Source organism: Pseudoalteromonas byunsanensis, assembly GCF_001854475.1.
Taxonomy (GTDB): domain Bacteria; phylum Pseudomonadota; class Gammaproteobacteria; order Enterobacterales; family Alteromonadaceae; genus Pseudoalteromonas; species Pseudoalteromonas byunsanensis.
Window position 1 is genome coordinate 288,358 of record NZ_MNAN01000027.1, and the last position, 56,070, is coordinate 344,427.

Annotated in this window: 51 protein-coding genes and 1 riboswitch (1 of these 52 only partly in view); of the genes, 23 read left to right on the plus strand and 28 right to left on the minus strand. The window is 43.0% G+C overall.

Annotated features, from left to right (window positions below; all coding sequences use genetic code 11):
* The 8 genes from BIW53_RS07345 to BIW53_RS07380 all read right to left on the minus strand — a co-directional run.
* Positions 1–316, minus strand: the 5' portion of a protein-coding gene (locus BIW53_RS07345) for a DUF2170 family protein (RefSeq protein ID WP_070991207.1). Its footprint begins 98 nt before the window's first position; the window shows 316 of its 414 coding nt (coding positions 1–316); it begins with the start codon at positions 314–316; its stop codon lies beyond the left edge, outside the window.
* A 77-nt stretch (positions 317–393) separates the two neighbouring features.
* Positions 394–2,115 (minus strand): polyamine aminopropyltransferase, encoded by a 1,722-nt coding sequence (locus BIW53_RS07350; protein ID WP_070991208.1) that lies wholly within the window; start codon positions 2,113–2,115, stop codon positions 394–396.
* Positions 2,116–2,117: 2 nt separating this feature from the next.
* Positions 2,118–3,017 carry a DUF350 domain-containing protein gene (locus BIW53_RS07355; RefSeq protein WP_070991209.1) on the minus strand — a complete coding sequence of 300 codons (900 nt, stop codon included), beginning with the start codon at positions 3,015–3,017 and terminating at the stop codon, positions 2,118–2,120.
* A 36-nt stretch (positions 3,018–3,053) separates the two neighbouring features.
* The gene (locus tag BIW53_RS07360) at positions 3,054–3,989 is read right to left on the minus strand and encodes a hypothetical protein (protein WP_070991210.1); all 936 of its coding nucleotides are present in this window, start codon (positions 3,987–3,989) and stop codon (positions 3,054–3,056) included.
* Between the two features lie 297 nt (positions 3,990–4,286).
* A complete protein-coding gene (locus BIW53_RS07365; protein ID WP_070991211.1) occupies positions 4,287–4,802 on the minus strand; it encodes a DUF2489 domain-containing protein in 516 nt (171 codons plus the stop codon).
* Positions 4,802–5,386 (minus strand): Der GTPase-activating protein YihI, encoded by a 585-nt coding sequence (yihI, locus tag BIW53_RS07370; RefSeq protein WP_070991212.1) that lies wholly within the window; start codon positions 5,384–5,386, stop codon positions 4,802–4,804. Before yihI ends, BIW53_RS07365 begins: the two co-directional genes overlap by 1 nt.
* A complete protein-coding gene (locus BIW53_RS07375; RefSeq protein WP_070991213.1) occupies positions 5,383–6,060 on the minus strand; it encodes a class I SAM-dependent methyltransferase in 678 nt (225 codons plus the stop codon). Before BIW53_RS07375 ends, yihI begins: the two co-directional genes overlap by 4 nt.
* A gap of 649 nt (positions 6,061–6,709) precedes the next feature.
* Positions 6,710–7,342 carry a c-type cytochrome gene (locus BIW53_RS07380; protein ID WP_070991214.1) on the minus strand — a complete coding sequence of 211 codons (633 nt, stop codon included), beginning with the start codon at positions 7,340–7,342 and terminating at the stop codon, positions 6,710–6,712.
* A gap of 312 nt (positions 7,343–7,654) precedes the next feature.
* On the opposite strand from BIW53_RS07380, the gene yihA reads away from it, so the two are divergent.
* Positions 7,655–8,308, plus strand: a complete 654-nt coding sequence (gene yihA / locus BIW53_RS07385) for a ribosome biogenesis GTP-binding protein YihA/YsxC (protein ID WP_070991263.1) — start codon at positions 7,655–7,657, stop codon at positions 8,306–8,308.
* A 9-nt stretch (positions 8,309–8,317) separates the two neighbouring features.
* On the opposite strand, the gene BIW53_RS07390 is transcribed toward yihA, so the two are convergent.
* From BIW53_RS07390 to polA, 3 genes are all read right to left on the minus strand, one after another.
* Positions 8,318–8,839, minus strand: coding sequence for a DUF1285 domain-containing protein (locus tag BIW53_RS07390; protein WP_070991215.1), 522 nt, complete (start codon positions 8,837–8,839; stop codon positions 8,318–8,320).
* The gene (locus BIW53_RS07395; RefSeq protein WP_070991216.1) at positions 8,823–9,395 is read right to left on the minus strand and encodes a YceI family protein; all 573 of its coding nucleotides are present in this window, start codon (positions 9,393–9,395) and stop codon (positions 8,823–8,825) included. The genes BIW53_RS07390 and BIW53_RS07395 overlap by 17 nt, the downstream gene beginning before the upstream one ends.
* A 388-nt stretch (positions 9,396–9,783) precedes the next feature.
* Positions 9,784–12,549: a DNA polymerase I gene (polA, locus tag BIW53_RS07400; RefSeq protein ID WP_070991217.1), complete on the minus strand. Its 2,766-nt coding sequence runs from the start codon at positions 12,547–12,549 to the stop codon at positions 9,784–9,786.
* Positions 12,550–12,980: 431 nt separating this feature from the next.
* On the opposite strand from polA, the gene elbB reads away from it, so the two are divergent.
* The 3 genes from elbB (at position 12,981) to BIW53_RS07415 (ending at position 16,925) form a co-directional block, all read left to right on the plus strand.
* Positions 12,981–13,631 carry an isoprenoid biosynthesis glyoxalase ElbB gene (gene elbB, locus BIW53_RS07405; RefSeq protein WP_070991218.1) on the plus strand — a complete coding sequence of 217 codons (651 nt, stop codon included), beginning with the start codon at positions 12,981–12,983 and terminating at the stop codon, positions 13,629–13,631.
* A 163-nt stretch (positions 13,632–13,794) separates the two neighbouring features.
* Positions 13,795–14,187, plus strand: a complete 393-nt coding sequence (locus BIW53_RS07410) for a c-type cytochrome (RefSeq protein WP_070991219.1) — start codon at positions 13,795–13,797, stop codon at positions 14,185–14,187.
* Between the two features lie 161 nt (positions 14,188–14,348).
* Positions 14,349–16,925, plus strand: coding sequence for a sensor domain-containing diguanylate cyclase (locus tag BIW53_RS07415; protein WP_070991220.1), 2,577 nt, complete (start codon positions 14,349–14,351; stop codon positions 16,923–16,925).
* Here BIW53_RS07415 and rep read toward each other — a convergent pair.
* The gene (gene rep, locus BIW53_RS07420; protein WP_070991264.1) at positions 16,909–18,924 is read right to left on the minus strand and encodes a DNA helicase Rep; all 2,016 of its coding nucleotides are present in this window, start codon (positions 18,922–18,924) and stop codon (positions 16,909–16,911) included. The two genes, BIW53_RS07415 and rep, sit on opposite strands and share 17 nt — an antisense overlap.
* Before the next feature lie 121 nt (positions 18,925–19,045).
* Between rep and ubiK the strand changes: the two genes are divergently transcribed.
* On the plus strand, positions 19,046–19,312 hold the full coding sequence (ubiK, locus tag BIW53_RS07425) for a ubiquinone biosynthesis accessory factor UbiK (protein ID WP_070991221.1): 267 nt from the start codon (positions 19,046–19,048) through the stop codon (positions 19,310–19,312).
* 4 nt (positions 19,313–19,316) lie between these two features.
* Here ubiK and can read toward each other — a convergent pair whose 3' ends face one another.
* From can to ilvG, 8 genes are all read right to left on the minus strand, one after another.
* Positions 19,317–19,970: a carbonate dehydratase gene (gene can / locus BIW53_RS07430; RefSeq protein ID WP_070991222.1), complete on the minus strand. Its 654-nt coding sequence runs from the start codon at positions 19,968–19,970 to the stop codon at positions 19,317–19,319.
* Positions 19,958–21,160 carry a methyltransferase gene (locus BIW53_RS07435; protein ID WP_070991223.1) on the minus strand — a complete coding sequence of 401 codons (1,203 nt, stop codon included), beginning with the start codon at positions 21,158–21,160 and terminating at the stop codon, positions 19,958–19,960. The genes can and BIW53_RS07435 overlap by 13 nt, the downstream gene beginning before the upstream one ends.
* A 33-nt stretch (positions 21,161–21,193) precedes the next feature.
* Complete coding sequence (locus BIW53_RS07440; protein WP_084228094.1) at positions 21,194–22,294, minus strand: ABC transporter substrate-binding protein; 1,101 nt, start codon at positions 22,292–22,294, stop codon at positions 21,194–21,196.
* A gap of 64 nt (positions 22,295–22,358) precedes the next feature.
* A complete protein-coding gene (gene ilvA / locus BIW53_RS07445) occupies positions 22,359–23,900 on the minus strand; it encodes a threonine ammonia-lyase, biosynthetic (RefSeq protein ID WP_070991224.1) in 1,542 nt (513 codons plus the stop codon).
* A 2-nt stretch (positions 23,901–23,902) separates the two neighbouring features.
* Entirely contained in the window at positions 23,903–25,759 is a 1,857-nt protein-coding gene (gene ilvD, locus BIW53_RS07450; RefSeq protein WP_070991266.1) for a dihydroxy-acid dehydratase, read from the minus strand.
* A gap of 96 nt (positions 25,760–25,855) precedes the next feature.
* Positions 25,856–26,779, minus strand: a complete 924-nt coding sequence (locus tag BIW53_RS07455) for a branched-chain amino acid transaminase (protein ID WP_070991225.1) — start codon at positions 26,777–26,779, stop codon at positions 25,856–25,858.
* Between the two features lie 43 nt (positions 26,780–26,822).
* Entirely contained in the window at positions 26,823–27,065 is a 243-nt protein-coding gene (gene ilvM, locus BIW53_RS07460; protein ID WP_070991226.1) for an acetolactate synthase 2 small subunit, read from the minus strand.
* Positions 27,065–28,711, minus strand: coding sequence for an acetolactate synthase 2 catalytic subunit (gene ilvG / locus BIW53_RS07465; RefSeq protein ID WP_070991227.1), 1,647 nt, complete (start codon positions 28,709–28,711; stop codon positions 27,065–27,067). The genes ilvM and ilvG overlap by 1 nt, the downstream gene beginning before the upstream one ends.
* Before the next feature lie 514 nt (positions 28,712–29,225).
* Between ilvG and BIW53_RS07470 the strand changes: the two genes are divergently transcribed.
* Positions 29,226–30,113 carry a TraB/GumN family protein gene (locus BIW53_RS07470; RefSeq protein WP_070991228.1) on the plus strand — a complete coding sequence of 296 codons (888 nt, stop codon included), beginning with the start codon at positions 29,226–29,228 and terminating at the stop codon, positions 30,111–30,113.
* 10 nt (positions 30,114–30,123) lie between these two features.
* On the opposite strand, the gene BIW53_RS07475 is transcribed toward BIW53_RS07470, so the two are convergent.
* Complete coding sequence (locus BIW53_RS07475) at positions 30,124–31,878, minus strand: response regulator (protein ID WP_070991229.1); 1,755 nt, start codon at positions 31,876–31,878, stop codon at positions 30,124–30,126.
* 139 nt (positions 31,879–32,017) lie between these two features.
* Positions 32,018–32,222: riboswitch (Lysine riboswitch) on the plus strand.
* Positions 32,223–32,334: 112 nt separating this feature from the next.
* On the opposite strand from BIW53_RS07475, the gene dapA reads away from it, so the two are divergent.
* From dapA to BIW53_RS07495, 4 genes are read left to right on the plus strand one after another with little or no spacing between them, the layout of a single operon-like run.
* Positions 32,335–33,219: a 4-hydroxy-tetrahydrodipicolinate synthase gene (gene dapA, locus BIW53_RS07480; protein WP_070991230.1), complete on the plus strand. Its 885-nt coding sequence runs from the start codon at positions 32,335–32,337 to the stop codon at positions 33,217–33,219.
* A 10-nt stretch (positions 33,220–33,229) separates the two neighbouring features.
* Complete coding sequence (locus BIW53_RS07485; RefSeq protein ID WP_070991231.1) at positions 33,230–33,970, plus strand: 2,3,4,5-tetrahydropyridine-2,6-dicarboxylate N-succinyltransferase; 741 nt, start codon at positions 33,230–33,232, stop codon at positions 33,968–33,970.
* On the plus strand, positions 33,970–35,175 hold the full coding sequence (locus tag BIW53_RS07490; RefSeq protein WP_070991232.1) for a PLP-dependent decarboxylase: 1,206 nt from the start codon (positions 33,970–33,972) through the stop codon (positions 35,173–35,175). The genes BIW53_RS07485 and BIW53_RS07490 overlap by 1 nt, the downstream gene beginning before the upstream one ends.
* Positions 35,176–35,183: 8 nt before the next feature.
* Positions 35,184–36,299, plus strand: a complete 1,116-nt coding sequence (locus BIW53_RS07495; protein WP_070991233.1) for a succinylglutamate desuccinylase/aspartoacylase family protein — start codon at positions 35,184–35,186, stop codon at positions 36,297–36,299.
* 75 nt (positions 36,300–36,374) lie between these two features.
* Here the strand turns inward: BIW53_RS07495 and BIW53_RS07500 are convergent, their stop codons facing one another.
* The 3 genes from BIW53_RS07500 to BIW53_RS07510 are packed head-to-tail and all read right to left on the minus strand — an operon-like array spanning position 36,375 to position 37,723.
* Positions 36,375–36,614 carry a hypothetical protein gene (locus tag BIW53_RS07500; RefSeq protein ID WP_070991234.1) on the minus strand — a complete coding sequence of 80 codons (240 nt, stop codon included), beginning with the start codon at positions 36,612–36,614 and terminating at the stop codon, positions 36,375–36,377.
* Between the two features lie 11 nt (positions 36,615–36,625).
* On the minus strand, positions 36,626–36,868 hold the full coding sequence (locus tag BIW53_RS07505) for a hypothetical protein (RefSeq protein ID WP_070991235.1): 243 nt from the start codon (positions 36,866–36,868) through the stop codon (positions 36,626–36,628).
* Between the two features lie 27 nt (positions 36,869–36,895).
* Positions 36,896–37,723, minus strand: a complete 828-nt coding sequence (locus BIW53_RS07510; RefSeq protein WP_070991236.1) for a hypothetical protein — start codon at positions 37,721–37,723, stop codon at positions 36,896–36,898.
* A 341-nt stretch (positions 37,724–38,064) separates the two neighbouring features.
* Between BIW53_RS07510 and BIW53_RS07515 the strand changes: the two genes are divergently transcribed.
* Complete coding sequence (locus BIW53_RS07515) at positions 38,065–39,102, plus strand: phospholipase A (protein ID WP_084228095.1); 1,038 nt, start codon at positions 38,065–38,067, stop codon at positions 39,100–39,102.
* Positions 39,103–39,147: 45 nt separating this feature from the next.
* On the opposite strand, the gene BIW53_RS07520 is transcribed toward BIW53_RS07515, so the two are convergent.
* On the minus strand, positions 39,148–40,404 hold the full coding sequence (locus BIW53_RS07520) for a malic enzyme-like NAD(P)-binding protein (RefSeq protein WP_070991237.1): 1,257 nt from the start codon (positions 40,402–40,404) through the stop codon (positions 39,148–39,150).
* A 640-nt stretch (positions 40,405–41,044) separates the two neighbouring features.
* Positions 41,045–41,260 (minus strand): 50S ribosomal protein L31, encoded by a 216-nt coding sequence (rpmE, locus tag BIW53_RS07525; RefSeq protein WP_070986469.1) that lies wholly within the window; start codon positions 41,258–41,260, stop codon positions 41,045–41,047.
* Between the two features lie 234 nt (positions 41,261–41,494).
* Between rpmE and priA the strand changes: the two genes are divergently transcribed.
* From priA to BIW53_RS07580, 11 genes are all read left to right on the plus strand, one after another.
* On the plus strand, positions 41,495–43,663 hold the full coding sequence (priA, locus tag BIW53_RS07530; RefSeq protein ID WP_070991238.1) for a primosomal protein N': 2,169 nt from the start codon (positions 41,495–41,497) through the stop codon (positions 43,661–43,663).
* Between the two features lie 7 nt (positions 43,664–43,670).
* Positions 43,671–44,198, plus strand: a complete 528-nt coding sequence (locus tag BIW53_RS07535; RefSeq protein ID WP_070991239.1) for an SPOR domain-containing protein — start codon at positions 43,671–43,673, stop codon at positions 44,196–44,198.
* Positions 44,199–44,277: 79 nt separating this feature from the next.
* Positions 44,278–44,796, plus strand: coding sequence for an ATP-dependent protease subunit HslV (gene hslV, locus BIW53_RS07540; protein ID WP_070991240.1), 519 nt, complete (start codon positions 44,278–44,280; stop codon positions 44,794–44,796).
* 11 nt (positions 44,797–44,807) lie between these two features.
* On the plus strand, positions 44,808–46,136 hold the full coding sequence (hslU, locus tag BIW53_RS07545; RefSeq protein WP_070991241.1) for an ATP-dependent protease ATPase subunit HslU: 1,329 nt from the start codon (positions 44,808–44,810) through the stop codon (positions 46,134–46,136).
* Between the two features lie 48 nt (positions 46,137–46,184).
* Entirely contained in the window at positions 46,185–46,559 is a 375-nt protein-coding gene (locus tag BIW53_RS07550; RefSeq protein WP_070991242.1) for a gamma-butyrobetaine hydroxylase family protein, read from the plus strand.
* Positions 46,560–46,743: 184 nt separating this feature from the next.
* A complete protein-coding gene (locus BIW53_RS07555; RefSeq protein WP_070991243.1) occupies positions 46,744–47,856 on the plus strand; it encodes a Fic family protein in 1,113 nt (370 codons plus the stop codon).
* Positions 47,857–47,981: 125 nt separating this feature from the next.
* Complete coding sequence (locus BIW53_RS07560; protein ID WP_139158796.1) at positions 47,982–48,548, plus strand: hypothetical protein; 567 nt, start codon at positions 47,982–47,984, stop codon at positions 48,546–48,548.
* Positions 48,549–48,619: 71 nt separating this feature from the next.
* Positions 48,620–50,059, plus strand: coding sequence for a hypothetical protein (locus tag BIW53_RS07565; protein WP_139158797.1), 1,440 nt, complete (start codon positions 48,620–48,622; stop codon positions 50,057–50,059).
* Positions 50,060–50,093: 34 nt separating this feature from the next.
* Positions 50,094–50,384, plus strand: coding sequence for a hypothetical protein (locus BIW53_RS07570; protein WP_070991246.1), 291 nt, complete (start codon positions 50,094–50,096; stop codon positions 50,382–50,384).
* Positions 50,385–50,440: 56 nt separating this feature from the next.
* The gene (locus BIW53_RS07575) at positions 50,441–50,626 is read left to right on the plus strand and encodes a hypothetical protein (RefSeq protein ID WP_070991247.1); all 186 of its coding nucleotides are present in this window, start codon (positions 50,441–50,443) and stop codon (positions 50,624–50,626) included.
* Between the two features lie 233 nt (positions 50,627–50,859).
* Positions 50,860–51,786 (plus strand): phospholipase A2 family protein, encoded by a 927-nt coding sequence (locus BIW53_RS07580; RefSeq protein WP_070991248.1) that lies wholly within the window; start codon positions 50,860–50,862, stop codon positions 51,784–51,786.
* 137 nt (positions 51,787–51,923) lie between these two features.
* Here BIW53_RS07580 and BIW53_RS07585 read toward each other — a convergent pair whose 3' ends face one another.
* On the minus strand, positions 51,924–52,724 hold the full coding sequence (locus BIW53_RS07585) for a VOC family protein (protein ID WP_070991249.1): 801 nt from the start codon (positions 52,722–52,724) through the stop codon (positions 51,924–51,926).
* Positions 52,725–52,944: 220 nt separating this feature from the next.
* Between BIW53_RS07585 and BIW53_RS07590 the strand changes: the two genes are divergently transcribed.
* The gene (locus BIW53_RS07590) at positions 52,945–54,816 is read left to right on the plus strand and encodes a hypothetical protein (protein WP_070991250.1); all 1,872 of its coding nucleotides are present in this window, start codon (positions 52,945–52,947) and stop codon (positions 54,814–54,816) included.
* A 69-nt stretch (positions 54,817–54,885) separates the two neighbouring features.
* On the opposite strand, the gene tuf is transcribed toward BIW53_RS07590, so the two are convergent.
* Positions 54,886–56,070 (minus strand): elongation factor Tu, encoded by a 1,185-nt coding sequence (tuf, locus tag BIW53_RS07595; protein WP_070989959.1) that lies wholly within the window; start codon positions 56,068–56,070, stop codon positions 54,886–54,888.

The following is a 56,070-nucleotide window of genomic DNA, read 5'->3' on the forward strand; positions in this document are numbered from 1 at the left end:
CCGATAAAGCACCAAAGATTGCATACCGATTATCAACTTTGGCAAACGCACTGAGCGGAATAGGCACATTCAAACGCAACAACGTTTCATTAAGCTCATCTTTGAGCTCAGCTTTTACTTCTTCATCAGCAAACAAATAACTAATACAAAGCAGCTGTTCTTGCGTTTGCGTTACAAAAATAGGTAATTCATCGTTACCATCAACAATCACTTGCAACACATCTTGTTGATCAGGGTTGGCTATCATAAATGATTCAAAGCCTACCCCTTCGGTTTCAAAAGAAGCCAGTTTGATTGAAAGTTCATTTAATTCCATTTTATCGCCTTATTAATTTGACATATTATGTCTTAGTTAAGAGTTGCACGGTTGACATATTATGTCAACCTTTCGAACTAATTTTTATACAGCTCATTTTCTATTTGCCAAGCCTGACGATAGTAATCGTACAAAACGCCTGATCCTAACTGGTTAACATCTATCTGATTTTGGTATGCAAAGAATTGGCTAGGAAATACGAATGCAGCCAGTAAATACTCCTTACTTGCCCAACGAGATGCTATGGGCAGATGTTCGACTCTTTGAACCCTAGCACTGGCGGAACTACCAGCTTTAGTTGCTATCGTCCAACCCCATTGGCCAAACGAGGGAACGTTTTGCTGATATTGTTCAACATAGCTAAACCCCGCTGATTTCACGGTTTTTGCAATGCTGATAAACGCTTTCTTGGCGTGATATGGCGAAGTAGATTGTACGACCATAGCACCATCAGCAGCCAATAATTGTCGTAGATGATTATAAAAATAATCACTATAAAGTTTGTTTAAATCGGGGTGATTTGGATCAGGTAAATCCACAATGATGGTGTCAAAAAGCGCCCCCTGAGCCAGTAGGTTTTCGACCTCAAGAAATGCATCAGCCACAATCACGTTGGCTCTTGAGTCGAGCATTGCTTCATTATTCAACTGGGTGAGCCGCTGCTTAATATCATCCGGTGCATTGTCTTGCCCACCTGAATAACCAAATAGGTTAAGTAGCTGCGCATCCAAGTCAACTAAAGTCACTTGCTGTACCGGCCATTTCAAAACATCTCTTAGGGCCAGTCCATCCCCTCCACCAATAATCAATACGTTATCATGTCGGTTAGACGCTAACATGGCCGGATATACTAGCATCGTATGATATATTTGCTCATCAACACTTGAAAACTGCAATCGGCCATTAAGGTAGAGATCCGTAATGGGCTCGCTTTGGTTGCGACTTAAACGCTCCGTCAAAACCACATGTTGATATTTGGTAGCTTCGGAATAAATAACTTTGTCTTTGTAAAGTACATTACTTAAGTCCTTCATCCAACTACTGCCAAAAAGCAACACGAAGCCAAAAAGCACCAGCAATAAAGCATGACAAACAGCTAGCACGGTGGCATAACGTACATGCTGATGATAACGCCACAAGAACGCAAGCCCAGCTACGATATTGAACAACGCTGTCCAAGCCGCTGCCTGCATTATAGGCATGGCGAGCATAATACTGACCCAAATGGCAGCACCAATTCCGGCTCCAATGTAATCAGCGCCGTAAATAGTCCCTGCATTATTTTCTAGAAAGCGCCCATACACCTGCTGACGAATGCGAGCAATCAACGGTATTTCCATTCCAATTAGCATCCCAAGTAACAAACCAAAAACATAAGGTAAAAACCTTGCTACCTGTTGCAGCTTTTCAAATACATAGCCATTGAGCACGACGTCTGCCGGCAAATTAAAAATCGAAGAGAATAAATGGGGTAAGGAATAGCTGACGGCAATCACACCAGCAATAGCCAAAATACAACCCATACCAACCAGCGCTATGATACTTTCAAGCCAAGCAAAGGCGGTAAACGCATCTTTAAACCATCTTGCCAAAAATGCGCCAATACCCATCGCGACAATCATTGTGCCAATCATGGCATAGATAGCGCTTTCAACCGAACCTAACACGCGTCCAGCATAGTGAGATAAAAGGTATTCATAGATAAGGCCGCACCCAGCAAGCACAGCCATCACAGTGATCAGTAAAAAATCATGCCCAAGCAATGTGCTGCGGCTTGGGCCAGTTGTGGATTCAGACAAGATTATGCACCAAGTAACGTCGCCATACTGATACCTATGGCAAAAGAAATAGCGGCAGAGATTGTCGCAACTCCCACATTTTTCTGACGATTGACTTCATCAGAGATATCGCAGCCCGCCAAAATAATTTTTATGGTCAGCAAATGAAGTAAAATAAATGCTATCACGCTGACGAGTGCACACAACGCCCAGCAGACCAAACTTACTAGCAGATTGTCTGGCGCATATGGCGCTATCCCTGAGGCTGCCGTTATGGCTAACGCACTACCAATTAAAAAACCCGCATAACGTATTCCAACAGCTAGGTTGCCATCAACAATTGCTTGCTGCAAACAATCGCCACTGCGGTTGGTACGTTTAAATAACTGCACACGATACTGGCTCACCAGCAACAGCACAACATTGGCAATAATGAATGCCGCAATCACAATAGGCAAACCATGCCAGCCTTCGGTTGCGACCCACAATAATGCAGAGCGAATAACCACAGCCACACTCACCACATGGCCAAAGTCAATTAAGGAGGCCGTCGTGTTCCCTTTTACAATTTCACTATGCAGACTCACTTTAGGCAATGCGACTTGGTCTTGGAAAAAGTGACCTAATTTGATGAGTATGATGGCCAATAATCCATATCCACCCATCTGCAATGCTTCTTGTGCCAAAGAGGAGGCGAATGCACCGCTACTGACACCGGTCAACACAATTGCTAACGCAGCTAGCCCACCGGCGAAACTGATACCAAAGGCAAAGTTATCTCGCTCTGTGATCTCGTCGTTTGCATGTAGGTTTGATACCCAGCCCTTTATATACTTTAAACTCACAAACAGCGCGATAATAATAGCAAAATCAATGGCCAAGGCTTGTAAAGACCATATCGCTATTCCATTAAATTCGTACATTTTTATAACTCCAACAATTGTTCTTTACACTTGGCATTACTTGCCACGACTTACACCACGAGATGTTCGGCTACTACTGTTTCGTAACGTCCCCGAACCATTTTTACTATAACTACTGGTGGTTGCATAACTGCTACGCGAGCTAACTGGTGTGTAACTACTGCGGCTCAAACCTGATGCACCACTGCGCTTTTTAGCGTAAGGGCTAGTAAATTGTTTACCTTGACGCTGATAAGACTGGCGTGTTCGAGTTTCCAATGTCTTTTGTGCTTTGATCTGCTTAGGGCTTGAATAGCGATAACGGCCATAATCATTGTAATAGCTATATTTTCGACGTTTGCTCCAACTGCCGTATTCTACCGCATCAAATACATCACCTAATAAACGATACATGCCATACCACTGCCAAAATGACATGCCATCATTGTTTGTTTGCCACTGACCATAGTTAGGGTTGCCAACCAGCTGGTTACCGACCCCCGCTCCTTCTGCACTTTGACTAATTGCCCCCACTCTCGCTAGCGTACCATTTGACATGTCGGCCAACATATTTAATGGATCGGTTAAGGCATCACCAAATAAATTAGGCTTCATGGCCTCACGTAACACATCTAAGCGCACTAAGGTTTCTTCGCTAGGAGCCGTTTCAGGTCGATTTTTAATGTCTGTTAGACGGTTGGCGAGGCCGGTATACAGTGGCCCTTGAGCGGTCGCATCTTGTGCAATTAAAGAGCTTATTTGTGATAGTTCAGGACGTTGCTGCTGAAGTACTTTTTGATACTCTTTGAGCAAAGTTGCATTTCGAATTTGCCCCTGTTCCAGCGCTTTTTTTAATTCTATGAGCTCTTTTTCTGCCTGTTGCATCGATTGTGTGATGGACTGCTGCAGTTGTTCTTCTTTTGAAGAACACGCACTCAGTAAGCACACGACCAAAAACAAGCAGATAAACTCCCATGCTTTTATTTTCGACATTCATGTCACCGTTTGATCAATTCAAGTCTGTTATTACTTAACGTTTGTAGCGTCAGCAACACAGGACTAAATCATATTGTTTGAATTCCCTGCATTAGTGTCACATAGCTTTTGATGGATGCCAAGCTGCAAATTGAAACAAAATAACTACAAAGGAACTGCAATCTAAAAATAGATTCATCTCATTGAATAAAAAGAATTTTAGTTTATTAAGCTGTCAAATATAAAAATATTTGAGCACCCAAAAGCAGTAAAGCGACCGTTCGGTCGCTTTACTCATATCACATCTCAATACGATTACTGGAACACCACATTATCACTGCCGGGCAAAGCCTGAAATTGCGCCACCAGTTTTTCGCAATCGTCTAATATCGCCTGCTCTAGTCGCTCTTCAGCACGCCAGCGTGTTGTATCCATTTTAAAAACCTCTTTCTTCGAGTACTTTTTCCGAGCATCATGTGTGGGCATATCTTTAACCACCTCATACATTTGATGCACTCCTGGGTAAACCTCTGGCAATTCTACTTCATCAGCAAAACTGTATTGAGACATCAGCACCCAAACTCGCAAACACCCTTCAGAATATTCACACTGTTTTTCTTTCATGGCTCGTGCTAACAAATTAATACTATCGGCAAGTTTGGCATTGCGCTGTTGGCGAGCTTGTATTAGCTTTTCAGTTTGCGCAGCATGGTGCTTGGCAATCTGAGCTTTTTGCTCCTTTAATTGCCACAACAATTTACCCGCATAAAATGACAGCCCTGCAATGATAGCAGCACCACAGACTACAGCAATCACCAGCCCAATAGCCATTATCTTTCCTCGTCTTCGTCTTCGTCAGTTAACCACTCATCCGCTAAATCATTACTCATAAATGACGCTAACGGATCATCGTCAATCATATCTTGTTCTTCAAACTCATCATCCAAACCCAGTAATTCACAAAGTTCCTGATGGCGCGCGACTGAGCGATTGAAGTATTTCGCATCTTTACCTGTTAACAACTCACCACGTTCGTGACGTTCTAATAACGACATTAAGCGTTCGTCATTCTCAAGTTGCTCAAGCTCTTGCTCAGGAGACAATTGCGGTTTGACTTTCTTCAACTCTACTTGAGGTTGTAAATGCCGCTTCATCACAGGTTCTTGCGGCAGCTCTGCTGTTTGGGCAACCAATGGTACTGGCTTCTTACTGCCTACACGTTGATCTTTCGCGCCCTTACCAGTTGCTTGTTCGTTGCTCACTTTAGCTTCTTGGGCATTGCGCGACCCCGGTTTTGCGCCTTTTGTCTTTTTAACGCGCTGCTCTTTAATTGCCCTAAGCTCTTTGAGCTTTTCTTTACTCACTCTGGGCGTACCATTGCTGGCAACCTTACGGGTTTTCTTCTTTCTGGTCATAATATTTCTTCACTCGGTGCATCAGGCACCTCTGGTTTTGTTAAGATAATGACATCGCTACCTACAAACTCGATATCGCTGCCATAAATTTGTGCTGCGTGTGCAAATGTTTTGCGGCTAAAAAACGAAATATGGGTTAGATCATTTTTGTAGTGCCATGTTGCAAAACGTGTCTTGTCTATTACCAGTTTAGTCATAAGCACCAAAGGTGCTCCGGGTTTTAATAATGAAAACAACTGATTCAAGACTATTTGGGGTTTTGCTATATGCTCTATCACCTCTGTACAGGTAATAAAGTCATATTGTCCCGTTAATACCTCAGGATCGTTAGCATAGTATAAGTCATATACTGACATCTTATGTCCCGCTTCTGTAAGCATATGCGCCAACAAAGGCCCAGGGCCACAACCAAAGTCCAGTCCTGTTGCAGGCTGAGCAATGCGAGTGATGATAGGGTCAGCCACCCGCGATAAAAAGCGCCGATAACCCTCGTCGCCTAAATCATTTTGATGGCTGTCATAAATCGCTTTCTCTTGTTGTGGGGTTACTCGTTCACTTTCGTCCACAAATACCAATTGGCAGCTTTCACATTGCCAATAATGACGAAGTTTATCCTGATGGTAATGTGCTATTGCCACACTGCCACACAGACCACATGATGAGTTTAATTGCACGACTGACTTACAGAATATTAATTAAGAGGCGTATTGTAGCAGGTCTATTTGTAGGCATAAATAAAAAGACGGTAGAGATTGCTCCCTACCGCCTACTAATCTGAGCGTCACAAAAAACTGGACACTTCTCCCTTCGACTTTTAAGTCTTTATTATTTTTATTATGCTGTCTTCCATTTTGTTTTTATTGTTACTTCCCTGAGCCTTTCCATATTGTTTTTATTATTAAACTTCCATGGGGCTTTTATTATTATCGGTCAATCCTGACACTTTATTGTTATTTCCATAATTATGAGTACCAGTCTTAGTACTAAACTTGTCACCTACGCTTCCATCGCGCTTAATCCGTATTGTTTTATTGCCTTGGCGACATCAGATAATCTACGCCTTAATGAAATAGTTACAACTGGTTAATAGTAAATTTCCGATATTGTGTTTGATTAAAAAAGTGTAAATTTAAAAATTACAAATACTTACATATCAAATAAAAAACAAAATAGGAAATATCTCACAAATAGGGATGGCAAATGTCTCACATGAATTTGGGTTGATATCGTAATTGTTTACATAGATCAAAAAAGGCAGCGAACGCTGCCTTTTTGCACGATTTGCTTAGTTTATACGCTAGTGTATAAACTGCCTATCAGACTTTAGTGTAAGCCACCCAAGTACTTTGAAAGAATTTCAATGTCTTTGTCTGTCAGCTTTTTCGCAATATCCTGCATCATACCATTTAGGTCATTTGCGCGTGTTCCATCTCGGAACTTCACTAACTGAGATTTTATGTACTCAGGATGTTGGAAAGATATTTTAGGGAATTTGGCTAACGATGTACCGTTACCACGAGGTCCATGACACGCCGCACATGACGGAATACCGCGCTCAGCATCACCAGCTTTGTACAATTTTTCTCCAGCTTCAACCACATCTTCAGGAGTTGTACCTGCACTCATATTTAAAGAAGCAAAATAAGCCGCCAAATCTTTCATATCTTCATCAGAAAGAGGCATCGCCATACCACTCATGACTGGATCCATACGACCTTCGCTGCCGCCAGATGTCATGCCAAGCTTAAATTCTTGAAGCTGCTTATAAATGTAGTCAGCGTGCTGACCTGCAATTTTCGGATACATGGTTACAGGTGCATTGCCATCTGGGCCGTGACATGCTGCACAAGTTGCAGACTTTGCTTTACCCGCTTCTGCGTCGCCATCAAATGCTGTTGCGTTGCTTGCTGACAACGTACCAAGCAACATTGTTAAAGTTAATGCTATTTTTTTCATGGTAAATTCTCTGTTTCGACCCTGTAATATTTAGTCCCAAGACACGGTGACATGCTTTTCAGCGTAACTTGAGTAGACAATCTTTATCTTTACGTTGCAATTTTTACATTCTACACGATATAAATTTTTCTGGCACGTTTTCTGCCCACATTAAGCTTATAAATTATGGGGTTTTGACCTAGATTAAGTTCTAATCGTACTCAAAAACGGATTTAAAAGCACCCTGAGTCAATAATGGCTGCTTTTGCAACGCCGCTAAGTGTTATAAACTACGCTTGTTTTAGCCATTTTGTTTTATTGTTAGGAGAGCCAGTGCTCAAATCTCGGATTAAATACCATACTGCTAGTTTTATTACCAGTGCCCCAGATATTTCTAAGTTGCCTGCCGATGCGGGTATAGAGGTCGCATTTGCGGGTCGCTCCAACGCAGGAAAATCGAGCGCTCTAAATGCCCTAACAGATCAAAAACTGGCGCGTACCAGTAAAACGCCAGGCCGCACACAGCTAATTAATACCTTTGAATTAGACGAAGAAAAGCGCTTGATTGACCTTCCAGGTTATGGCTTTGCCAAAGTACCAATCGAAATGAAAAAGAAATGGCAACGTTCGTTAGGAGAATATCTGCAAAAGCGCAAAAGCTTAAAAGGACTGGTAGTCCTAATGGATATTCGTCATCCACTCAAAGACTTGGATATGGATCTGATCCACTGGGCAGTTGACAGCGAGATCCCTATTTTGGCGTTGCTTACCAAGGCAGATAAACTTAAACAAGGCAAACGTAAAGCTGAAGTCCTACAAGTACGTAAAGCATTGGCGGACTTAGATGCTGATATTACCGTCCACGCGTTTTCGTCTTTAAAAGGTATAGGCTTGAATGAATTAGCATGGAAACTTGATGATTGGTATTTGGGGCCATTTGTTAAGCCCGACGAACAAGGCGAAGAGCACACAGAAAATAATGAATAGCCTAGAGTGCTATTCATTTAGATAATAATTTATGCCTGCTGAGCGCAGATAAACGCCCTGTTTGTCCTGCTCAGCAATTTGCGCCCACTGATAATATACATTTCTCGCCACTCTCGCCTGCAAACCATTACTTAAACATAAATAGGGGAGTTGTTGTTGTTCAAAACAACGCAGTACTAGCGGATAAAACTGGCAAATTGGCCACTTTCTTCCCAAGTTATCAACTGCTATCAATACATCCATATCATCTAATTTGTGACTGTACCAACTGGTGACTAAGAAGGCGACATCTTCGACCGCCACTTCACAGCGCTCTGCAGGTGTCGTTAACCAGTGGGTCCCTCGCTCACAGCTGAGCACACTGGCAAACAACTTAAGCAGTCCCAATCGCTTTATTTCACCACCTTGGTGAAACCAACGGCCTTGCTGATCAATACGCATATCAATCATGCCACAAGCTTGCCCCGTCCATTTTTCAGTCGGAGCATGTGGCGTAACAAGCTCAGTAATTAACTCAGTTAGCTTGCTCATTAAATACCAAACTAAAGGTTACTGGTACTGCTGTAGCAATACTGTCCAAGCCCGCAACTTTTCTGAGTGCTTCAATTCCTGCCAACATATTATAATCGTTTGCATTAATCAGTATTGTGCGAAGTGGTGTTACGTGTAATTGCTGGTTATTCTTATTAACCACCAAATCCAGCGTTAGTGTTTGTTGTTGGCCGTGTAATGACAATTCAACGGGTACTGACTTGATGACCTGAACACCATTTTGTAGCGAGTCTAAATATTTGCTTAGATCAGCGGTGATGTTCGCTTTTGGAAAGTTACTAATATCAAACAGCATCTCTTGCATACGCTGATTACGAATAGGGATCATGGTTTCAATAGTTTTGAGATCGATTGAAAACACTAATTTGCCATCATCTGACAATGTGCCTTCTAGCTTCTTAAAATGATGGTTTTCAGCAATCGTATTCTTTTTTATAGAAGTGATACTTAAATCACTTTGGCTATTATCTAACTGCCAAGCAGCAAACGCTTGAGTTGAAAGCAAGCTAGCACAGAGTAATACAGACTTAAGCATGACGAGATCCTTTTTACATAATAAAGAATCCTAATATTAACACGCAATACTCAATGATACATGAATGAAAAGAAAAACACGGCTCACCAAATTTAGTGAGCCGTTATAGCAATCTGGGGAGAAGCTATCAATACGTTGTATCCTCTTGCGAGAGATACATCATCAACAGGATGTCCTACAGGATGAGGACGCGCGCACTGTAACAAAACCTCATACAGAAATAAACGTCCAGAGGCAAAAATTGGGCCAATTTGATATTTTATAAACATCTCGTTGTCCCCATTTACGCTTTCTTTACCAATACTACCAATAAAAAAGGGCGCTCCGCGCCCCTTTATGAATATATTAATTTTTATTATCTAGGTAAAAGCATATTTAAACTGTCACATTAGTGAGCTTGCTCCCAGTTTTCACCATGGTCCGCTTCCACCAATAAGGGCACATCCAAAGTCGCAGCTGCACTCATCAGCTCACAGATTTTATCGCTAAATTCAGCGACTTTATCTTCCGCGACTTCAAATACAAGTTCATCGTGAACCTGCATAAGTAGTTTGATATCTTCACGAGATTGAGTATGTAGCCACTCACCGACTGTTAGCATCGCCTTTTTGATAATATCTGCCGCTGTACCTTGCATTGGCGCGTTAATCGCGGCACGTTCAGCAGCTTTTCGACGTGCGCCATTGCGAGCTTTAATATCTGGTAGATGTAAGCGACGACCAAACAATGTCTCTACGTAGCCTCGTTCAGCTGCTTCTTCACGCGTGCGCTCCATGTACTCCAACACTCCAGGGAAACGCTCAAAATATTTATCCATGTAATGCTGTGCTTCATGACGCGGAATATCTAACTGACGAGATAAACCAAATGCACTCATTCCATATATCAGTCCAAAGTTCACTGCTTTTGCTTTACGACGCATATCTGAGGACACTTCTTCCAATGGCACCGAAAAGACCTCTGAGGCAGTTGCGCTGTGTACATCTTTACCCTGTGCAAAAGCACTAAGCAACCCTTTATCTTGAGATAAGTGTGCCATGATACGTAATTCTATCTGGCTATAATCCGCCGCTAAAATCTGCTTGCCTTTATCGGCAATAAAAGCCTGACGGATACGACGTCCAGCTTCGTTACGGATAGGAATGTTTTGCAAGTTAGGGTCACTAGAGCTCAAACGACCTGTCGCCGTTACCGCTTGATGGTATGAGGTATGAACCCTACCCGTGTCAGGGTTAACTAGTTTTGGTAACTTATCGGTATAAGTGGATTTAAGCTTGGCTAATCCTCTATGTTCAATAATTAACTTAGGTAATGGGTAATCATGAGCCAGCTCTTGTAACACTTCTTCAGCAGTGGAAGGCGCACCTTTTGGCGTCTTCTTAACGACCGGCAACCCCTGTTTTTCAAACAAAATTACCTGAAGCTGTTTTGGCGAGCTTAGATTAAACTCTTCACCTGCCAATTCAAAAGCTTCCTTTTCTATTTCTGCTAAACGCTCACTCAGTTGAACACTTTGCTTTGCCAGCATTGATGAATCGATTTTCACGCCTGTACGCTCAATCTCAGACAGCACAGATAATAGTGGTAACTCGATATCGACAAACACCTGCTGCAGCTTTTCTTGCTGCTTCAGTAATGGCCATAAGTGCGCATGTAAGCGCAAGGTAATATCAGCATCTTCCGCAGCATATGGTGCCGCTTTTTCCAACTCTATTTGATTAAACGTCAGCTGAGACTTGCCTTTACCTGCTATGTCCTCAAAACTGATATTTTTATGACCCAAGTATTTAAGCGCCAAAGAGTCCATATCATGGCGTGTTGCCACACTATTAAAAACATAAGACTCCAGCATAGTATCAAAAGCGATACCGTTAAGCTCTAAGCCAGCTCTGGCCAAAACACTCTTGTCATACTTTAGGTTTTGCCCAACTTTTTTGATTTTATCGTCAGCTAAAATAGCGCCTAGTTTTTCAAATACTATTGCTTTTGAAAGTTGCTCAGGTGCGCCAACATAATCGTGTGCTATGGGTAAGTAGGCAGCTTCCCCTGGTGAGACCGCAAAGCTCATTCCAACGAGGTCCGCTTGCATATAATCAAGGCTGGTCGTTTCAGTATCGAAAGCCATCAAAGGTGCCGATTGCAGTTTGTCCAACCATCGTTCTAACTGCTGCTCAGTTAAAATGGTCTCGTAGTTTGCCTCTGGCTGCTGAGCCATAGGCGCGCTGCCCGATGCTTCGATGTCGGTAATATCTGACGTTCTTGCAGAACTGGCGTCGTCTAGCAGCTCACTTAACCAGCGCTTGAATTCGCATTGCGCATACAACTCGATCAATTTATCTTTATTCACAGGCGCAATTGCGAACTGTTCCAGATCTTGCTCAACCTCTACATCAAGTTTGATGGTGGCTAGCTCATAAGATAGCTCCAACTGTTCTTTATGCTCTTCAAGCTTTTTAGCCATGGTTTTAGAACCACGAAAGCCAAGAGCAGCGATTTCATCTAGACGTTGATACAGAGATTCAATTGACCCAAGACCCTGCAACATGGCTAATGCTGTTTTTTCTCCAACCCCAGGCACACCTGGAATATTATCAACTTTGTCACCCATTAACGCTAAGTAATCAATGATAAGCTCTGGACCTATGCCAAATTTCTCTACCACGCCTTGTGGGTCTAAAACCGTGTTGGTCATGGTATTAATAAGGGTGACATGCTCATTGACCAACTGCGCCATATCTTTATCGCCAGTGCTGATCAACACATGACGTTTTTGTTCGGCAGCTATACGCGCGAATGTACCAATGACGTCATCAGCTTCTACACCAGCAATACTGACAAGAGGTAATCCCATCGCTTCGATAATATCGTGGATCGGTTTGATCTGAGACCTCAGATCATCGGGCATTGGAGGACGGTGAGCTTTATACTCACTGTACATTTCATTTCTAAATGTAGGCCCTTTGGCATCAAACACTACCACCATGTGACTTGGCTGGTACTGTTTTAACAAGCTCTTGAGCATGTTGATCACGCCATAAATAGCACCTGTTGCTTCTCCTTTTGAGTTAGTAAGATGCGGAGGCGCATGATACGCCCTAAAAAGATACGAAGAACCATCAACCAAGATCAAAGGATTTTCAGGGATCAAAGACATAATAAAGGGGATCCTAAATGAGCTTTTAAAAAACAGCATAAGAATGCCATAAGGACACAGATAAAACGAGGGATAAAAACTAACAAGATAATTAGTTTGAACTCTAACAAACTGTGGATAACTTTGTAGATAACCACAGAAAATCGCAGCAAGAAAGTTCGAAAACATTTACCGTCTAATGTAAGTTTTTGATATTAAAGAGAAAAGCAAACTCTTTTTTTATTATTATTTATGCCTAAAATGTGGAAAAACATTTTGGTGCCCACAAAGATTAGAACAAGTTGTTTAAAAATCAAGCTCTATTTTGTTAGCGGACGGGTATACTAACATAATTGATCAAAGATCAAATAAGATCCTTTATAATATTTTTCTTCGCTGTTAATTACAATTAAGCATAAGCCTGTAAGATCTTACATTTAGAGGGAACACATATGAAAAAAATCGCAATTATTTTAAGTGGCTGTGGCGTATATGATGGCGCAGAAATACACGAGTCTGTGTTAACTATGTTGCATATAGAACAATTTGGGGCAAGCTATGAATGCTTTGCACCAAATATTCAACAATACCATGTTATCAATCACTTGACTGGTGAAGAACACGCACAACAGCGCAATGTTTTAGAAGAAGCTGCACGTATTGCACGGGGAGATATTAAAGATTTGTCATCTTTAAACGTCAGTAATTTTGACGCTTTGGTGATACCGGGCGGTTTTGGTGTTGCCAAAAACCTCAGTAGTTTTGCATTTGAAGGTGCTCAATCTACGATTCTTGAGTCACTTAAGCAATGTTGTCAGTCATTTGCACAGCAACATAAGCCTATAGCTTATTTATGTATTGCACCTGCTCTGATCGGCCACATTCATCCTCAAGGCACACTCGCAACCATAGGCAACGATGAAGAAACAGCCACAGCCACGGAACAGTTAGGCGCCAAACATGTTACTTGCGGTGTTGATGATGTCGTAGTTGACGAGCAGCAAAAGGTTATCAGTACCCCAGCCTACATGCTGGCAGGCTCAATTACACAAGCATCAAGTGGCATCCAAAAAGCGCTCAAAGCACTTTTCGACATACTCTAAGTGATGAAGCTATTGCCAATATTTGCGCTAAAGCAATAAATTGGGCATTTTTCTTCTAATATACACAAGTTTAGTTTTATAAATTGGTTGGTGGCGTTATAATCGCTAGAAATTCCGTCATCTTATCGTGATTGATCACGTCCAAATGAAGTGAGCAAGACAAATGAAAAAACTTTCTGCAGCATTATTATTGCTATCAACGGCCGCAATAGCGCAGCCTTATGACAATGCTTTAACTGAAGAAGCAATTCAGAAACGTATCGCACCTGTTGGCAGCGTATATTTGGCTGGTGCAGAGAGCGCCGCTGAAGCGGCACCAAGCGGACCTCGTTCTGGCGAGCAAGTATATCAGGCTGCCTGTTTTGCCTGTCACGGAACTGGCGCGTTAGGCGCACCAAAAACAGCTGACGATTGGGCTCCTCGCCTAACAAAAGGTGCGGACGTACTTCTGGATCATGCAATCAACGGTTTCAACGCAATGCCACCTCGTGGTACGTGTATGGACTGTTCTGATGATGAGATTGCTGCAGCAATTGAATTTATGACAGCTAAATAATGTCAATAAAAAGAAGGAGATCGCCCGATCTCCTTCGATATTGCTATGTAAGTTCAAAAAACCTCAACCAAAGTCACCCATATTGAACTTGACCCTCGCCGATAAAAGTGAAAATATACGGATAATAATTGAACACATAATAATAACTATGGGTTAAATCATTGGAAGATCCCTCACCTGTACTTCGCAAACTCGAACGCAATAATAAGCGATTGAGATTTTTGTTGAAAAAGTATAAACAGAACAATCACTTACAGCACGCTCTGATTTTACTTTCAGAACGGGCCAGTACAGTTGCGGAACTGACCCTACTTTATCCAGCTATACATGACATTTTAGTCAAATACCTTCCTAGCCGTAGTTTCTACGTGGTGCTTCAAAATCAATATACACAAACACTTGAGCTTTCTTACTTTGTCGATGAAAAAGATGGCATTGCCGTACCGCTGCATGAAGATAGCCATTTTTCTGAAGGTGTGACTGGTTACGTATTTCGCACCGGAGAAACCGTTTACCTGACCAAAGAGAGCATGATTGAGCAAACCAGAAAAGGGGTGTTTAAAGCTCTGGGTAGCCAAGCCGAACACTGGGTTGGTGTCCCCATATATCGCGACAGTAATATTATTGGTGTTATGGTGTCGCAAAGCTATCAGGCAAAACAAAGCTACAGCGAGCAACAAATCGAGCTGCTTGAGGTGATGTCTCTGTATCTGGCAACCGCTATTGAACGTGTTAAAAAGCGCGAGCTGCTTGAATCTGAGGTTAAAATACGCACCAGAGCGCTGATGCAAAGCAACGAAGCTCTCAACAAAGAAATTGAGCATCGTAAACGTGCGCTAGAGCGTCAACAAATACTGTTCAAAATATCTGAACTAGCAACCCAATTTAGTGACATAGACGATGTTTATAAGCAAGTTCATGACATCATCCGCTCGATTACCTTCGCCGATAACTTATACATCGCTTTATATGACAAACATGCTGGTTGGCTGAGTTTCCCATATAGTGTTGATGAGGTCACACAGTATAAACCTCGGCCTTTTGCCAAAGGCTACAGTGAGCTGGTGATCAGAACAGAGCAAAGCCAACTCATTGATACCATCAGGGCAAAAGCGCTAATTGCCGAAGGCACTGTGCAACGCTCAAAAGAGTATAATAAAATTCAACTGGCGACTAGCTGGATGGGAGCACCATTAAAAACTGCCAATGGTGTTATAGGGCTGATCGCTTGTCAGGCGTATGAGCACAAATATGAGTTTGATTACGACGATGTTGAACTGATCTCTTTCGTATCCAACCAGATCGCTTCTGTATTGCAAACTCACTTGGCGAATCAAGCACTTAAAAGCAGTCACCAAGAACTTGAACATCGTGTTGCAGAGAAAACTAAAGCATTACAACAAACTAATTTGCATCTGCAAATGCAAATTGAAGAACGTAAAAAAATAGAGCAACAGCTATATCATGACGCACATCATGACCCGTTGACGAGTTTACCCAATCGTAGTCTATTTCTTACCCAATTAGAAAAAACACTGCATAAGTTCCAACGTCACCCTGAGCACCACTTTGCAGTCCTCTTTATTGACCTAGACAAATTTAAATCCATTAACGATGAACTTGGCCACCAAGCCGGTGATCAGTTTTTGATTTGGGTAAGTAAGGCGTTTGCCGACTGTATTAGAGATCACGATTTGCTTGCTCGTCTTGCAGGTGATGAATTTGTCATTCTGCTTGATCACCTCAGTGACAAACAACAGGCCGAAGATGTGGCTAAACGAATTATCAGGGTGATGCAACAACCATTCTGTATGAAAGGAACTTGTGTACAAAGTGGTGCAAGTATTGGTATCACTTACAGTAATAAACGCTATAGCAACATTGATGAAATCATTCGTGATGCAGATGCTGCAATGTACTATGCAAAGAATGCAGGTCGTGGCCGCTATGAATTCTACCATCCTTTACTCACTGCGGGCTCTGCAGCTAATAAGCATATTGAACATCACCATTTAAGTGCATTGCCTACTCATTTTAGACGCACCGAAGTGATTTCAATGGCAGACGAAGTAAATGCAATTAGTCTGCTTGATGCGTTTGGCGAGCACCCAGTATTAGGCAGCACCAGTTTCGACATCTTGAAAAAGTTCGCAGCAGAGAAAACCGAACAGCTAGAAATCGAATTACAATTGCTTAAGCAGGTGATCCACATTGGCAATACACAATCTCAGGATCTATTGTTCGCCTGTTCGATAGCAGTGCTTGATAATCAAGCTTTTAATCCACTGTGCCAATTGTTGAAAAGCGCCAAACATCAGATGTGCTTACTGTTTGATGAAACTTCGCTGCGACATGCATCTAGCCAACAACTAGAGAATCTGAAAACACTCAGCGATATGGGAGAGCTCGTTGGCTTAAACGACTTCGCAAAAGACCGTTGTGATCTAGCGATGCTGACCCAGCATGACTTTAAGTATCTCTTATTGAGCTCTACGTTCAGTAAACGCGTCTTGCAACAAAGCTGCTATGACCTTCAATTGCAAGGCATATTGGCTGTAACTAAACTAAAACAAACGCAGGTGATCGCCAAAGGTCCCGCGATTCTAAACTTCCGAGGCTTATTAGAAAGCCACGGTATTGAGTTGTTTTTTGGTAAACAGCATAGCGTTAACTTGCTCGAAGAGCCTTCTGTCAGCACGGCTATCTCACAAACCTCAAGTCCTATCGTTTTAACATAGCTCTGAGATTGGCGACTCTAGCTTGTCCTTTCTCCATACGTTCCGCTTGTGATGCCACTGTTTTCTTTTGTCCTTCGTAACTAAGGTCGTCTTGTGGCAGTTCTTGTACAAAACGACTTATTTCAGGCGTTGCAACCTCACCAAATTGACGGCGGTTTTTTGCATGTGTCAGCGTTAATGTTTGCTGAGCCCGTGTTATCCCCACGTAAGCGAGACGACGTTCTTCTTCTACATTATCTTCGTCAATACTCGTTTGATGTGGTAAGAATCCTTCTTCCATACCAACCATAAATACATGGGGGTATTCCAATCCCTTAGAAGCGTGCAATGTCAGCAATTGGACCGCATCAGAGTCATCTTCTTCTTCGTTACGTTCCAGCATATCTCTAAGCGTGAGCTTGCTAACGACTTCAGCGAGCGTCATAGCTGGGTTATCGCTATCTCCAGTAAGCATATCGGTTATCCAACGGTATAACTCGGAGACATTTTTCATCCGCATTTCAGCAGCTTTTGCACTGGGAGAAGACTCGTAAAGATAAGCTTCGTAATTGGTTTCACGTACCATATCTTTCACCGCTTCCAATGTATCCCCGCGTACAGCTCTATCAGATAGCTCCACTATCCAACGTGCAAACCCCATCAGCGCATTGAGCCCGCGTCCAGCCAAACGTTCTGCCAACTGCGGATCAAAGCATGCTTCAAACAAACTAATATGCTTTTCGTTCGCCAGACTTCCGAGTTTTTCGAGGGTCACAGGGCCAATTTCACGGCGCGGTGTATTTACAATACGCAAGAAGGCATTATCGTCATCTTGATTTACCAACAAACGCAGATAAGCCATGATATCTTTGATCTCGCTACGTGAGAAAAATGACATACCACCACTTATTTTGTAAGGAATACGGTTACTCATAAGCGACTTTTCAAACACTCTGGCCTGATGGTTACCACGATATAAAATGGCATAATCTCGGTAACTAGTACGCTTCATAAATTTATGGGAAATGATTTCCGCCACGACGCGTTCGGCCTCATGCTCTTCATCACGCGTTGCAATAACTCTGATGGGGTCACCATTTTCCAACTCACTAAAAAGTTGCTTATCAAACTCATGTGGATTGTTAGCAATAAGAATATTCGCGGCCTTTAAGATCCGCTTAAAACTGCGATAGTTTTGCTCAAGTTTGATTAGCCTCAAGCCAGGAAAATCTTTGGATAGCAATACTAAGTTTTGTGGTTTCGCTCCACGCCATGAATAAATAGATTGGTCATCATCACCCACCACGGTAAATCTTGCTCGCTCACCAACTAATAGTTTGACCAACTGGTACTGACTGGTATTGGTATCTTGATACTCATCCACCAATAAATAGCGAAAACGTGCCTGCCAGCGCTCTCGAACCTCAGCAGACTGTGACAACAACAAGGTTGGCACCATGATCAAATCATCAAAGTCAAAAGCATTATAAGCACGTAACTGGGTTTGATAACGAGCATATAACTGAGCAAATAAAGCCTTCTGAGGCTCTCTCGCTTCGGCTATCGCTCGCTGTGGCAAAATCAGCTCATTCTTCCAGTTACCAATTTGCATCTTTAGCAAATTCAGCAAGTCTTTATCTTTTTCTAATTCTTTTTCTGTAAGTTCACTTAGTAGCTGATTGGTATCCTGATCATCCAACAAAGAAAAATTTGCTTTATAACCGAGAGTTTTCAGTTCTTTTTTTATGATCTCAAGACCCAAAGTATGAAAAGTCGATACCCATAAGCCCTTTGATTCTTGTTTGCCCAAGGTTTGCGAGACTCGTTCGCGCATTTCTTTAGCAGCTTTGTTAGTAAACGTCACCGCCGCGATATTTTTCGCCTGATACTCACATTTCTGTACTAGGTAAGCAATTTTATTGGTAATAACACGCGTTTTCCCAGAGCCGGCCCCCGCCAGTACTAAGCAAGGACCACTGATGTATTTTACCGCTTCGTCTTGTTTTGGATTGAGTTTCATTGCCAGACTATGAGTTGTGCTACCGAAGCGATATTTTACCGTAAAGCGCTCGGTGCGCCTAGGCGCTTGGCAAAGCATTTGCTAAGATGAGTACTAGCATATTTTGGAGAAGGGATCTGAAATGATTAACCCAGCAAAAATTGAAGAGATCGCAAAGCAAATTTCAAGCAACATGCCACAAGGCGTGAAGAACTTAGCCGATACTTTTGAGGCCAAAACCAAACAAGCTATTCAAAATAAATTAGCCGAAATGGATTTTGTTAGCCGTGAAGAGTTTGATATTCAAAGTAAGGTGCTGATCCGCACCCGCGAAAAATTAGCTGAACTGGAAGCCAAGGTGGCACAGCTAGAAGCTAAGATGACCAACTCAGACAGCGCCGATGAGTAAGCACTTATAAATAGCGCTTAGCCACCTGTTCCACCGCCTGGGCATATCCTGCATTAATATGCTCAGGTTGTGATGTCTGCTCTTGAACTTCATGCAATAGACCGTCTTCTAATCCGTAAACCCAACCATGTATGGTCAACTGTTGCCCTCTAGTCCAAGCATCCTGTACCACGTTGGTTAAACACACATTACGTACCTGATCGATCACATTCAATTCGCATAAAGCTGCACATCGCCGTGATATTTCTACTGCCGATAACAAAGCTTGATGCTTTTCTTTCACATCCGCGACATGCCGCAGCCAATTATCAATTAAGCCAAAACGCGCTTCATCCAACACCGCCTGTACACCACCACAGCCATAATGGCCCACGACCATTATATGCTCGACTTTGAGCACTTCAACCGCATACTGCATCACTGATAGACAGTTATGATCTGTATGTACGACCACATTAGCCACATTGCGGTGCACGAACAGTTCACCCGGCATCAAATCGACTATTTCGTTGGCTGGCACACGAGAGTCTGAACAACCTATCCATAGATAATCTGGGTTTTGCTGCCTAGATAGTTTTTTGAAGAAATCGGGGTCACGCTGTTGAGTACGGTTGGCCCACTGTTGATTATTTTCTAATAAGTGATCTAGCGAGCACATGTCCTTTCCTCTATTTTGGCCATCGCTTGGATCAAAATATTCCTAGGCGTTAGCTGTTTATCACAAAATTCATAAAGACTGACATCATACCCAGATGCGTGTAAATATAAAGCCCTATCGAGGACCAACCAGATCTCAATAGCACGTCTAAAAGCATGTCGCACGAGCTCTATCCGATCCGTCATCTTCTTACGCTGTTGTCCTTGTACGAGATAAGCTTCGTAGTCGCATTGCTGTGGCAAAGTGATGCCTTTTTGCTCGGCCGCCCACAAGCAAAAGTGCGAAAATTCTCCCGAGAAAATAGCTTTGTTTACTGAAGGTACGCTGACATAGTGGCTGACTCCAGTAATATCACGGCGCAGAGCATCGAATCCCAAACGCCAAGTTACCTCTTTCTTACGGACTTTTGCGATACGCTCTGGGGCTGTGACGGTTTCTTGTAAAGCCAACTTCATGTCACTGTGCGTTAATCTTAAATTACTTTGCTGCCCAGCATCGCTCATCGCCTGATACATATTATCTGTAAATAAATGATAGCAACACGGTGATAAGCTAATTTTTTCGCAGCCGGCTTTGACGGCTTGCTGCATAAACACTTGATGCAACCTTCCACAGGCATGAAGCGCTACGGCATGTTGTTGCTCTTTAAAAAACTCAAAAGTATCGTCTCGTAATACATCAGCACAACTAAATGACATTGACAAATTTTGCTGATGAGCACTGTGTTGGCCTTGCTCACACAAAGACGCCTGAAGTTCAATGCTATGTACGTGAGGCGCGCCATCGTAAGCCAACATACGACCCAAATGCCCCTTACCCGCGCACCATTCCAATATCGGATACTGTCGCTCATCAATATGACTGACAAAATCTTGTAACTGAAGTAGCTTACGCCCCTTAATGCCGTTACTTAGCCAAAATGGCAGAGGATGTCGTTCGCGTTTTTCATGAGGCAATTGCAATAAAGGCTCAAGTTCAGCCAATTGAGGGATAAAAGAGCGCAACGCCTGATGTAATTGTTGCGGATGATTGTCTAAATACGTAACTTGCTCATCACTGAGCGCCATTAGCCATTCATTGAGTGCCCCATCCCATGGTAAAGTCCGCGCCTCAAAAGCTATCAGCTGCCAGTAACTACTTGTTTGACATAACAAAGTATCTAGATGATTAAATCGGTGTAATAACGACATGATTGGCTAAGAACAACACATAAACTAAAAACGCTATTCTACCTCTTTTTTCCTCTCTTGTGTGGCCTGTAAAATACGGTATTGTTGTTGCCTTGAAAAGATAAGGTGCAAATAAAGCGGAATGCATAGTACGGTTAGAAGCGAGGCTGCAATCAACATCCAAGACCAAGGGTAGGGTTCTTCATTCACTTTAGGGTGATAAACAAACTTATCTAACTCATGTTGATATTTATGTGGTTCATAATTGTATAACTGTGCAATCCACTGCCACCGGATCTCCGACATACTCCCTATCGGTATCCCTGCTTGGGCAATAAAGGGCCTCATCGCATCTGCTTCATATGCTAATTGCGTCTTGGTCTTGTCTGGATTGTACTTACTGCGGATCACATCAATGCTCTCATTCATGTTAAGCATTGCATAACGCCAACCTTTAAGGCTCGCTTGACGGAACTTTTCGACCATTTGTGGTTTTTGTTCAATGACATTTTCACTGGTAAATAAAATATCACTGTATACGTTGATACCATATTGCTTAGGGCAAATCTGCCTTGTGGCTATACCAGCTTGACGCATCAGGAAAGGCTCATTCGTGACGTATACCTGAAGCGCATCAAACAAACCATTTTGAAAATCACGCAGTGGGTACAACCCTGAATACAAAGGAAGCTGAGCAACATTGATCCCCGCTTGTTGTAGCATAATGATCAGTTCGGCATTTTCAGCCTTGCCCAAATAGCTGATCCGTTTATTGGTAAAATCAGCGGGTGTGTATATATTGGAATTTTCCTTTACCATCCAACAATATGGCGAAGACTGTAACACCGCAGCTAATGCCACCAACGGCTTGCCCTGCATACGCGCCTGTAAAATGCCTGAGTGAGTAATACCAAAATGAGCTTGGCCTGCGAGTACTTTGAATTGCGTATCCGGGTTATTTGGATCTGCGGGTAAAATAGTAACGTCTAAACCTGCTTGCTCATAAAAACCTTTCTCCTTGGCCATGTAATAGCCCGCAAACTGAAATTGGTGTATCCACTTGAGTTGTAACACAACGTGTTCTTGCGCGTGGCTAATACAGCCAAATAAAAGACTGGTTAGCCACAATGCACTGGTAATAACACGCCTTATCATCCTTGAATCTCTTTACATGATTAAAATCTAATCATAACTATAGAAAAACAAGCCATAAATGCAACTAACTCGCTTGGCGTCTAGCCTCGCTCGGTAGCTGCAAATATTGTGCAAAACATGGATTATTCGTTTCTTCGCTATAGTGATAGCCCAACTGTGCTAAATGACTGTCAAATTTTGCATAGTCACTCGCTGGAATGTCAAAAGCTGCCAACACATTCCCCTCCGCGGCACCATGGTTGCGATAATGAAACAGCGTAATATTCCAGTCACTACCTAAAGTATCTAAAAATCGCGCTAATGCCCCCGGATACTCAGGGAATTCAAAACGTAATAAACGCTCTTGAATCGCTATGGGCGGTTTACCACCGACCATATAACGCAAATGCAACTTTGCCAGTTCATTATCCGAAAAGTCTTCAAAAGTGTAGCCATTTTTATAAAGCTGTGTTTTAACCTCATCCAGCTCAACCTGACCACCTCTTAAACCAACCCCCACAAATATTTGCGCCTCATGTTCTCCCGCGTAGCGATAATTAAACTCTGTAATGGCACGGCCACCTAGAGACTGGCAAAAACGCTTGAAGCTACCTTTTTCTTCAGGAATTGTGACGCCAAATAATGCTTCGTTCTTCGCTCCCAGCGCTGTTCGCTCGGCGATATAGCGCAATCTATCAAAGTTTAGGTTTGCTCCCGACAAAACTGCAGCTAAATTAAGACCAGCTCGTTTACCTTGTTGGCTCCACTTTTTTAAACCTGCTAGCGACAATGCTCCAGAAGGTTCAGCTATGGCTCGTGTTTCCACAAATATATCCTGAACAGCGGCACAAATTTCATCGGCGCTGACCGTGACAACCTGATCACAAAACTTTTGCGCGAGCCGAAAAGTCTCTGAACCGATGATCTTTACAGCGACACCATCAGCAAAACCGCCAACCTGAGCGAGCTCCACCGGCTCCCCAGCTTCTAAAGCAGCTTGTAAACAGGCACTTTCTTGAGCCTCAACACCAATAATTTGAATATCTGGACGTAATGATTTGATATACACCGCCATGCCAGCGAGTAAACCACCACCGCCAACAGGAATAAATACCGCATCCAGCTCATTGAGTTGTTGCATCAACTCTCGAGCCACAGTGCCTTGCCCGATAATCACATCTTTGTCGTCAAACGGTGGGACAAACACTGCGTTCATTTGCTCTGTAAGCTCAAAAGCATGCGCCTTGGCAGCATCAAAATTATGTCCATGCAATACCACTTCACCCCCCAAATTACGCACCGAGCTGACTTTGATCTCTGGGGTGGTCACGGGCATCACTATCACCGCGCGGTGTCCGAGATGGGCGGCACTTAACGCCACCCCTTGAGCATGATTACCTGCTGATGCGGTGATAACCAAACTGTTTTTCGGTAACTGTCGCAGTTTATTATACGCCCCACGCAGCTTAAAAGAATACACTGGCTGCTGGTCTTCCCGTTTAAGCCAAACTCTTTGTCCTAATCGCTCCGACAACGTATGCATTTCGCTTACATCAGTAACTTTGGCCAATGGAGCCATATCTGCTTGAATTATGGCACGAAAGTAATCAAGTTCTTGAGATACCATTGCTAGCTCAACTCCTCTAACTTCGCAAGGTCGCGTACGGCTCCTTTGTCAGCGCTGGTTGCAAGTAGTGCATAAGCTTTCAATGCAGGTGTCACAACACGTTGTCTATCTAGTGGTTTATATGCATCCTTCCCACGCGCCTCTTGCTTTGCTCGGCGCTGTGTCATTTGTTCATCATCAAGCAACAAATGAATACCTCTATTCGGAATATCTATTTGAATTAAGTCACCATTTTCAACCAGTGCTAACGCGCCACCACTTGCAGCTTCAGGTGATGCGTGGCCAATTGATAAACCAGAGGTTCCCCCCGAAAAGCGTCCATCCGTCAGCAAGGCACAATCTTTATCCAACCCCATAGACTTCAAATAGCTGGTAGGGTAAAGCATTTCTTGCATACCAGGACCTCCTTTTGGCCCTTCATAACGGATCACAACAACATCACCCTTTTTCACCAAACCGTTAAGAATGCCTTCAACCGCGTCATCCTGAGACTCAAACACCACTGCAGGTCCCGTAAAGTTGAGCATCTCGTCGACTACCCCTGCACTTTTCACTATACAACCATCTGGCGTTAAGTTACCTGATAACACGGCAAGACCACCATCTTGACGAAATGCATGTTCAATACTTCGAATGCAACCATTTTCACGGTCTAGATCGAGTTCATCCCAACGACAATCTTGGCTCATTGCCTTAGTTGTGCGAATTCCCGCAGGGCCTGCACGGAAGAATGTCTGCGCCTTTTCGTTCTTAAGATCTGCTGCATCCCAACGTTTAAGTACCTCTGCCAATGTGCCACCAGCCACGTGACCAACACTGAGATCCAATCGCTCCCCTTTGGCAAGTTCATTAAGTAGTGCCATGATGCCACCTGCACGATGCACATCTTCAATATGATACTGCTGTGTAGCGGGGGCGACCTTACACAAAAACGGAGTATTACGAGATAAACGGTCAATATCAGCCATATCAAAATCAACACCGCCCTCTTGTGCCGCAGCGAGTAAATGTAAGACCGTATTTGATGAGCCACCCATTGCAATATCAAGCGTCATAGCGTTGATAAATGCAGCTTGATTTGCAATGTTACGGGGTAATACAGCTTCGTTATCTTTGCGATAATATTCATCGCACAGCGCTAAAATGCGTTTACCTGCTGCTTCATAAAGTTGCTGTCTATCTTTGTGGGTAGCCAAAGTTGTACCGTTGCCCGGCAATGCCAGACCCAAAGCCTCTAACAAGCAGTTCATAGAGTTAGCGGTAAACATACCCGAACAGGACCCACAAGTAGGACAAGCCGAACGCTCAACTTGCTCCGAGTCCTCATCACTCACACTTGGATCGGCCCCCTTAACCATTGCATCAACCAAGTCTAATTTAATGTCGATGTCTGCCAAACGGGTTTTACCCGCTTCCATAGGACCGCCAGATACAAAAACCACTGGTATATTCAAACGTAATGCAGCCAGTAACATCCCTGGTGTTATTTTGTCGCAATTGGAAATACAGACCATAGCATCGGCACAATGGGCGTTCACCATATACTCAACCGAGTCAGCGATTAAGTCCCGAGATGGTAATGAATACAGCATGCCACCATGGCCCATGGCGATGCCGTCATCAATTGCTATGGTGTTGAACTCTCTTGGCACGCCACCAGCTTCGCGAATGGTTTCTGCCATCAATTCACTCAGCTGATTAAGGTGTACATGTCCTGGCACAAACTGAGTGTAAGAGTTCACAACCGCGATGATTGGTTTTTCAAAGTCGCTATCCGTCATACCCGTTGCACGCCAAAGAGCTCTTGCTCCAGCACGTTGTCTGCCTTCTGTGGTCGTCTTACTTCTTAATTTTGCCATGATATTTACCCTTAATCGTTGCGATGCAATTTCATCATTACATCGACTTGTCCTCATTCCTAAAATAAGGCCACCTCTGGTGGCCATGATAGTTCTTTACTCGTTGATATAGTCCAACCAGCCAAAGCTGTCTTCACTTTGACCTTTTACTAAATCAAAATACGCTTGTTGTAGTTCTTTCGTGATTGGTCCTCGTTTACCATCACCAATTTGAATTTGATCAACACTACGCACTGGCGTAACTTCAGCGGCTGTTCCCGTCATAAAGAATTCATCCGCCAAGTAAAGAGCCTCTCTGGCTATCGCTTCTTCACGCACTTCATAACCACGCGACTGAGCAAGTTTAATAATAGTGTCACGAGTTAAGCCAGGTAGAATACATGCGGTCGTGGGTGGTGTGAAAAGCACGCCATTTTTAATAACGAACAGGTTTTCACCAGCACCTTCACTTAGATAACCATTCACATCTAGAGCAATACCTTCAACATAACCATGACGTTTAGCTTCTGCGGTGATCAATTGAGAAGATAGATAATTACCACCTGCTTTTGCACCTGTGGGCATAGTGTTAGGCGCCAAACGCGTCCAAGATGAAATACAAGCATCTACACCTTGCTCTAAACTTCCATCACCTAGATATGTACCCCACTCCATTGCAGCAACACTTACATCCGCTTTATGTGACTTAGGGTGAACGCCCAAGCCGACATTACCTAAAAACGCAAACGGTCTAAGATAAGCATTGGTAAAACCATTTGCTTTTACCGCATCTCGGCACGCCTGCATCAGCTCATCTTCGCTAAATGGGATCTCAAAGCGGTAGATTTTTGCTGAGTCATAAAGACGCTTGATATGATCTTTCAAACGGAAGATGGCTGGACCCTTTGGCGTATCATAGGCTCGGATCCCCTCAAACACTGAGCTACCATAGTGCAAAGCATGGCTTAATATATGTGTTGTCGCTTGCTCATACGGGATCATTTCTCCGTTGTGCCAAATCAATTCCGATGTTTTTGTCATTTGTAATACCTTGTACTGATTCTTTATAAAATTAGTTAATTGTTTAAATTGCCTGTTGCTGTAGTGTGTGCAAATTGACTTGCTGCACTTCCACAAGCTTACTCAGTTGTGAAGTTAATAGATAGATGGGTTTATCACTGTCTACCGTCATTTTGACATGAAACAACTCGTCTTTGCTTTCAAGTTCCAGTTTGGTCAAACGAAACCCTCGGTGACGCGCCACTCGTAAAAAGCGCTCTACAGCGATGGCATGGTTCTTTACTGCAACAGTTAACTGGTGTTTCATTACGCTTTCTCCGTCATCATTTCATCATTTGCAGCACCTGGTGGAACCAGAGGCCATACGTTCTCTTTATCATCTATACAGGCATGTAATATATACGGCCCCTGCGACGCGATTAATGCATCAATCGCATCATCCACCTCATTTGCATGAGTGATAGTTTGCCCCGGTATACCAAATACCGCTGCCAAAGCGACAAAATCAGGGTTATCTGACAAATCAGTTTCGCTATAACGACCTTCAAAAAATAGTTGCTGCCATTGACGTACCATGCCTAGACGTTGGTTATCCAAGATCACAATTTTAACTGGTAGGTTGTTGCGACGTATTGTCGCTAGTTCTTGAATGTTCATCATGATTGAACCATCACCGGAAACGGTGATCACCATGTCGTTTGGACGGGCAATTTGTGCGCCTATAGCTGCGGGTAAGCCAAATCCCATGGTTCCAGCACCACCACTGCTTAAGTGATTACTTGGATGGGTAAACTTCATGTGCTGAGCAACCCACATCTGATGCTGGCCAACATCACAGCACACAACACCCGAGTCAGGCATTTTTTGACTAAGTTGATGTAATAAGTATGGAGCGAATACCCGTTCACCTGGGTAATCGTAACGCCAAGCATGAACTTGTTTTAACTCTTTGATTGTCGCAAGCCACTCACTATCCGTTACGAAACAGCTTAACTGTGGGATTGACTGTTTCAAATCGGCAATCAATGAAGCTTGCACGGGTTTGCGTTTACCCACTTCCGCAGGGTCGATATCTAAGTGGATAACATCTGCTTTGGCTGCGAATTTTGCTAGATTGCCAGTCACTCGGTCATCAAAACGAGCTCCTATACATACCAATAGATCACACTCTTGTACGGCAATGTTAGCAGCCTGACCACCATGCATACCTAACATGCCTAGGTCGTATTCATAATCGGGTAACACACTCCCTAATGCTTTAAGTGTAGAGACCGCTGGCATGTGCGTTTTGTTTAAAAACTGCATCAATTCAGCTTGGGCGTCAGCACTTTGTACACCTCCACCAACGTATGCAACAGGGCGTTTAGCTTGCGCTAACAGCGTTTGAGCTTTTTGAACTTGAGCCGGTGATACTTTAGGTTGCGCTTCATCTAAAGCAAGCCAAGGGTGGAATGGTACAGGAGCCAGTTGAATATCTTTAGGGATATCAACCAAAACCGGACCTGGACGACCCGATTGAGCTAAGTGCATAGCTTCTTGTAGTACCTCAGCTAGGTCATCTGCATGTTCCACCATGTAGCTGTGCTTAGTACATGATAACGACATACCTAAAACGTCCACCTCTTGAAACGCATCAGACCCGATGGCAGCCGTTGGCACTTGCCCTGTGATTGCAAGAACAGGCACTGAATCCATCATTGCGTCTGCTAGGGCGGTGATAAGATTAGTTGCCCCAGGTCCGGATGTGGCAAAACAAACCCCCAGCTTTCCCGTACTTCGCGCATATCCCACCGCAGCAAAGCCAGCCCCTTGTTCATGACGAGTCAAGTAATGCTTTACAGGCGCACCGTACAAAGCGTCATAAATAGGCATTATCGCACCGCCTGGATAGCCGAATACCTCTTTTATGCCTTGTTTGGCTAATAAATCTATGAGTAGTTGTGCGCCTGTCATTGTTTTCCCCATTCCCATTGCTTGCATTCGTTAACTAAATTTTTACCCTAAAAACAAAAAACCCCCCGAACTTTTCAGTGCGGGGGGTTTTACTAATACTTTTCTTACAGCACTAGCTCGCCCCCGCGGTAATAATAATCACCACGTTGATAATCACGACTAGAGTAAGTGCTGTTTTTAGCATTCTTTGTATCACCAAATAAAATTTTTATCGTCTGGCATCGCAACTTCGCGCCAGCCCTGTTCCTTTTTCTATTAGTAACCCGCAAGGGCCACTAAGTCAACCATAAATATTATGCTTTATATAAACGCAAAATCGAATAAACAGAAAAATAAAACCAGTGAATAGCGATATGAGAAATAAAATATCCACCTCCGTAATCAATTATTCAAATGTTAATTGTTAATACGTCTTTTACAACAGAGCTAATTTCATAAAAAATCACATGATTTTTTTCATGAGTTGGCACTTATGTGCTTAAAATAGTAAAACTCAAATAATTTAAGGACTGCTATGCGCATTTTACTTTTTCGGACCTGTGTCGGTGTATTGCTGTTTGCCACACTACTATTGAGCCCACCAGGCCATGTAGCTCCAGCTCTATTCAAAGTTGAAAAAAATAATATTAGCTCTTATTTGCTAGGCACCGTGCATGTCGGCACACCAAAAATGAAAGGGTTGCCTCAATACATAACCCAAGCGATTGATAGCAGCAAACAAGTGGTTGTAGAGGTAGATTTAACCAAGCTTTCGCCTAGGCAAGTTCAGAAGCGTTCAGCTCCTTTTATGCAATTACCAACAGATAAAACACTCGCTTCTGAGACCAGTAAAAAAACTTATCAGACACTTAAAAACTACTTCGCAAACCTAGGTATTGATATCGCTATATTTAACCAACATCGTCCATGGGCGGTGATGGTGTCAATGCTACAACTGGAATATCAGAAGCTGGGGTTTAGTGAACAGTACGGCATTGATAAGCAAGTGCTCGCTTACTCAAAAAAAACCAATAAGCAAGTTATCAGCTTAGAAACACTGGAGCAACAACTCGCCATGTTGAGCTCACTAGAACAGTTAGGTGATGAGATGTTTTCTGAGACTTTCGAGCACCTACAAGATGTGGAGTATTACTTTTTAGATTTAGTCGAAGCATGGACAACTGGAGATATGGATAAACTAGCAAAGTATTATCGCCTTAGCTTCGATGACTCAAAGTACGGCCAATACTCTGAACAAGTTATGCTTATAGACCGAAACAACCAATGGATTAAGACTCTCAAGCCACTACTTTTAGAGCACGCAACTTTCATCGCGGTTGGCGCACTACATTTACCCGAACAACATGGTTTGATTAGCCAGCTCGAACAGCAAGGTTTCAGTGTCACACGGATCTCTGAGTAAGAAGATGCAGTCACTTTGAGTGCTCTTCACGCAAAGTGACAACACCCAATTCATCGAGCACTTTAACCAGTTCTACCTGTTGTAGCGGCTTAATCACATAGCCATTACTTCCTAAAATAATCGCTCTGTCTAAATCCTGCTGCTCATCATTAGCTGTTACCACAATGACTATGGTGTTCAAGTTAAGTTGATTTCTTATTTTCTCTATAGTTTCATAGCCATCCATATGAGGCATGTTTAAATCCATAAAAATGACATCAAAGGTTTGTGTTTCCAGAACTTGCAGTGCCGCCTTTCCATGCTCAGCACGTACCACATCAAAGCCCAAAGTGCGAAGTTGCTTGGTGATCACCACCGCATTGATCGCATTGTCCTCAACCAGTAACGCTTTTTTACCGGAGGCATCCGCGCTTATCAATACTTCATTATCATCTAATATCGTAACAGGAATAGTGAAGCGCAAAGAGGCGCCCCCCTGAGGTGAATTTGAGAGATTCAGCTCTCCTGACATGGCATTAACCAACCACTGGCAGCGTACTAAACCTAGCTGCATTCCCTGAAAATGGTTATTTTTATCGTCATGTACTGTCATCGAATCGATGAGCTCTTGAGTCAATCCACAGCCTTGGTCACTGACACTCACCGTTAAGCTGCTTTGGGAGTCGCCAGTATTCAGCTCTACCGCTAGCGTTATTGTTCCAGAGTCACTAAACTTAATCGAATTATCAAGGAGTTGAGAGCAAATCCAAGCCAAATGTTGGTGGTCACACAATAAGCGTTTATGCTCATTATCCGTCATCTGTACCTGTAACCGTAACCCCTTTCTCTGGGCAGCTAAACGGTAAGGAGCAACAACCATTTCAATCATGGTTGGCAAATCAGCACGGCTATTTTGGATCCTCACCTTTTCATTAGACCAACGACTAAAATCATGCATTTCATTGATGAGTATATTCAACTGATGAGCCGAAGTAATGGCTTGTTCAAGATGTAATGGCTGATGCTCCGTTCGGAATAGATCCAAATACCCAAGCACCGATTGCAAGGGCGTGCGTAGCTCATGGCTCGCCCTTGCCAAAAACCGTGATTTCATTCTCAATGCCTGCTGCGTCTGCTGTTTTTGGTTTTCCAATTCGCGCAGCCCTGCAAGTACTTGCATTTCCATGGGACGGAAGATGAACTTCACCTCAACAATCAACAACACCATGGCCAGCAACCATATCAGCATCTCAACATAACGAAGGGTTGTTAAACCGCTATTGGCTTGCTCTTCAAATAGCTGTACTGCGCCATCAAGATCTATCAAGAGGCTTTGTGATAAGCGATAAAGTTCGTCCAATTCAATAGGGTCAGTTAACTGCAAATTGCGCCCGCGCGCGATGAAGTCTCGGCTTCGTTGGTCCAGTCTGATTGGCTGTGAAAAATACCACTCATTGAGCTTTGGTGAAAAAAAGCCATGCTCTTGAGCACGTTTTGACATCAGATATTCATGATTGACCGCAAATCTATCGACACTGCTTTGTAACTGACTGTAAACCACCTGAAATACCTGTGGCTCATTTTGCAAACTCACCAGCCTCTGAGCGTGAAGCAACACTTTTTGTGACAGCATACGCTGCATACCTGCGATGTTCACAACGGTCGCATCTTGTTGTTTATCATAAAGTAAAAACTGCATAAAGCCAGTTGCTATGGAGACCAATAGAGCCATAGCCAACACAGCCAAAATATAGCGGGCGCGAATCGCTTTTATTAATTTCAACATAGGTCCACTTCATCATCCTTCTCTTTGACAGTGTAGTCCAAATTGCTCTGATTGGCGTTTAGCCACTTGACACCTAGATGGCTAAGATGTTTCAATGCGCGCTCACCCTATTTTGTGGTCAAGGTCAATACCTTGACTGAGGGCTGGAAGAGGTGCGTTATTCAGGTAACTGTGTTGAGGAGAGCAAACTCCCGTGATACACAGCGAGGGGAATTAACGCCGAGAAATTAATCATTTTGCTAACGATTATTTTCGGGCGACTGGGCTGAATCCCAGCGACTGTCACCAATTGTTTTTATGTCACACATAAAAATAAATAAGTTTGGTGGAGAGCTTCTGGTCTTAGAATAATAAGGCCATTTGCCTTGTCATTTTTAAGTCCATTGCTCTTCGAATTTTAACTGTTCGAAGTTTGGACTCTTGCCCAACTCCGAACACGCTATAAGTTCGGTAGAGATGAAATCACAATTCGATTTATCCAATTATCCGTTGTGGACCGCATTGGTTACGCCCTTTGATGCGAACAATAACGTCGACTACAACACACTTAAGCAGCTCATCAATGAGCAACAACAAGCCAATAATGGCATTCTTATTCTCGGCAGCACTGGAGAAGGACTCGCGCTGGATAAACATGAGCAACGTGCGATTGTCGAGTATGTGAGTGCACTTGCACCAAGTGTTCCACTAATGGTGGCTGTCGGTGGATTTAATTTAACCGAACAGTTGGCATGGATAGAATTTTGCAACACCTTGGATGTTGATGCTTACTTACTGGGCTCGCCTGTTTATGCAAAACCAGGTGATGTCGGCCAGACACAATGGTTTGATGCTTTGCTCAGCAAAGCCAAAAAGCCATGTATGCTTTATAACGTGCCGGGCCGCAGTGCGGTTTCTATTACCCCTCAGGTATTAAAAAACCTGCAACATCATGACAATTTCTGGGCTATCAAAGAAGCCAGTGGCGACATTGCCACCTTCGAAGCATTTCGCAACACCGCACCACACATCGCTATCTACAGTGGTGATGATGGGCTTATGCCCTACTTTGCACAAGCAGGTGCCGCTGGGCTAGTCTCAGTTGCCGCCAATGCGTGGCCCGAACAAACCGCTGAGTTTGTTCGTCGCTCACTTGCGGGCACTTTTCCTAACTTATTTACCACTTGGACAAGCGCTGTCAACAGCCTGTTTAGTGTCGCCAATCCAATCCCTGTTAAAGTGTTAATGCACGCTCAAGGCAAACTGGCCACACCGCATCTTCGTCCACCACTAACGCACCTTGAACTGCCTTGTAAACAGGCACTTCACTACGCAAACGACTCAATTTTATCTTGGAATTAAGGCAATTATTATGAGCTGGTTAGAGCTATTAAATAACTTAGAAAACGGCACTGTGCGTGCAGCAACACAAGACGAACAAGGACAATGGCATGCCAATGTTGAAGTGAAACAAGGCATTTTAGAAGCGTTCAAAAATGGCACCAACACCGAGTTCCCAGGCGGCTTTGTTGATAAACACAATCTAGCGCCGCAAGGCTTTGCCGCCGACGCAGGGGTACGTATGGTGCCTGGAGGTTCAAGCGTGCGCCGTGGTGCATATGTGGCATCTGGCACCATTATCATGCCACCTGCCTACGTTAACATTGGCGCCTATATTGATGAAGGCACCATGGTTGATAGCCATGCTCTAGTAGGTTCATGTGCACAAGTTGGTAAAAATGTGCATTTAAGCGCAGCAGTACAACTTGGCGGCGTGCTTGAGCCAATTGGTGCCAACCCTGTGGTCATTGAAGATGACGCGTTTATTGGTGCAGGTTGTGTACTAGTAGAGGGCGTGGTGGTAAAAAAAGGTGCGGTATTAGCACCGGGTGTTCGCCTATCTGCCACCATTCCTGTTTATGACTGTGTGAACGAACGTATGCTGGACAAAGGCGAACCTATTCCTGAAAACGCCATTGTGATCCCAGGCTCACGCCCATCTTCTAGTGCATGGGGTCGCGAACAGGGCTTAAGTATGTCGTGCGCCCTAATCGTCAAGTACCGAGATGAACAAAGCGATGCATCGCTTGCACTAGAAGAGGTCTTACGATAATGCCATTTTTGAGCACCGCACATCGTCAAGTAATCGAACAGATCACTCAATCAGAGCAAACTCCTTTTTTTGTGTACGATTTAGATGGACTGTTAGCTCACCTTAAGCCATTGACAGAGCAGTCAGTGGTCAAACTGTGGTATGCCGTCAAAGCCAACCCTCTGTCTAAAGTGATCCAAACATTAGACAAAGCCGGCTTTGATTTTGACGTTGCCAGCAGTGGTGAACTCAATCAGGTACTCAAGCAAGGTGTCTGCTCATCGCGTGTGCTCAATACCGGACCTGCAAAGTCTAAACCTCAGATCCAACACTTTCTGTCACAAGGGGTACGTACCTTTGTGGCCGAAAGCCACAATCAAGTGCATTGGCTCAACCAAGTTGCTAGCGAGCAAAACGTGCAATTACGCGTACTGCTGCGCGTGCAGTTGCGTTGGCCAGATGGCGAGAAAAACCCGCTAGGGGGTGATAGCCTCACGCCTTTTGGTTTGGGTACACAGCAGTGGCAATCTCTTGATATAAACGCCTTTAAAGCACTCAATTTCGTCGGTCTGCATATTTTCCAATGGGGCAACATGCTCAGTACACAAAAGTTAACTGAGCTTTGGTCACAAATGGTACCACCATTGTTGGCATTGGCTGACAATTTAGGTTTTAGACTACAGGTGTTAGATTTAGGCGGAGGCTTAGGGATCCCCTACCAAGAAGGTGGGATAAAACTTGTATGGACTCAATTACTTGACTCACTTGCCAGCATCAAAGCGGCATCGGGTGTTGAAGAGTTATGGATGGAGTTGGGTCGATTTGCGGTAGGCGAATATGGTCATTACGCCAACCCTGTGGTGGAACAAAAACAAAACTATGGTGAACATCAGCTCATCGTTGCCGGTGGAATCAATCATATTTTGCGCCCTGCAGTAACCTGCCAAGCCTTCCCGTGTGAACTACTCAGAACTTCAACCGCAGCCAAGCGAGATTACCTCATTCATGGCCCACTTTGTACCGCGCTGGATCACTTAGGTCGGCATGAATTACCACAAGACATAAATGAAAATGACTGGTTGGTATTTAGTCAATGTGGCGCTTATGGCTTTACCGAAAGCATGCCCTACTTTCTATGTCACGAGTTACCTGCAGAGTATGTGATTGAACATGGTGAAATCCAGTGTATTCGCCCAGCAGTTGCTGCCAATGAGTATTTAAGGTAGACGTTAATATGAATCAAATAAACCAAGAGAATATTTTGGTTGGCGAAATTGCCAATGGTCTGCCATTGACTATTCCCGTGTATAGAATGACGGGCAATGGCAGCGGACCTAAAGTGTATATTCAGGCCAATATGCATGGTGCCGAAGTGCAAGGTAACGCAGTTATTTATCAGTTACTTGAACAATTAAAACAGCAAACACTGGCCAGTGATATCACCTTAGTCCCTTATGCAAACCCCATTGGTTGTAACCAAAAATCAGGGGAGTTCACCCTTGGACGCTTCGACCCAATCACGGGGACTAACTGGAACCGTATGTACCACGACCACTCGACTCTGGTAAACGAGTTTGTTGATGCACATTTGCATGACTCTTTGGATGAAATAAAGCAGCAATTTCGCACCCTTCTTATCCACCAGACGCAAGCGCTGTTAGATAAGCCTGCACACAGTATTAATACAGGCCAACGAATAGCGCTGAACTTGCAACGTCTTGCTCATGAAGCGGATATTGTACTAGACCTACATACCGGCCCCATTTCTGCCAAGCATTTGTATTGTCCAGAATATGCTAAAGCCAGCGCCAGTTATTTTGATATTGAGCATGTTTTGTTGATCCCGGATGAATTTGGCGGTGCGCTGGATGAGGCCAGTTTCTGCCCTTGGTGGTCATTACAGCAAGCCTTTGCGCTGCGCGCTCGAGATATTCCCGTCATGGTTGAGGCATTTACTGTTGAACTAGGCTCTCAAGAAAAAATCGACTTAACCGAGGCTAAGTTAGATGCTCAGAGTATTTTAAGCTATCTCACCCACAAAGAGGTGTTACTCAACTCGCCCTATCAACCAACCAATATTACCCGTTACGGCTGTATGCTCAAAGACTACGTGGCTTATTATGCGCCGATGGGCGGGATGGTAGAATACACAGCGGCTCTTGGATCACACGTGAAAGCAGGTGACACCATTGCCCATATTCTAAGAATGGAACGTTATTTATCTGAGCAGCCGCTACAAAATGTCACTATTGAACAAGATGCTATTGCCATACTGCATTTTGCATCTGCCTCAGTAAACCAAGGCACTGAACTATATAAGTTTTTTACGAATTACTTTGAATTGAACTAATCGTTAAAATTGCGTGAGAGTAAGCGGGCTTTGGCAAGCTTACTAAGGTGTGGCGGCATTCGCCGCCAGCCTTTTTTACGCCTTGGGTGTTTTTTGCGGCTTTTTATAAAAAATCGCCATCAAAATATAACCCAACATGGTGAATTGGTTCAGGATCGGGATACAGCCACTGATCACCGCTGGCATTAATCTAAATCCTTTTAACTTGGCAATTAACAACTGTATTGGTATAACAATAATTGGCCCTACAATTGATACCAGTACAAGCACTGAGATCTCACCTTCGCGTGCCATTTGAAATATATTTATATCCATAACGTTACTTTTTACTCCTCTAACTCTTTTTCACGCGGCTTCCTATAAAAGACTGCCATCAAAATATACCCCAGCATAATGTGCAGGTTAAGAATAGGAATACAGCCACTGATCAGCGCGGGCATTAATCTAAACCCTTTTAACTTGGCAATTAACAACTGTATTGGCAAAGCAATAATCACTGATATGATTGACCAAAATAGTAAAGGTGAAATACTCCCATCCCGAACCATTGCAAATATATTGATATCCATAACGTTACCTTTTTAAAATACAACTTGCTAACGTGGAGAGAAAGGCACTATCGTGACCGTACCACCACGCCCTCCGCCCATCCAGCCCGATCCATGTATCACCGTGACTTGAATGCCATGTTGCGCCAATGTGTTGATAAAATCCTGCAGACCCTGATCGGTCGTAAATGAATAATTGCCGCCAACGGTTTCTCCAGTATCAGGTATCATATTGCCATTAGCGTCTCGTGCACTTTTTTCTTTATATGTAAGCCTCAACGTCGCACCAAGCGTCGCCGCCTTCATTACGATGCTAGACCCATTATCAAAAGTAAACTTGATCTCCATACCATTTACACCGCCAAGCCAGTTACCACCAATTGCAGATGCAAATTGACTCGCCCAGTAAATGAATGAATGGTTACTTTCAAACCAATTATCAAATCGTTCATGATTGCTGTAATTTCTCGCCAGATCCCAGGCACTGTCAAAGCCACTGCTTACAGGAACTTGTATAGGTTTGCCAAATGCTGAGCGACTCAACATCGTATACCCAACATTTACACTTTCCTGGATATGCTGCGGCGTATTCGAGACTCTGGCCACAACAACCGTTTCTAGCTCCCCCCACTGACCAAACTCAGGCCTTGAAGTCACACTAAAAGACTTTGCAAAACCTTTTGTAAAGTTCGCGATATGAACCTTATGTGAGGAGTTAATGCCTGATCCTTCTGTCATTGCACGCACTTTTTGCATTGCTTTTTGCTGCATTGAGAAGGCCGTCGTACAAGTGTTACAAGTTAGATAGTTGTCTGCATTAGCAAAATTCGAAAAACAAACAAGCCAAACGAGGCAAGCAAATAAAATTTTTTCCATAAAACAGTTTCCTTACGTTTAATTCCTTTGAACATAATCACCAAAAAACACTAAAACGCTATGTACTTTTTAGTACAACGGAGAATAGATATGCCTAAGCACTAAGTCAAAAAACAAACTTAAATATTTAACAGTAAATTATCAAAATATATATAAATAGATTCATCAGGCTATATATGAAGAGCTTTACAGGGCAGAGCTTAAGCTCTAATAAAATATATTTCACTGCATTTTGTGGCTTTATGTTGTAGGCACTTCGCCAGCAAGGTCTGCTCGGTTCATCGCAACTTCACAGTAAAAGTGTATACTTACTGGCTTAACTCACTAAGAAACAATACATTATGCAACTTCGCTCATTTATTTTCTGTTTACTCTTTGGCGGGCTGAGTGCTTCGACTTTTGCAGCGCCAGCCAGTGATAGTGGCTCAGAACACGACGAAATTGACCTCGTAAAACAGTGTATTCTCAATGAAGTGATCTCCGGGGATAAGACTCGTACCGTTGAGCAACTGCGTCAATATTGCGCACAGCTTGATGTCGACAAACAACTTAGCGCACTTGATAAGCGCATGGCCCGTGAGCGCGTAAGCCAAACCAACCGTAATGTGATCACGCCACATCATCGTAACTATATTTTACCCGTATCTTATATAACCGATCCCAATAGCCGACCGTTTAGCGGTCTGCGTGCCATTGATGAAGAAGAAGGCGAGCCACTCGACAACTTTGAAGTGAAATATCAACTTTCACTCAAGGTCCCTATTTATTCTGGGTTTTCTGATAAAGATCAGGCCATTTATATGGGCTTTACACTTAAATCGTTTTGGCAGTTTTATAACAAAGACATCTCCTCCCCGTTTCGTGAAACCAATTACGAGCCAGAACTGTTTTGGGTCAACTTCTTGGATGATGATAATGTTTTGTGGGGTGATGAAATGGCCTTTGTGCTGGGTATCTCTCACCAATCCAATGGTCGAAGCCAGCCAAACTCACGCTCTTGGAATCGCATTTATGCCAACTTTATCTGGGAAAATAGAGGTTTTGTATTCAGCTTTAAACCCTGGTATCGCTTACCTGAAGAACGTAAAGAAGACATACTAACTGCCAAAGGTGATGATAACCCTGACATCTATAAATACATGGGTTATTTCGAGTTTAGTGGTGTTTACAGATATGAAGAACATGAGTTTGGATTCATGACCCGTAATAACCTTAACAGTGATAATAAAGGCGCAATACAACTCGACTGGTCTTTTCCTATCTCGGGTAGATTGCGTGGCTATGCGCAATATTTTAACGGTTATGGCGAAAGCATGATTGATTACAATGCCCATATCCAACGCTTTGGTGTGGGCATCTTACTCACCGATATTCTCTAACATATAAAAAAGGCCAGCGGTTGCTGGCCTTTTTTATCATACATCTTACTGCGCTTTATGATGTGCCATGTAGTTTTCTGGCAAGTCAACCTGCGCGACACCGGACTCAATCGCTGCATGCGCAACAGCTTTAGCAATGCGTGGTAACAGACGCGGATCCATAGGTTTAGGAATAATGTACTGCGGACCAAACTCAAGACTTTCCACATCCGCAGCTCTAAGCACTTCTTCTGGAACAGGCTCTTTGGCAATACTACGAATCGCTTCAACGGCAGCAATTTTCATTTCATCATTAATAGCCGTTGCTCTAACATCCAGCGCACCGCGGAAAATAAACGGGAAGCACAATACGTTATTTACTTGGTTAGGAAAATCAGAGCGACCTGTAGCCATTATCAAGTCCTTGCGAACACTGTGCGCCAGTTCTGGGTGGATTTCAGGGTCTGGGTTTGAACATGCAAATACCACTGGTTTGTCTGCCATTAATTTCAACTCTTCTGGCTTTAACAAGTCAGGGCCAGATACTCCAACAAACACATCAGCTTCAGCAATTACATCCAGCAAAGTGCGCTTATCTGTGTTGTTGGCAAACAACTTTTTATACTCGTTTAAGTCATCTCGACGTGTATGGATCACACCTTTGCGGTCAAGCATGTAAATATGTTCACGCTGAGCGCCACACTTGATCAATAGCTCCATACAAGCAATAGCCGCAGCGCCGGCACCTAAACAAACGATAATGGCGTCATGAATGTCTTTGCCTTGGATCTCAAGCGCATTTAGCATACCCGCAGCTGTCACAATGGCAGTACCATGCTGATCATCATGAAACACAGGAATATCACAACGTTCAATTAGCGCCTTTTCAATTTCAAAGCATTCTGGCGCTTTGATATCTTCTAGATTAATACCACCGAATGTGTCTGCGATATTGGCAACAGTATTGATGAAATCTTCGGTTGTGCGATGTTTCACTTCAATGTCGATAGAGTCTAGACCCGCGAAGCGTTTGAACAGCAGTGCTTTACCTTCCATAACAGGCTTCGATGCTAATGGGCCCAAGTTACCCAATCCCAAAATGGCGGTACCATTGCTGATCACAGCAACCATGTTACCTTTACCAGTATATTGGTAAGCAGCAGCAGGATCGGCAGCGATTTCACGTACGGGCTCTGCAACACCGGGGCTATAAGCCAGTGCGAGGTCTTTTACGGTTTCCGCTGGCTTGGTCAGCTCTACGCTGATTTTACCTGGAACGGGATGAGCATGATAATGTAGTGCTTGTTCACGAAAGTTTGACATGACGCGATTTTTTCCTGCTAGAAGTTAAAAGTGAGAGTGAGATAAAATTCGCAAAGTTAGTTAAACAATACCTTGTTTATAAATATATTCAAGCTATTTGAGGTCGATCCACTTAAGCGATATTTAGCCGAAAATCACCACATTTTTACCGACTTTTAACCTAAATTAATTCATTTAATGCAGCCTTTCCGTAAAAAAGTAGCCATGTTTTTGCTCTGATAATGTGCAACTTTATCTAAACGGGCAGTTAAAACGAAAAACAAACAAAATAGAAGAAGTTAATTGCTTTTAACCCTTTTTTCTTGAAATTTAACTACATGTTAAAGAACTTCTTGTTTTTGGAGCAAATTATCGCCGGCATTTTTATGCAATAAATGAATCATCATAAGCAAACCTAACCTCATGTAATGATTAAAATATAATCGTATAAGAATAAAATACAAATGCATAACAATGAATAATGGAGATAATGAAAATAAATTAGAGTGTTAACTCTATTTAATATTATTTTGCATAACATATGACAGTTTAAGATAGATACATGACGATAAGGTAAAGTGCAGTAGACGTCGTCATCACAGGTATAAAAATTTTAGGCACAAAAAAAGCACCCTTAGGTGCTTTTTTAGTCAAACATTTCTTATTTCTTGCTGCTAAGCGCGCCGAAACGTTTGTTGAAGCGATCAACACGACCACCTGTATCAAGAATTTTTTGCTTACCAGTATAGAACGGGTGACACTCAGAACATACGTCTAAGTGGATGTCTTTACATAGTGTTGAACGAGTTTCGAACTTGTTACCACATGAACAAGTAGCGTTGATCGTTTCGTAATTAGGGTGAATACCTTCTTTCATAGCAACCTCTGGTTAGGCCGTATCGCTCTCCAAACCCGAAGTTTGGCACCATACGTAGTTTATACAAATTAGTGGACGCGTATTTTATGTAACTCGTGAGTTTTCCACAAGCAATAAATCAACAAAAATAGTATTTTTTGTACAATCGACCGCTTAGCCACCGAGTTAAACTAGGTTTTTTCAGCCGCCTTTAGTACATTAGCAGGCATGTTAAGTTGCCTAACAGGCTCATAGATGTTTGCTGAAGTTGCTATTAAAGTGCCTTTATTTCGTACATTTGATTACGCGATACCGGAGCACTGTACCGTAACAGTGGGCTGTCGAGTCAAAGTACCTTTTGGCAATAGAAAGTTAGTCGCAGTTGTATTGGCGATTAAATCTCATACCGAAGTACCCGAAAATAAGCTAAAAAAAATTGTACAGGTATTAGACAGTAGCCCAATTTTATCGCCAGAACATATTAAATTTTTGCGCTTTACCGCCCAATATTATGCGCATCCACTGGGCGAAACCTTGTTTACAGCGCTACCAGCCGCATTACGAGAAGGTGAGCATCCAGATAAAACTACTGTTGCTACCTTTTCTTTGACCCAAAAGGGTAAACAGCTTCCCACGCTCAGAGCAAAAAAACAGCAAGCTTTACTGAAACAACTCAGTGAATCTGGCGAATCTAGCTTAACTGAGCTCAAAGCGCTTGGCTTTAGTAAACAGCAAATCAATGCGCTACTAGATAAACAGTTAATAAAAGAGCAAATCAAACACGACATTCAGTGGCAAAGCCAAGTACTTAACATCGCGTCTAAGCCAAAATTAAATGAAGAACAAGCCACCGCCTGTAGTGCGATTAATCAACAAGCGGACTTTCGCTGCTTTTTACTCGAAGGCGTGACAGGCAGTGGCAAAACAGAAGTCTACCTACAAAGTTTAGAGCGCGTTTTACATAACGGTTTGCAGGCTTTAGTCTTAGTCCCTGAAATAGGATTAACACCACAAACCGTCAACCGTTTTAGACGACGCTTTCCCGACACGCCCATTGATTTATGGCATTCAAATTTAACAGATAATGAGCGCCTACATACTTGGAGACGATCTGAAAAAGGTAGCTGTGCCCTAGTGATTGGCACTCGTTCCAGTATCTTTTTACCTTTCAAAAACCTCGGGATGATCATCGTTGATGAAGAGCATGATGGTTCCTTTAAACAACAAGAAGGCCTGCGTTATCACGCCCGAGATTTAGCGGCGTATCGCTGTGCCAATCAAGAAAAACCTCTGATTTTAGGCACCGCCACGCCGGCGTTAGAAACCTTGCACAAAGCCATCAGTGGTAAATATCAGCTACTGACACTTTCGCAGCGAGCGCAAACCACCACCGACAATCAATTTTTACTTGTTGATATGAAGGGCCAAAGTGAACAGTTTGGTTTCTCTGCTAATACCTTGAAACACATTGAAGCCACACTCAAGCGCGCTAAACAGGTGATGGTATTTTTAAATCGCAGAGGCTACGCGCCAACTTTACTGTGCCACGAATGTGGCTGGTTAAGTCAGTGTAATCATTGCAGCGCCAGCAGTACCTACCATAAAGCGATGAGCAGGTTAGTGTGTCATCACTGCGGACAACAAAGCTTCGTCCCGCCGCAGTGCCCCGACTGCGGCAGCACACAAATCATGCCTGCGGGGTTAGGCACAGAGCAACTAGAAAGCTTTTTGTCTGAGCGTTTTCCCGACACGCCAATTAGCCGCATTGACCGTGATACCACACGCAAAAAAGGCGCGCTAGAGGATGCTTTGGCAGATATCAACCAAGGTGGTGCGAGAATATTGGTCGGCACACAGATGCTTGCTAAGGGCCACCATTTTGCCGATGTCAGCCTTGTCGTGATCCTTGATGTAGACAGTGGTCTGTATTCCAGCGATTTTCGCGCTACAGAACATATGGCACAGCTTATTACTCAGGTTGCAGGACGCGCTGGGCGCAGTGGCGAAGCTGGTAGGGTGTTGCTACAAACACATTTCCCCGAACATCCATTATTACAAGATTTGGTGAATAATGGCTATCAAGATTTTGCTCGATATGCACTAAAAGAACGTGAAGAAGCTCTGTTGCCGCCATATAGTCATCTAGCAATATTGCGCGCACAAGCGACCAATGCACAATTGGTATTCGACTTTTTAACAGATCTGGTTCCAGCTACCCCCTACTGTGGTATACAATTGCTCGGGCCGATCCCCGCACCGATGGAGCGAATGGCGGGTAAGTATCGATATCAATTACATATTCAAGCTTCAGAACGTGTGGTGCTACACAACTATATTGCGCAGCTAATGGCTTATATCAGTGAGCATAAGCTGGCCAACCGCGTTCGCTGGAGTATAGACATAGATCCAATGGATACCTACTAAGTAAGTTATGGCACAACACGATTATATAAATAGAAAGCCAAAAAATAACAAAGGCAGCAAAAATACAGCGCCGCGAAAACCCTTTCCAGCGCTGCTTGCTGTGACGGCGCTAGCGCTCGTTGCAGGATTTGCTTATGGCCTTTGGTACATCAAACACAATGCAGAACCAGAAAAAATCTCGCCTGTTAGCGCACCAACGAAGAAAGCGCCAGAAAAACTACAAAAACCTGTTATCAAACCCTTTTTGGAAGAAATAAAAGAACATGAAGTAAAGGTTGATGTAAAAGAAATTGAAAGTAAAGGTCCCTACCAAATGCAATGTGGCTCGTTCAGAACCCATGCTCAAGCTGAAGAAATGAAGGCTAAAATGGCATTTGCTGGGCTTATCGCAGAAATTCGCCGCACCGAGGGCAGCAATGGTGTCTGGTACCGGGTTCGTTTAGGACCATACGACACCAAGCGCAAGGCCGAGAGTGACAAGAATAAACTCAAGCGCATCAAGATCATGGGCTGCGGCATATGGGGTTGGACTTGATTTTAGGCCAATCACCCATATCTTGTAATTATCTGATTAATAGAAGGCGCCTAGAGCGCCTTAGTTTTTAAGGAATACTATGACTACCATCGTAAGCGTACGTCGCGACAACAAAGTTGTCATTGGTGGAGATGGCCAAGTGTCACTTGGTAACACAGTAATGAAAGGTAATGCCCGCAAAGTGCGTCGTCTATACAACGGCAAAGTACTGGCAGGGTTTGCTGGCGGTACAGCGGATGCATTTACGTTATTCGAGCGTTTTGAAGGCAAACTCGAAATGTACCAAGGTAACCTCACCAAAGCCGCGGTTGAAATGGCCAAAGATTGGCGCAGCGACAGAGCCCTGCGTAAACTAGAAGCATTGCTTGCCGTCGCTGACGAAACAGCCTCATTGATCATCACAGGTAACGGTGATGTGGTTCAGCCAGAAAATGATCTAATCGCGATCGGTAGCGGTGGTAATTTTGCCCAGTCAGCTGCCATTGCACTGCTTGAGAACACCGACTTAAGCGCTCGAGAAATTGTTGAGAAAAGTCTCAAAATTGCAGGTGATATCTGCGTATTTACCAACAATTTCCAAACTATTGAAGAATTGTAAGAGGAATTGCCATGACTGCAATGACCCCAAGAGAAATCGTACACGAATTAGACCAGCATATTATTGGTCAAAACCAAGCAAAGAAAGCCGTTGCGATTGCGCTTCGTAACCGTTGGCGCCGTATGCAATTGAACGATGACTTACGCGCTGAAGTCACACCAAAAAATATCCTTATGATCGGTCCAACCGGTGTGGGTAAAACTGAGATTGCAAGACGTCTGGCTAAATTGGCTAACGCTCCGTTCATCAAAGTTGAAGCCACCAAGTTCACCGAGGTGGGCTATGTAGGTAAAGAAGTCGAATCAATCATCAAAGATTTGGTCGATATTTCTTTCAAAATGACACGCGAACAACAGGCTAAGAAGTACCAGCATCGCGCCGAAGAAGCTGCTGAAGAGCGTATTCTTGACGCCTTACTGCCACCGGCTAAAGACGCTTGGGGTGAGTCACAACCAAGCGAAAACAGCTCAACCCGTCAGACATTTCGTAAAAAGCTACGTGAAGGTCAGCTAGACGACAAAGAAATCGATATCGACATCGCCGAGTCAGCGCCTCAGGTTGAGATAATGTCTCCCCCTGGTATGGAAGAAATGACCAACCAATTGCAGGGCATGTTCCAGAGCATGACTGGCGAGAAAAAGAAAAAGAAAAAACTCAAAATCAAAGATGCATTTAAGCTGCTTGTTGAAGAAGAAGCCGCCAGAATGGTTAACCCAGAAGAGCTAAAAGAACAAGCTATCTTCTCGGTAGAGCAAAACGGCATCGTGTTCATTGATGAAATCGACAAGATCTGTAAACGCGGTGAAGCTCAGGGTCCTGATGTAAGCCGTGAAGGTGTACAGCGTGACTTATTACCACTGATCGAGGGTTCAACCGTCAACACCAAGCATGGCATGGTTAAAACTGACCATATTCTGTTTATCGCTTCAGGTGCGTTCCAGATGGCAAAACCATCTGATCTTATTCCTGAATTGCAAGGCCGTTTACCGATCCGAGTCGAGTTACAACCACTTACAGCTGGCGACTTCAAGCGTATCTTAACCGAGCCACACGCTTCACTCACCGAGCAACAGCAGGCACTGATGAAAACGGAGCAGGTTGAGATAAACTTTACCGACGATGCAATTACCCGTATCGCAGAAGCCGCTTGGCAAGTGAACGAAAAAACCGAGAATATCGGAGCGCGTCGTTTACATACGGTGATGGAGAAGCTGATGGAAGAGCTTTCTTATGATGCGTCAGAGAAAACAGGCGATTCATTCGTCATTGATTCTCAGTACGTTGAGAAGCATCTCGATGCACTGGTACAAGACGAAGACTTATCACGCTTTATTCTTTAATACACTCAAAGCGGAGCCCAGCGCTCCGCTTGCTTCCATGGCAAGCCTATGTATATCGTAACAAAACTCCATTATCATCAACAAAGTCGAACCTTAGATGTCTACTTTGACGATGGGCTGCAATGTACACTTAATGCTCAGCTGCTACGTACTCACTCCCCCTCAGCTGAAGTACAGGGCCATGGCTTGGGCGAAATGAAACTGGTATTAAACAAACAAAACGTCGCTATCGACAAATTGGAACCCGTCGGCCATTACGCCGTAAGAATTGTATTTGATGATGGTCATAATACGGGGCTGTTTAGCTGGCAATATTTAAGAACCCTATGTGCCGACCATGAAACATTATGGGCACGCTACCTTGAGCGTGTTAAAGCACATCAAGACAATGAGCACAGCGTCCCCATCAAGTTTGTGCCGTAATTCCCCACCCACCTTCGTTATCTGGCTTTCGTCTAGACTAATTACTTTAATTAGGTACAATGGCGAGCTTCCAAAGCCCTGCATAACCAAACATCAAAACACATCCTCACTATTTACTCATATCATGTGATTGAACGCTTCACCGAAGATGTACTGATAATAAGACAAATAAAGCCAAATACCTATGAATGACATAAAGACTGTTGAGCACTACTTTCTATCCATCAAAAAGACTGTTCCATGTACCGTTCCACCATGTTTGCAGCAAAGAGATATCTCTTGGGATGTTCAATACCAGCTAAATACCAACAATCACGAGGCTCCACCGGCCTTTGACCTTAACTTTTTTCTAAGCCGTTTGGTTGCAGGAGACAAAAGTTTAAAAGAGTTTCGCAGTGTATCAAGAAAACGACTCGCGTTAGTCTCTAGTAAGATTGGCTATATCGACCCTGAAGCACAAGAATTAATAGAGCAAATGCATCGCTATAGTAAAGCCAGAGATTTAATGCTCAGTGAGCCAAAAATAACTCTCGATCTGCTTTTGGAAGTCCACAGGCTGGTTGAAGCACAGCACCGTGATTCAGGTAAAATAAGGACAAAGCCGAATTGGGTTGGCGGAGAGAGTCCACTCAATGCCTATTATGTTAGCCCACCTCCAGAAATGGTCCCAGCACTGCTTAATGACTGGCTCTTGTTTGTAAATGACCAAACGCAAACACCCGAAGTCAGAGCTATCATAGGACATAACCAATTACTCAATATTCACCCTTTTGCTGACGGTAACGGCAGAACTTCTAGACTCGTTCTGCACACCACTTTAGAAAAAAAATATGGCGAATTGCTGCACCCTTCACTTTATAGATTGCATAAAAAATTCGACACTTATATTGAAGCCATTCACGACACCCTTTGTGAGAGCGCTTTCACTCGAGCGCCTCATCACTATTGGCATGACAGTGTGTCTTGGTGTGATGAGACAAAGACGAGAATACTTAAACTGCTAAAGTCCACAATGGGAGTAATTCAATCAAAACTGGTCTTTGCCATTATTTCTAAAAATGCTAAAGACCTAATTGACTACCTATGGAGTCAACCCATTATTTGTGAAGCCGACCTTATGTCTCACTTTAAATGGGACTTTGTACAGTCTCACCAAACAATCAAAGAGCTTGTTGATTTAAAGTTAATAATACCTAGAAGACTGAAGTACCCAGAAAATGCCATCATCTATGAATCACCAGAAATTATTGAGGTTTTCAATAGGTTGGACAGCGTGATTTTCGAGCAAAAAAACTAAAATTAACCATTTTATAAAGTTTATTGCAATATTAATTCATAAGTTGTTGGTCATTGCTCTAAGGATACTCTATCATGCAACCGAACCGAAAAAAGGTACCAGTTGTAACAACACGGAGATTAACTTTGATAAATATTAAAAAAGCGGGCCTGCAATCTGTAGTCGCGGTAACACTACTAATGGGTAACATAGATGCCCCTTCAATGGACGCTTTTTATGAAGATGACGCCAGTTTTAACGAAGTCGCATCAGCGCTCACTTCAGGTTGGGGATGGGGGATCAGTAGCGCTCACGCTAGAAACGACCGAAATTGTACAAGTATGGATGAGTGCTTCGACATAGTTGGTTCAAGACCAGATTCATACGAAGAGAGATGGTTAAATGAAAGAAACAATCCCGACTCTCGCGATACCATTAACTACGATGACTACGATGGTCGCCATGATGGCGGTGGTGGTGGTGGCAATAGAGAACAATATATAAAGCAGTGTAATGAAAGAGTAAGTGCTGCCGTTGAAAACTGTAAGGACACATACATGGGTTATACCACTACGGCGGGTATACTGTGTGGTAGAATTTCATGGGGTATTGGCGCAGCAACGTGCGGCGGTGGAGCGACTAGCTTAGTATATAAAGCGCATAAATGGTGTGATGCACAAGGCACCAAAATGAAAGAGCGCGAGTGTAACTAAAGCTTAGCGTAAAACTGCTTGTTGTTTACAAGCAGTTTTATATATACCTGATAGCAAAAGAAGATTGGTGCATGAAGAAAATAATGTATATCAGTATCGCTGTTATGGCACTTGTGCTCATTTTTTTCATAGGTAGAAAAGAGAATAATGACAAAGCGCTCTTAACAGTGCCTAAAGAGCAAGTAACTGAGGCTGACTTTACTGTAGCTAAAGACCAAGTAATATATGGTAAAAATGCAAGAACTGATTTAGAAAACAGTCCTTCAGATAAATGCGACCTCTATAGTTTAAAAAATAAAATAAAAGAAAAAGCCGCGATATACCATGCTACACAACCGCAAAAATACGAGCTAAAACCACAACTCAAAGCAAGCTATATAACACCTGAAAGCTCACCCGTAGCAAGCAAATTTTATACTTTTGTTGAGCATCAAGATTTTGACAATGCTCTATTGCATATAGCGCGCAATCAAACTGACGCTAATAGCTACAAAGGATACATCAAAGCCTCCGTACTATCTGGCAAACCAAGCGAAGATTTTATTCATAAAGTGGCTCAACTTGAGCGCCCTCAAGCACAAGATCTGATTGCCTTAATAAAAAGTGGCTACAGCTATAACTTTGTAAGTGTGTTAGCAAATTTAAGTGAAGGAAAAGTACAAAAAGAAGATTTGCTAATATCTTCACTTGAGAGTTTAAATTTCGACTTTTTCTCCAACGTATTCTTCAAAACTCAGTTATATAATGACGTGGATATTATCTATTATCTTGCTCAGGGTGAGGATATACAGATAATCCAGTTTATTGATTTTGTACAAAGAGAGTACGGGGAGCTCTCTGGGCAGTCTTTAAAACTAATAAAATCTAAGTACAACAGTGAGATTCAAAAAAGGTACTTAGGAGATGAACACAGAGCTGGCTACAACCTAGATGCCAAAAAACTGTTGCAACAGGCAGCCCTTGAGTCGGGGTGCCAAGATACTTACGATACTGAAGTTTTAGATACAGGTTTTGGCTACTTATTTGAAGAAAAAGAAGCTCTATTACTAGCAAGCTTAGACATTAAAGCAACTCAAACCACGCCAATTTCCCAAGAAGTGGAAAAGGTACTGACGCCACTCAATGAAAGAGACTGGGAAAAAGTGAACCAAATTCTGCTCGAAGCTGGGCCCGAAGTCCAACAAGTAGCCACATTTGTGTTGGAACATATTGTCAATTTGGGGGGACCTACGACAACAGTAGAAAATGCCCTAAATGCTGGCGGCACGTTTGAACGAACTGCTGTTTTCGGCAATTTGCTAAACAGAAAGGGAGCGGACCTTAAGGCTTTGCACGCTTATGGCATACAATTAGATGCTGAATTGGAAGATGGAACCAATGCCATGCACTATGCTATAACATTCGGCGCTTCACAAAGCACAATTAAATTCTTGATGGATCAAGGTGTGAAAGTCAAAAAGAATAACTATGGCTATTTACCATCAGATTACATAGAATCGCCCAAATATTAAGACCCACTCTACCAAATTATCAGAAGGTAACGACATGTTTTATGAATTACTAAACAGTTTTATGTTGGGCGTTTTTTTGTTTTATATCTTAAAGCTAAGACGTGAAGTAAAAGCATTGTCGAAAATAACCCGCAGTCAATTGCAAGCGTTGATGAACAGCTCTGGTATTGAGTTTCCAAATGAGCAACTTTTCGATACACAGTTTAAGCACAGGGTTACGAACGGCCAGATAGCCAACCCAAAAATGTACGTCATAGACAAAACAGGCTGTACCGAAGAGCAAGCAGAGATGTTTATCGCGCGTTTACTCAGCGACAACAAGTAACACCAGCTTAGTTGCTCTTTGCAACTACGTTACTCGGCCCATCACATGGTATTAACATGAAAAAAGTTTTTACATTCAACAAGAAAAAGCACTGGTTCTCCAGCGAACCTGATTTAGAACTGCTCAATCAGCAACTTGAAGAGTTGCAAAACCAAGGACTTGTGGTTGAATCAGTGACCCCTGTCGCTAACTTGCTTGGGACAATTGATTCATACGTCATTTTATTATCCGATCAAAAGTAAGTACGCTAAGCTGCCGACTTTCCCCATGAATAACAAACTGTTCGTGGGGTTATGGTACCTGAAGAGCGGCTATAAGTGGCAAATCCTCCCAAAGCGCTCATTCGCTATCGTCACCCCACACTTTTTTACTGCAAAACCTACAGTTTTTTTTGATCCGCTAGCATGCTCAAAACTTGACCTCGCTATCGGTACATGTATTATCGTTCTCTCACCATATTATTTAGGAAGAAAAAATGAAATATGAAGGATCGATAGCAGCAACCTTATTAATCGCGGGAATGAGTACATCTTTTGTCGCTAATGCACGAATTTGTGCAAAGCCTAGTATTGTTCAAGATGGCTGTACATTCCCTGTTGTAGGTGTGATAACCGACGCTGCAAAACCTTTCAAAGATCTTTGGCGTAACCAATGTAACAAGCATGATGTTAACTACCAGACTTTGGGGAAATCCAAACAAGCAAGTGACAGTGAGTTCTACGCAGACATGCGAGCGCGCTGCGACAGCAAGTTTAATAAATATTTAATGTATTCATTAAACCGAACTTGCCGCACGGCAGCCAGTGGCGTGTACAATATATTAAAGAAAGTAGACTCAAGTAAATACTATTTACCTAATCAACGTAAAATTGAAAATGTAACCCAAAGCTATGTGAATAGTATCAACGCAGATCAATGCGATATGACACCGGAATACGCAGGTGTGTATGATCCATCGCTCTTGTCTTACATCAACACTACGTTTTATTCTATCGCACGTCGTCAGCCAACAGCATACGAGCGATTCGAGTTACTGTCTTTTTATGACCCAGATACACCATTAAGTGCTTGGCAAAGTGCAGTAAGAAGCCAAAGTACTCAAATGGCTAGATTAAGTGGTCCTAAAGCCGTTGCAAGGAGTGAAAGCTCAAGAAATCAGTATGTGAAGTCTGCAAGCTCATCGACTGGCAGTAATTTAAGATACGAATGGGATCTAAATTATGGTCAACAGTCTGGGGTTAAGTACACGAAAAGCTTCATGACCCGATACAATGAAACGAAAACAATCTATGGCTCACTCAAAGTAACTGACAGCAATGGCAGAAGCGACTTACTTATCATTAACGATCGTTTCACGACGACCGGTGAATGTGCGCCAAGCCCCAAACTTGAATGCTACTAAATTAGTTCGATAAATAAATCTCAGGGCAGTAAGAAAGTCATTTCAAACCGCCCTGTTGTAATAACTTTCTTTAGACTCACGATTGTTAGCGTTGAATAATAACGTGGCACACGATAGCAAGATAACGATACTGCTAGTTAACTATAAATAACGTCCATGTGTGACTCAATAATCGAGAAAAACGCGCCTTGTGGGTCACAAATCACCGCATAACGGCCCACTTCCGGTATATTGGTTGGCTGTACACATATCTTGGCTCCAAGTCCTGCTGCCTTTTTTGCCATTGCATCACAATCTAGTACCGCAAAATAGATCATCCAATGCGCGGGAGCATTAGTGCTCCATGCTTCGGTCATCTCTACCATGCCCGCTAAAGCGTGGTCGTCATTACTAAAAATCACATAATCCAAACCTTCAACCGTTTGATGTATTGAATGCCAATCAAACAACTGCGTATAGAATGTTTCATTTTCTTGGCTATTACGGCTTGCTAACTGATACCAGTACGGTGTATTCGCCTCGAACACTCTACGACTGCCAATATGCTCATTCGCCTGCCAAAGTGTTAGGTGGGCACCACTGGGGTCGCTTACAATCGCCATACGGCCTGCATCACCTATCTTATAAGGCCCTCGTGTCAATGTTCCACCTAAACGCTTTACAGTAGCCACTGATGCATCCACATCACGTACAGCAACATACGGCTGCCAAGAGCTTTGAATACGAGCCGCTTTTTTATCTTCCGCCATCTCAAACATGCCTGAGACCACATCATCTTGCTTTTTGAAGTTGGTGTAAAACTGCCCGTTGGCACCTCGTTCATCATCGAAGTCCCAGCTAAATAACGCACAATAAAAAGGTTTCGCAATCCGCCAGTCTGCCGCACGTAATTCCGCCCAACAAAATTCATGAAGATGTGCATGGGTTAATCTAGTCATAGTCGTTCGCCTTCTAAAACATTATTAATGTTGATAGTAGAGATTATCTGAATATGCAAAGACTGACTAAATAGTAATTCAGCTACAACCTTTCCACCAAAGCTCAGCACAGTAACGCGATGTCACCTAAGTCTGCTAGCTAAATACGGAATTAAGTCCTAACCTTTCTATGATACTCACCCCACGCAATAGTATTGTCGACGAATGAAGGAGTTATAATTTGGAAGATGTTAATTTGCTATCTTCAGCAGCAGTTCTGCGTGCAATTTTCGATGAAAAGAAAGATATATATGATGTGTTAAAAGAGTTTATCATGTCATCAATAAACTCAAGAAACCTTAAATCATTTAACTCTACGGAGCTTTTGCAGTTTATAGAAGAAGATTTCAACTTTCGTTTACCGGAAGCTATAGTCAAGAGCTGCTTAAAAAAGCGACTCGTGAAAGAACAGCTCTTAACTCGCCAGTATGGAAGTTATAACACAACCTCACTTTCCACCAATAACACTCAATTTCAAGAAGATTTTGAAAGGTCACGCTGCGAGTATGATGATGTGATCACAAAACTAAACGCATTCTGCTCAAAAAGCGGGCTGAAAGACATAAATTTAAGAGAACTAGAGGATTGTTTTGAAAGATCTCTTACACGGCCAGATCTCAGTAATAAGTATAGTCAGTGCATAGCAAAATTTATTGTCGCCTTCCAACACGAATCAGGCTTCACAGAAAAATTAAGAAAAATCGAAGAAGGTCTCATCCTATATACAGGTATCAGATATTCTCCTGATTTATCAACTTTAGGGTGCTGGAAAGGAAGCCTAACTGTTTTTCTCGATACTGAACACCTTTTTAATGCAGTTGGTTACAACGGTTCTCTATATAAAACACTTTTTGACGATTTCTATAACTTAACTAATGAAGTAAATAGGAGTAAGAAAAGCGGGAAAATTGAACTAAAGTACTTTGAGGAAACCGACAGGGAGATTGAGTCATTCTTTTATTCTGCAATAAACATTGTAGAAAAAAAAGCAAGTATTGATCCATCAAAGACTGCTATGAAAAATATTTGCAATGGATGCACCTCTCGTAGTGATGTAATTACAAAAAAAGCAATATTCCAGGATAAATTAAGTAAACTAAAAATAACAAAAGAGTCAAATACTGACTACTATTCGAACTCTAAGACTAATGTAGAAAGTACGTCTATTTTGGAATCTCTTTGTGATGAATTAAAAGAGACTACCGTTTCTGAAGAGCAGGTATCTTCAGTGTTGAAAGTATTCACTAAAGTTAATTATCTCAGAAATGGAAGCAGCAAACTCAGTATTGACAAAGTTGCCTGTATTTTTCTAACTGAAAGCTGGCTCCCTCAGCGCATAGCCTTTTCAGACCATGTATTCGATGGCAACGGCTCTATTCCATACGCTACGAATATAGAGTTTCTGACGGAGAAACTATGGTTCAAACTCCACAAAGGGTTTGGTGGAAGTGCGCAAATACCAGCTTCATTTGACCCTGTAATCCGGGCAAAATTGACACTTTCGAATGAAGTCTGTAAGGCTATTTCCAATATTTATAGATCCTTAAAAGATGACTTTGATTTAGGTAACGTTAGTACTGAAACTGTTGCTAGGATACATTATGAAATCAATAAAGCGCCTTCCAAACCAGAAGACATATCCATTGATTCAATATCAATGAGTGAAGCTTTTTTAAATGACGACTACATTGAGAAAGTAATATGTGAAAAGAATCATCTTGAATTGGAAGTTATAGAAGGCAGAAAAGCAAAAGAAGAACTGAGAAAAATGAAGATTAGAGAGGAAAAAAGCAGAAGAATAAAGTACAGAAATGGGGCCAATGCGGTTTACCTATTATCAATAATTTTCTTTATTACCCTTTGCAGTTTACCTATCGCGGCAGCTTTTTATGTAGCCACACAATCTGATACAGCCCTGAGCATATTTATGGCAGTTTTTGCTATTGGATGCGTCATCATACCCTTCTGGAAAAAAGGAGATATAAATAAAATTTGCCACAGATGGACAAAAAACTATTATCGAAACGCAATCCGAAAATACACACAACCCTAATGTTCTTACTCAGACATTAAAAAAGGCCACCTAAGTGACCTTTTTTACAGTGTTACTGCAATCTATTGATTATTCAATGATTGTAGCTACAACACCAGCACCTACTGTACGGCCACCTTCACGGATAGCGAAGCGTAAACCTTCGTCCATCGCGATTGGAACGATTAGCTCAACAGTCATCTTGATGTTGTCACCAGGCATTACCATTTCTACGCCTTCTGGTAACTCAACGTTACCTGTTACGTCAGTTGTACGGAAGTAGAACTGTGGACGGTAGCCTTTGAAGAATGGCGTGTGACGACCACCTTCATCTTTAGAAAGTACGTATACTTCTGAAGTGAACTTAGTGTGTGGGTTGATTGAACCAGGCTTACATAGAACCTGACCACGCTCAACTTCGTCACGCTTAGTACCACGTAGTAGTGCACCGATGTTCTCACCCGCACGACCTTCGTCTAGAAGCTTACGGAACATCTCAACACCCGTACAAGTTGTCTTCGTAGTTTCTTTGATACCTACGATTTCAACTTCGTCGTTCACGTTGATGATACCAGCTTCAACACGGCCTGTTACTACTGTACCACGACCCTGGATTGAGAATACGTCTTCGATAGGCATGATGAATGGCTTATCGATGTCACGCTCTGGCTCTGGGATGTAAGTGTCTAGTGCTTCTGCAAGCTCAACGATCTTGTCTTCCCACTCTTTCTCACCTTCTAACGCTTTAAGCGCAGAACCTTGGATTAGAGGTAGGTCATCACCTGGGAAGTCGTACTCAGAAAGAAGTTCACGTACTTCCATCTCTACTAGCTCTAGAAGCTCTTCGTCGTCAACCATGTCACATTTGTTCATGAATACGATGATGTAAGGTACACCAACCTGACGAGAAAGTAGGATGTGCTCACGTGTTTGAGGCATAGGACCGTCAGTAGCAGCAACTACTAGGATCGCGCCGTCCATCTGTGCAGCACCAGTGATCATGTTTTTAACATAGTCAGCGTGTCCTGGACAGTCTACGTGTGCGTAGTGACGAGTTGGTGTATCGTACTCAACGTGTGAAGTTGAGATTGTGATACCACGCTCACGCTCTTCTGGAGCGTTATCGATTGATGCGAAGTCTTTAGCTACACCACCGTATACTTTTGCAAGTACGTTAGTGATTGCTGCTGTTAGAGTTGTTTTACCGTGGTCAACGTGGCCGATTGTACCTACGTTTACGTGCGGTTTTACGCGTTCAAACTTTTCTTTTGCCAT

Bases quoted from the DNA above. Each gene is read 5' to 3' on its own strand.
- hslV (WP_070991240.1), top strand. From the start codon at position 44,278: ATGACTACCATCGTAAGCGTACGTCGCGACAACAAAGTTGTCATTGGT.
- rep (WP_070991264.1), bottom strand. From the start codon at position 18,924: ATGAAACTCAATCCAAAACAAGACGAAGCGGTAAAATACATCAGTGGT.
- BIW53_RS07535 (WP_070991239.1), top strand. From the start codon at position 43,671: ATGGCACAACACGATTATATAAATAGAAAGCCAAAAAATAACAAAGGC.
- BIW53_RS07570 (WP_070991246.1), top strand. From the start codon at position 50,094: ATGTTTTATGAATTACTAAACAGTTTTATGTTGGGCGTTTTTTTGTTT.
- BIW53_RS07580 (WP_070991248.1), top strand. From the start codon at position 50,860: ATGAAATATGAAGGATCGATAGCAGCAACCTTATTAATCGCGGGAATG.
- BIW53_RS07510 (WP_070991236.1), bottom strand. From the start codon at position 37,723: ATGGAAAAAATTTTATTTGCTTGCCTCGTTTGGCTTGTTTGTTTTTCG.
- BIW53_RS07410 (WP_070991219.1), top strand. From the start codon at position 13,795: ATGAAAAAACTTTCTGCAGCATTATTATTGCTATCAACGGCCGCAATA.
- polA (WP_070991217.1), bottom strand. From the start codon at position 12,549: ATGTCTTTGATCCCTGAAAATCCTTTGATCTTGGTTGATGGTTCTTCG.
- BIW53_RS07435 (WP_070991223.1), bottom strand. From the start codon at position 21,160: ATGTCGTTATTACACCGATTTAATCATCTAGATACTTTGTTATGTCAA.
- ubiK (WP_070991221.1), top strand. From the start codon at position 19,046: ATGATTAACCCAGCAAAAATTGAAGAGATCGCAAAGCAAATTTCAAGC.
- rpmE (WP_070986469.1), bottom strand. From the start codon at position 41,260: ATGAAAGAAGGTATTCACCCTAATTACGAAACGATCAACGCTACTTGT.
- BIW53_RS07485 (WP_070991231.1), top strand. From the start codon at position 33,230: ATGAGCTGGTTAGAGCTATTAAATAACTTAGAAAACGGCACTGTGCGT.
- BIW53_RS07395 (WP_070991216.1), bottom strand. From the start codon at position 9,395: ATGCTTAAGTCTGTATTACTCTGTGCTAGCTTGCTTTCAACTCAAGCG.
- priA (WP_070991238.1), top strand. From the start codon at position 41,495: ATGTTTGCTGAAGTTGCTATTAAAGTGCCTTTATTTCGTACATTTGAT.
- tuf (WP_070989959.1), bottom strand. From the start codon at position 56,070: ATGGCAAAAGAAAAGTTTGAACGCGTAAAACCGCACGTAAACGTAGGT.
- ilvD (WP_070991266.1), bottom strand. From the start codon at position 25,759: ATGGCAAAATTAAGAAGTAAGACGACCACAGAAGGCAGACAACGTGCT.
- ilvA (WP_070991224.1), bottom strand. From the start codon at position 23,900: ATGGTATCTCAAGAACTTGATTACTTTCGTGCCATAATTCAAGCAGAT.
- BIW53_RS07575 (WP_070991247.1), top strand. From the start codon at position 50,441: ATGAAAAAAGTTTTTACATTCAACAAGAAAAAGCACTGGTTCTCCAGC.
- BIW53_RS07380 (WP_070991214.1), bottom strand. From the start codon at position 7,342: ATGAAAAAAATAGCATTAACTTTAACAATGTTGCTTGGTACGTTGTCA.
- BIW53_RS07505 (WP_070991235.1), bottom strand. From the start codon at position 36,868: ATGGATATCAATATATTTGCAATGGTTCGGGATGGGAGTATTTCACCT.
- BIW53_RS07390 (WP_070991215.1), bottom strand. From the start codon at position 8,839: ATGAGCAAGCTAACTGAGTTAATTACTGAGCTTGTTACGCCACATGCT.
- BIW53_RS07555 (WP_070991243.1), top strand. From the start codon at position 46,744: ATGAATGACATAAAGACTGTTGAGCACTACTTTCTATCCATCAAAAAG.
- yihI (WP_070991212.1), bottom strand. From the start codon at position 5,386: ATGACCAGAAAGAAGAAAACCCGTAAGGTTGCCAGCAATGGTACGCCC.
- BIW53_RS07470 (WP_070991228.1), top strand. From the start codon at position 29,226: ATGCGCATTTTACTTTTTCGGACCTGTGTCGGTGTATTGCTGTTTGCC.
- ilvG (WP_070991227.1), bottom strand. From the start codon at position 28,711: ATGACAGGCGCACAACTACTCATAGATTTATTAGCCAAACAAGGCATA.
- BIW53_RS07360 (WP_070991210.1), bottom strand. From the start codon at position 3,989: ATGTCGAAAATAAAAGCATGGGAGTTTATCTGCTTGTTTTTGGTCGTG.
- ilvM (WP_070991226.1), bottom strand. From the start codon at position 27,065: ATGAAACACCAGTTAACTGTTGCAGTAAAGAACCATGCCATCGCTGTA.
- BIW53_RS07455 (WP_070991225.1), bottom strand. From the start codon at position 26,779: ATGACAAAAACATCGGAATTGATTTGGCACAACGGAGAAATGATCCCG.
- BIW53_RS07585 (WP_070991249.1), bottom strand. From the start codon at position 52,724: ATGACTAGATTAACCCATGCACATCTTCATGAATTTTGTTGGGCGGAA.
- hslU (WP_070991241.1), top strand. From the start codon at position 44,808: ATGACTGCAATGACCCCAAGAGAAATCGTACACGAATTAGACCAGCAT.
- BIW53_RS07550 (WP_070991242.1), top strand. From the start codon at position 46,185: ATGTATATCGTAACAAAACTCCATTATCATCAACAAAGTCGAACCTTA.
- BIW53_RS07355 (WP_070991209.1), bottom strand. From the start codon at position 3,017: ATGTACGAATTTAATGGAATAGCGATATGGTCTTTACAAGCCTTGGCC.
- elbB (WP_070991218.1), top strand. From the start codon at position 12,981: ATGAAAAAAATCGCAATTATTTTAAGTGGCTGTGGCGTATATGATGGC.
- BIW53_RS07490 (WP_070991232.1), top strand. From the start codon at position 33,970: ATGCCATTTTTGAGCACCGCACATCGTCAAGTAATCGAACAGATCACT.
- BIW53_RS07440 (WP_084228094.1), bottom strand. From the start codon at position 22,294: ATGATAAGGCGTGTTATTACCAGTGCATTGTGGCTAACCAGTCTTTTA.
- BIW53_RS07365 (WP_070991211.1), bottom strand. From the start codon at position 4,802: ATGGCTATTGGGCTGGTGATTGCTGTAGTCTGTGGTGCTGCTATCATT.
- BIW53_RS07495 (WP_070991233.1), top strand. From the start codon at position 35,184: ATGAATCAAATAAACCAAGAGAATATTTTGGTTGGCGAAATTGCCAAT.
- BIW53_RS07565 (WP_139158797.1), top strand. From the start codon at position 48,620: ATGAAGAAAATAATGTATATCAGTATCGCTGTTATGGCACTTGTGCTC.
- can (WP_070991222.1), bottom strand. From the start codon at position 19,970: ATGTGCTCGCTAGATCACTTATTAGAAAATAATCAACAGTGGGCCAAC.
- dapA (WP_070991230.1), top strand. From the start codon at position 32,335: ATGAAATCACAATTCGATTTATCCAATTATCCGTTGTGGACCGCATTG.
- BIW53_RS07500 (WP_070991234.1), bottom strand. From the start codon at position 36,614: ATGGATATAAATATATTTCAAATGGCACGCGAAGGTGAGATCTCAGTG.
- BIW53_RS07475 (WP_070991229.1), bottom strand. From the start codon at position 31,878: ATGTTGAAATTAATAAAAGCGATTCGCGCCCGCTATATTTTGGCTGTG.
- BIW53_RS07520 (WP_070991237.1), bottom strand. From the start codon at position 40,404: ATGTCAAACTTTCGTGAACAAGCACTACATTATCATGCTCATCCCGTT.
- BIW53_RS07515 (WP_084228095.1), top strand. From the start codon at position 38,065: ATGCAACTTCGCTCATTTATTTTCTGTTTACTCTTTGGCGGGCTGAGT.